General features: G+C 56.0%; 52 protein-coding genes and 2 tRNA genes (2 of these 54 only partly in view). 31 read left to right on the forward strand and 23 right to left on the reverse strand.

Annotated elements, in window-relative coordinates:
* The 4 genes from WMO26_RS02465 to WMO26_RS02480 all read left to right on the forward strand — a co-directional run.
* A protein-coding gene (locus WMO26_RS02465; protein ID WP_349217950.1) for a fibronectin type III domain-containing protein crosses the window boundary here: on the forward strand, positions 1 to 1,184 show its end. 1,507 nt of this gene lie to the left of the window's left edge; 1,184 of the gene's 2,691 nt are visible here — the last part of the coding sequence; its start codon lies off the left edge, out of view; it ends in the stop codon at positions 1,182 to 1,184.
* Positions 1,185 to 1,349: 165 nt separating this feature from the next.
* On the forward strand, positions 1,350 to 1,610 hold the full coding sequence (locus tag WMO26_RS02470) for a DUF6870 family protein (RefSeq protein ID WP_349217951.1): 261 nt from the start codon (positions 1,350 to 1,352) through the stop codon (positions 1,608 to 1,610).
* An 11-nt stretch (positions 1,611 to 1,621) separates the two neighbouring features.
* Positions 1,622 to 3,274 (forward strand): recombinase family protein, encoded by a 1,653-nt coding sequence (locus WMO26_RS02475; protein ID WP_349217952.1) that lies wholly within the window; start codon positions 1,622 to 1,624, stop codon positions 3,272 to 3,274.
* 6 nt (positions 3,275 to 3,280) lie between these two features.
* The gene (locus WMO26_RS02480) at positions 3,281 to 4,234 is read left to right on the forward strand and encodes a collagen-like domain-containing protein (RefSeq protein ID WP_349217953.1); all 954 of its coding nucleotides are present in this window, start codon (positions 3,281 to 3,283) and stop codon (positions 4,232 to 4,234) included.
* 410 nt (positions 4,235 to 4,644) lie between these two features.
* Here the strand turns inward: WMO26_RS02480 and WMO26_RS02485 are convergent, their stop codons facing one another.
* From WMO26_RS02485 to WMO26_RS02520, 8 genes are all read right to left on the reverse strand, one after another.
* On the reverse strand, positions 4,645 to 6,420 hold the full coding sequence (locus tag WMO26_RS02485; protein WP_349218041.1) for an oleate hydratase: 1,776 nt from the start codon (positions 6,418 to 6,420) through the stop codon (positions 4,645 to 4,647).
* Between the two features lie 140 nt (positions 6,421 to 6,560).
* Complete coding sequence (locus WMO26_RS02490; RefSeq protein ID WP_349217954.1) at positions 6,561 to 7,127, reverse strand: TetR/AcrR family transcriptional regulator; 567 nt, start codon at positions 7,125 to 7,127, stop codon at positions 6,561 to 6,563.
* A 297-nt stretch (positions 7,128 to 7,424) separates the two neighbouring features.
* On the reverse strand, positions 7,425 to 9,155 hold the full coding sequence (locus WMO26_RS02495) for an ABC transporter ATP-binding protein (RefSeq protein WP_349217955.1): 1,731 nt from the start codon (positions 9,153 to 9,155) through the stop codon (positions 7,425 to 7,427).
* A gap of 3 nt (positions 9,156 to 9,158) precedes the next feature.
* Positions 9,159 to 10,928 carry an ABC transporter ATP-binding protein gene (locus WMO26_RS02500; RefSeq protein ID WP_349217956.1) on the reverse strand — a complete coding sequence of 590 codons (1,770 nt, stop codon included), beginning with the start codon at positions 10,926 to 10,928 and terminating at the stop codon, positions 9,159 to 9,161.
* Positions 10,929 to 10,994: 66 nt separating this feature from the next.
* Entirely contained in the window at positions 10,995 to 11,612 is a 618-nt protein-coding gene (locus tag WMO26_RS02505) for a TetR/AcrR family transcriptional regulator (RefSeq protein ID WP_349217957.1), read from the reverse strand.
* Between the two features lie 554 nt (positions 11,613 to 12,166).
* Positions 12,167 to 12,253: transfer RNA gene (locus tag WMO26_RS02510), tRNA-Leu, on the reverse strand.
* Positions 12,254 to 12,304: 51 nt separating this feature from the next.
* Positions 12,305 to 13,690 carry an Ig-like domain-containing protein gene (locus WMO26_RS02515; RefSeq protein ID WP_349217958.1) on the reverse strand — a complete coding sequence of 462 codons (1,386 nt, stop codon included), beginning with the start codon at positions 13,688 to 13,690 and terminating at the stop codon, positions 12,305 to 12,307.
* 10 nt (positions 13,691 to 13,700) lie between these two features.
* On the reverse strand, positions 13,701 to 14,441 hold the full coding sequence (locus WMO26_RS02520; RefSeq protein WP_349217959.1) for a prolipoprotein diacylglyceryl transferase family protein: 741 nt from the start codon (positions 14,439 to 14,441) through the stop codon (positions 13,701 to 13,703).
* Between the two features lie 427 nt (positions 14,442 to 14,868).
* Between WMO26_RS02520 and WMO26_RS02525 the strand changes: the two genes are divergently transcribed.
* The 3 genes from WMO26_RS02525 (at position 14,869) to kduI (ending at position 18,845) form a co-directional block, all read left to right on the forward strand.
* Positions 14,869 to 15,639 (forward strand): heparan-alpha-glucosaminide N-acetyltransferase domain-containing protein, encoded by a 771-nt coding sequence (locus WMO26_RS02525; protein ID WP_349217960.1) that lies wholly within the window; start codon positions 14,869 to 14,871, stop codon positions 15,637 to 15,639.
* A 15-nt stretch (positions 15,640 to 15,654) separates the two neighbouring features.
* On the forward strand, positions 15,655 to 17,835 hold the full coding sequence (locus tag WMO26_RS02530) for a Tex family protein (protein ID WP_349217961.1): 2,181 nt from the start codon (positions 15,655 to 15,657) through the stop codon (positions 17,833 to 17,835).
* 167 nt (positions 17,836 to 18,002) lie between these two features.
* Positions 18,003 to 18,845 carry a 5-dehydro-4-deoxy-D-glucuronate isomerase gene (gene kduI / locus WMO26_RS02535; protein WP_435431542.1) on the forward strand — a complete coding sequence of 281 codons (843 nt, stop codon included), beginning with the start codon at positions 18,003 to 18,005 and terminating at the stop codon, positions 18,843 to 18,845.
* Between the two features lie 120 nt (positions 18,846 to 18,965).
* On the opposite strand, the gene WMO26_RS02540 is transcribed toward kduI, so the two are convergent.
* From WMO26_RS02540 to eno, 3 genes are read right to left on the reverse strand one after another with little or no spacing between them, the layout of a single operon-like run.
* Positions 18,966 to 21,197 carry a thiamine pyrophosphate-dependent enzyme gene (locus WMO26_RS02540; protein WP_349217962.1) on the reverse strand — a complete coding sequence of 744 codons (2,232 nt, stop codon included), beginning with the start codon at positions 21,195 to 21,197 and terminating at the stop codon, positions 18,966 to 18,968.
* On the reverse strand, positions 21,194 to 22,288 hold the full coding sequence (locus tag WMO26_RS02545) for a 2-oxoacid:acceptor oxidoreductase family protein (protein WP_349217963.1): 1,095 nt from the start codon (positions 22,286 to 22,288) through the stop codon (positions 21,194 to 21,196). The genes WMO26_RS02540 and WMO26_RS02545 overlap by 4 nt, the downstream gene beginning before the upstream one ends.
* The gene (eno, locus tag WMO26_RS02550) at positions 22,285 to 23,583 is read right to left on the reverse strand and encodes a phosphopyruvate hydratase (RefSeq protein ID WP_349217964.1); all 1,299 of its coding nucleotides are present in this window, start codon (positions 23,581 to 23,583) and stop codon (positions 22,285 to 22,287) included. The genes WMO26_RS02545 and eno overlap by 4 nt, the downstream gene beginning before the upstream one ends.
* 599 nt (positions 23,584 to 24,182) lie before the next feature.
* Here eno and WMO26_RS02555 point away from each other — a divergent pair.
* The 7 genes from WMO26_RS02555 to WMO26_RS02585 all read left to right on the forward strand — a co-directional run bounded on the left by WMO26_RS02555 (position 24,183) and on the right by WMO26_RS02585 (position 33,457).
* Positions 24,183 to 24,476 (forward strand): hypothetical protein, encoded by a 294-nt coding sequence (locus WMO26_RS02555; RefSeq protein ID WP_349217965.1) that lies wholly within the window; start codon positions 24,183 to 24,185, stop codon positions 24,474 to 24,476.
* 86 nt (positions 24,477 to 24,562) lie between these two features.
* Entirely contained in the window at positions 24,563 to 25,381 is an 819-nt protein-coding gene (locus WMO26_RS02560; RefSeq protein ID WP_349217966.1) for a prolipoprotein diacylglyceryl transferase, read from the forward strand.
* 246 nt (positions 25,382 to 25,627) lie between these two features.
* Entirely contained in the window at positions 25,628 to 27,124 is a 1,497-nt protein-coding gene (locus WMO26_RS02565; RefSeq protein WP_349217967.1) for a glycosyltransferase family 39 protein, read from the forward strand.
* Between the two features lie 167 nt (positions 27,125 to 27,291).
* Complete coding sequence (locus WMO26_RS02570) at positions 27,292 to 28,335, forward strand: glycoside hydrolase family 88/105 protein (protein ID WP_349217968.1); 1,044 nt, start codon at positions 27,292 to 27,294, stop codon at positions 28,333 to 28,335.
* An 83-nt stretch (positions 28,336 to 28,418) separates the two neighbouring features.
* Entirely contained in the window at positions 28,419 to 30,269 is a 1,851-nt protein-coding gene (locus WMO26_RS02575; RefSeq protein WP_349217969.1) for a hypothetical protein, read from the forward strand.
* A gap of 317 nt (positions 30,270 to 30,586) precedes the next feature.
* Complete coding sequence (locus WMO26_RS02580; protein ID WP_349217970.1) at positions 30,587 to 31,126, forward strand: flavodoxin; 540 nt, start codon at positions 30,587 to 30,589, stop codon at positions 31,124 to 31,126.
* Between the two features lie 243 nt (positions 31,127 to 31,369).
* Entirely contained in the window at positions 31,370 to 33,457 is a 2,088-nt protein-coding gene (locus tag WMO26_RS02585; protein WP_349217971.1) for a hypothetical protein, read from the forward strand.
* Positions 33,458 to 33,645: 188 nt separating this feature from the next.
* Here WMO26_RS02585 and WMO26_RS02590 read toward each other — a convergent pair whose 3' ends face one another.
* The 4 genes from WMO26_RS02590 to WMO26_RS02605 form a co-directional block, all read right to left on the reverse strand.
* Positions 33,646 to 34,227 (reverse strand): GrpB family protein, encoded by a 582-nt coding sequence (locus tag WMO26_RS02590; protein WP_349217972.1) that lies wholly within the window; start codon positions 34,225 to 34,227, stop codon positions 33,646 to 33,648.
* Positions 34,228 to 34,294: 67 nt separating this feature from the next.
* Complete coding sequence (gene bcp / locus WMO26_RS02595) at positions 34,295 to 34,756, reverse strand: thioredoxin-dependent thiol peroxidase (RefSeq protein WP_349217973.1); 462 nt, start codon at positions 34,754 to 34,756, stop codon at positions 34,295 to 34,297.
* Positions 34,728 to 35,507 carry a peroxide stress protein YaaA gene (gene yaaA, locus WMO26_RS02600; protein ID WP_349217974.1) on the reverse strand — a complete coding sequence of 260 codons (780 nt, stop codon included), beginning with the start codon at positions 35,505 to 35,507 and terminating at the stop codon, positions 34,728 to 34,730. The genes bcp and yaaA overlap by 29 nt, the downstream gene beginning before the upstream one ends.
* 113 nt (positions 35,508 to 35,620) lie before the next feature.
* Positions 35,621 to 36,757 (reverse strand): aldo/keto reductase, encoded by a 1,137-nt coding sequence (locus tag WMO26_RS02605; RefSeq protein WP_349217975.1) that lies wholly within the window; start codon positions 36,755 to 36,757, stop codon positions 35,621 to 35,623.
* A gap of 462 nt (positions 36,758 to 37,219) precedes the next feature.
* Here WMO26_RS02605 and WMO26_RS02610 point away from each other — a divergent pair, with 462 nt between their 5' ends.
* Complete coding sequence (locus WMO26_RS02610; protein ID WP_349217976.1) at positions 37,220 to 37,606, forward strand: iron chaperone; 387 nt, start codon at positions 37,220 to 37,222, stop codon at positions 37,604 to 37,606.
* A gap of 173 nt (positions 37,607 to 37,779) precedes the next feature.
* On the opposite strand, the gene WMO26_RS02615 is transcribed toward WMO26_RS02610, so the two are convergent.
* Positions 37,780 to 37,867 (reverse strand) — tRNA-Ser (locus tag WMO26_RS02615).
* A gap of 84 nt (positions 37,868 to 37,951) precedes the next feature.
* Complete coding sequence (locus WMO26_RS02620) at positions 37,952 to 38,479, reverse strand: ComEA family DNA-binding protein (protein WP_349217977.1); 528 nt, start codon at positions 38,477 to 38,479, stop codon at positions 37,952 to 37,954.
* Between the two features lie 165 nt (positions 38,480 to 38,644).
* Here WMO26_RS02620 and WMO26_RS02625 point away from each other — a divergent pair, with 165 nt between their 5' ends.
* On the forward strand, positions 38,645 to 39,094 hold the full coding sequence (locus WMO26_RS02625; RefSeq protein ID WP_349217978.1) for an EamA family transporter: 450 nt from the start codon (positions 38,645 to 38,647) through the stop codon (positions 39,092 to 39,094).
* A gap of 27 nt (positions 39,095 to 39,121) precedes the next feature.
* On the opposite strand, the gene WMO26_RS02630 is transcribed toward WMO26_RS02625, so the two are convergent.
* From WMO26_RS02630 to serC, 3 genes are all read right to left on the reverse strand, one after another.
* Positions 39,122 to 39,520: an ASCH domain-containing protein gene (locus WMO26_RS02630; RefSeq protein WP_349217979.1), complete on the reverse strand. Its 399-nt coding sequence runs from the start codon at positions 39,518 to 39,520 to the stop codon at positions 39,122 to 39,124.
* 235 nt (positions 39,521 to 39,755) lie between these two features.
* Positions 39,756 to 40,919, reverse strand: coding sequence for a 3-phosphoglycerate dehydrogenase family protein (locus tag WMO26_RS02635; protein WP_349217980.1), 1,164 nt, complete (start codon positions 40,917 to 40,919; stop codon positions 39,756 to 39,758).
* 44 nt (positions 40,920 to 40,963) lie between these two features.
* Positions 40,964 to 42,049, reverse strand: a complete 1,086-nt coding sequence (serC, locus tag WMO26_RS02640) for a 3-phosphoserine/phosphohydroxythreonine transaminase (protein WP_349217981.1) — start codon at positions 42,047 to 42,049, stop codon at positions 40,964 to 40,966.
* Between the two features lie 380 nt (positions 42,050 to 42,429).
* On the opposite strand from serC, the gene WMO26_RS02645 reads away from it, so the two are divergent.
* From WMO26_RS02645 to WMO26_RS02675, 7 genes are all read left to right on the forward strand, one after another.
* A complete protein-coding gene (locus tag WMO26_RS02645; protein ID WP_349217982.1) occupies positions 42,430 to 42,786 on the forward strand; it encodes a DRTGG domain-containing protein in 357 nt (118 codons plus the stop codon).
* Positions 42,783 to 43,208, forward strand: a complete 426-nt coding sequence (locus WMO26_RS02650) for an ATP-binding protein (RefSeq protein WP_349217983.1) — start codon at positions 42,783 to 42,785, stop codon at positions 43,206 to 43,208. Before WMO26_RS02645 ends, WMO26_RS02650 begins: the two co-directional genes overlap by 4 nt.
* 34 nt (positions 43,209 to 43,242) lie before the next feature.
* Entirely contained in the window at positions 43,243 to 44,565 is a 1,323-nt protein-coding gene (locus WMO26_RS02655; RefSeq protein WP_349217984.1) for a [Fe-Fe] hydrogenase large subunit C-terminal domain-containing protein, read from the forward strand.
* Complete coding sequence (locus WMO26_RS02660; protein ID WP_349217985.1) at positions 44,562 to 44,894, forward strand: DRTGG domain-containing protein; 333 nt, start codon at positions 44,562 to 44,564, stop codon at positions 44,892 to 44,894. Before WMO26_RS02655 ends, WMO26_RS02660 begins: the two co-directional genes overlap by 4 nt.
* Complete coding sequence (locus WMO26_RS02665; RefSeq protein ID WP_349217986.1) at positions 44,891 to 45,613, forward strand: PHP domain-containing protein; 723 nt, start codon at positions 44,891 to 44,893, stop codon at positions 45,611 to 45,613. The genes WMO26_RS02660 and WMO26_RS02665 overlap by 4 nt, the downstream gene beginning before the upstream one ends.
* Positions 45,614 to 45,953: 340 nt before the next feature.
* The gene (locus tag WMO26_RS02670; protein WP_349217987.1) at positions 45,954 to 46,553 is read left to right on the forward strand and encodes a DUF2726 domain-containing protein; all 600 of its coding nucleotides are present in this window, start codon (positions 45,954 to 45,956) and stop codon (positions 46,551 to 46,553) included.
* Positions 46,550 to 47,842 (forward strand): FUSC family protein, encoded by a 1,293-nt coding sequence (locus tag WMO26_RS02675; protein WP_349217988.1) that lies wholly within the window; start codon positions 46,550 to 46,552, stop codon positions 47,840 to 47,842. Before WMO26_RS02670 ends, WMO26_RS02675 begins: the two co-directional genes overlap by 4 nt.
* A gap of 117 nt (positions 47,843 to 47,959) precedes the next feature.
* Here the strand turns inward: WMO26_RS02675 and WMO26_RS02680 are convergent, their stop codons facing one another.
* The 3 genes from WMO26_RS02680 to WMO26_RS02690 all read right to left on the reverse strand — a co-directional run bounded on the left by WMO26_RS02680 (position 47,960) and on the right by WMO26_RS02690 (position 51,334).
* Positions 47,960 to 49,639, reverse strand: coding sequence for an AMP-binding protein (locus tag WMO26_RS02680; protein ID WP_349217989.1), 1,680 nt, complete (start codon positions 49,637 to 49,639; stop codon positions 47,960 to 47,962).
* Positions 49,640 to 49,654: 15 nt separating this feature from the next.
* Positions 49,655 to 50,203, reverse strand: a complete 549-nt coding sequence (locus tag WMO26_RS02685) for a helix-turn-helix domain-containing protein (protein WP_349217990.1) — start codon at positions 50,201 to 50,203, stop codon at positions 49,655 to 49,657.
* A 300-nt stretch (positions 50,204 to 50,503) separates the two neighbouring features.
* The gene (locus WMO26_RS02690) at positions 50,504 to 51,334 is read right to left on the reverse strand and encodes a DUF6612 family protein (protein WP_349217991.1); all 831 of its coding nucleotides are present in this window, start codon (positions 51,332 to 51,334) and stop codon (positions 50,504 to 50,506) included.
* A 258-nt stretch (positions 51,335 to 51,592) separates the two neighbouring features.
* On the opposite strand from WMO26_RS02690, the gene WMO26_RS02695 reads away from it, so the two are divergent.
* The 8 genes from WMO26_RS02695 to WMO26_RS02730 all read left to right on the forward strand — a co-directional run.
* Positions 51,593 to 52,372, forward strand: a complete 780-nt coding sequence (locus tag WMO26_RS02695) for an HAD-IIA family hydrolase (RefSeq protein WP_349217992.1) — start codon at positions 51,593 to 51,595, stop codon at positions 52,370 to 52,372.
* 120 nt (positions 52,373 to 52,492) lie between these two features.
* Positions 52,493 to 52,699 carry an alpha/beta-type small acid-soluble spore protein gene (locus tag WMO26_RS02700; protein WP_349217993.1) on the forward strand — a complete coding sequence of 69 codons (207 nt, stop codon included), beginning with the start codon at positions 52,493 to 52,495 and terminating at the stop codon, positions 52,697 to 52,699.
* A 338-nt stretch (positions 52,700 to 53,037) separates the two neighbouring features.
* A complete protein-coding gene (gene pyrB / locus WMO26_RS02705; protein WP_349217994.1) occupies positions 53,038 to 54,111 on the forward strand; it encodes an aspartate carbamoyltransferase in 1,074 nt (357 codons plus the stop codon).
* A complete protein-coding gene (locus WMO26_RS02710) occupies positions 54,108 to 54,686 on the forward strand; it encodes a flavodoxin family protein (protein WP_349217995.1) in 579 nt (192 codons plus the stop codon). The genes pyrB and WMO26_RS02710 overlap by 4 nt, the downstream gene beginning before the upstream one ends.
* A gap of 131 nt (positions 54,687 to 54,817) precedes the next feature.
* Positions 54,818 to 55,675: a MurR/RpiR family transcriptional regulator gene (locus WMO26_RS02715; protein WP_349217996.1), complete on the forward strand. Its 858-nt coding sequence runs from the start codon at positions 54,818 to 54,820 to the stop codon at positions 55,673 to 55,675.
* 41 nt (positions 55,676 to 55,716) lie between these two features.
* Positions 55,717 to 56,976, forward strand: a complete 1,260-nt coding sequence (locus WMO26_RS02720; protein WP_349217997.1) for a BaiN/RdsA family NAD(P)/FAD-dependent oxidoreductase — start codon at positions 55,717 to 55,719, stop codon at positions 56,974 to 56,976.
* Between the two features lie 16 nt (positions 56,977 to 56,992).
* Positions 56,993 to 57,658, forward strand: coding sequence for a (d)CMP kinase (gene cmk, locus WMO26_RS02725; protein ID WP_349217998.1), 666 nt, complete (start codon positions 56,993 to 56,995; stop codon positions 57,656 to 57,658).
* Positions 57,655 to 57,671, forward strand: the beginning of a protein-coding gene (locus tag WMO26_RS02730) for a lysophospholipid acyltransferase family protein (RefSeq protein WP_349217999.1). Its footprint extends 580 nt past the window's final position; 17 of the gene's 597 nt are visible here — the first part of the coding sequence; the start codon lies at positions 57,655 to 57,657; its stop codon lies off the right edge, out of view. Before cmk ends, WMO26_RS02730 begins: the two co-directional genes overlap by 4 nt.

The following is a 57,671-nucleotide window of genomic DNA, read 5'->3' on the forward strand; positions in this document are numbered from 1 at the left end:
TTTCTCTGGCCTTCTTCCGCAACGATCAGGCCAACGCCGCAGACCCGGACAAATATCCGGATGCAACGGAAAACAATTGGCTGCCCTCGATCTATGACGGCTACTTCAACGTGCTGTTCGAGCTGCCCGGTCAGGATGCACGCTTCATGGTGGCCAATCTGGTGGGCGATTCCCGCGATGAAATCGTCGGTTACACCGACGCCGGCGACATCTGGATCTACGCCAACGGCGAAGCTCCCATGGACAGCCTGGTAACCGGTACGCCCAGACAGCAGACCGACTTCCTGGGCAACTACTCCCGTTATCCCACCGATAAGTTCGAAGTGAACCTGGCCGAGCGCGAGCCGGCTGCCCCGGTTGCGGAAAACGTACAGGGCAACTCCGCGTTCATCAACTGGACTCCGGTCATCGGCGCCACCGGCTACACCCTCTATCGCAATGGCGAAAAGATCGGCGACTTTACCGACGTGGGCTATCAGGAAACAGATCTGCCTCTGGGTACCTATGAGTATACCGTGGTTGCCACGGATGGAACCGTGACTTCTCCGGAATCCTATCCGCTGACGCTGGCCATCGAAAAGCCGGTTGCCCAGACCGACAAGGGTCTCTATAACGTTAACGAGACCATCACTGTTTCCATTAAGACTCTCGATACCGTCACGAGAGTTGGCCTTGCCAACGAAGCGCGCAACAGCATGGCGGTTGACAATTCTTATTTTGGCGTCGACAACGGCGACGGTACCAAGACCTTTACGGTCACCCTGGCGCTGGGTTCCGCCGGAACCCGTGAGCTGACTGTGCTTACAGCGGGAGACGACGGAGAACTGACCGCAACCGACACGACGGTATCCTTTACCGTAAGCAACACCCCGATTGCTCCTCCGGAAGGCGACAGCCCGAAGGTGATTTCCGCAAAACTGGTGTCCGGTGCGATGAAGGTCAACACTCCGATTACCTTTGAGGTCAAGACCAACACCGATGTGGCCAAGGTCGCGTTCTTCAATGAGAGCGGTGCGGGTTTGGCCGGTAGCCGGACTTATGAGGACGCGGACGGTGTTCGCACTTGGACGATCACCCTTTCCATCGGTTCCGCCGGCAAGCGCACGCTGGACCTGAAGTATCAGGGCAACGACGGCGTATGGGTTGACACCGACAAGACCGTTACCTTTACGCTTGGCAGATAACCGGTAGATTCTCCCAAAGCAAAGGCTGGCAGTCTTATGAGGGCCCGCCTGCACTTAGGTGCAGGCGGGCCCTTTGCCGCAGACGAAAAGAAAAGGCGGAAAATCCGGCTGAATCGGGAGGCTGTCGCATAGATATGACTGAGAACCTAGAAGGAGGTATCGCTTGTGGTTACAGCAGAACAAATGAAAAAAAGAAAGGAAGCTGCGGTACCGGACCTGAAAAAAGACAACCTCGTCGATATCCGAAGCGTACACATCGACCAGTCTCTGCCCGAGAAGAAACGGATGCTCGATTACCTGGCTCAGATTAAAAATCCCTATTGCTTTCGCTGCGGGGAAACCGAGGTAAAGCTTTCTTTTTCTTCCACCGTATCCCTGCATCGCCTGCTTGTGAATTTTCTCATCCGGCACAAACGGATGGAATAGGGGAGGATAAGGTGCCGCGCAAACGCCGTAATTCTTTCGACCCGCCATCGCCGAAACGGGTCTGGAACTTAGCCAAATACGTGAGAAAATCAAGCGAAGAGGAAGACGGCCGGAGCATTGAAAATCAAAATAAAACGCTCGACGACTACATCGGCCGATTGAAAGAAGCGGATCCTGCCGGAGAGTACCGGGTGGTAGACCTGTACCGGGACGAAGACTGTACCGGCACCGATTCCATGCGCCCGGACTTTCAACGCCTGCTGCGGGACTTAGGCACTCGCCGAGTCAACTGCGTGGTGGTGACCGATCTGTCGCGTCTCTCCCGCAACACCTCCGAGTCTCTCTACTATCTCCAGTCCCTCTTTGTGGCGCTCAACGTCCGCTTTATCTCCATGCAGCTGCCGCACCTGGATTCCTTTCTTGAACCGGATCAAATGTATTCCATCGAGGTTCCCATGCAGGGGGTTATGAACGAGGAGCATTGCAAAAGTACGAGCATCAAGGTACGGCAGCGTTTTGAAACCCTTCGCAGAAATGGGGACTTCATCGGCGCGTTCGCTCCCTATGGGTACCGCAAGGACCCTGCCGACTATCACCATCTTCTGATTGATGAGGAAGCCGCTCCGGTGGTGCGCCGTATCTTCGACTGGTATGCGGCCGGCATGAGCAAAATCGGGATCGCAAAGCGTCTGAATGAACTGGGTATCCCAAGCCCATCCGTCTACAAGAAAGCAAAGGGATTGAACTATTACAATCCCCATGCGAGCGGCAGCAGCCTGTGGACGGCCCGCGTCATCGCATCAATGCTGCAAAATGAAATGTATATTGGAACTATGGTACAGGGCCGCTACCGGGTCAAGAGCTATAAGGTTCATGAACAGGTGACTACCCCGCCCCAGGAATGGTTTTGCAAAGAAGGCACCCATGCGCCGGTGATTGACCGGGATACGTGGGACAAGGTGCAGAAATTGCTCAAACGGGATACCCGAGCCGCCCCATCCAATCGGGAGGTATATTTATTCAGCGGTTTATTGCGCTGCGCCGATTGTCAAAAGGCGATGCACCGCTCGAAAGTCAAAGACTATGTTTATTATGTATGCCGCACTTACAAGGAGCAATCCAAGACTGCCTGTACCAAGCATACGGTCAAAGAATCGGTTTTGATGGATGTGGTACTTGCCGTGATGGAGAAACAAATCGCGCTTTCGGTCCCTCTGGGAAAGCTGATCGAGCAGGTGGACGCGGCGCCATGTGAAGCCATAATGCTGGACCAAAGGGTTCTATTAGCCTCGATTGCCGGGAAGAAAAGAGAGCTTGCAAAGCTCGAAAGCCGAAAACGGTCTGTTTACGAGGACTGGAAAAACGGGGACCTTTCCAAAGCGGATTACAAGTCCATGTATGACCATTACGAAGGGCAGTACCAGCAGCTTTGTGCAGCCATCGAGGGCATGCATAAGCAGCTCGGCGCACTGTCCGAAGAAAGCAGCGAGGGAAATGCCGCATTCAGGGAACTAAAAGAGCAGGGGACTATTTCGACGCTTTCCAGGGACCTTTTGACCGAATTGATCGACGCAATTGATATCCATGAAGGAGGCGACGTCGAAATTCACTTTTCGTTTGCAGACGAATACCAGCGCCTGGTGGATTCAACTGTACAGGAGTGAGAAAGGGTGTATCCTTTTTATCCTATTGGGTACGGCCCGACCGGTCCCACCGGCCCGGCCGTTACAGGAGCCACCGGTCCCACAGGAGCAACAGGAGCCACCGGCCTTGCCGGCGCTGTAGGTGCTACGGGCGCTACCGGTCCCACTGGCCCTACCGGTCCCACCGGTCCTACCGGCCCTACAGGGCCTACTGGAGCCACCGGGGATGCAGGTGCCGTTGGCGCTACGGGGCCGACGGGAGCCACCGGTGCAGTTGGCCCAACGGGGTCCACTGGCCCTACCGGCGCTACCGGAGATGCAGGTGCCGTTGGCGCTACAGGCGCCACTGGAGAGACCGGTGCCACTGGTGCGACTGGAGAGACCGGAGCAACTGGAGAAACCGGTCCCACTGGAGAAACCGGCCCTGCGGCTACCATCAATATCGGAACGGTTACCACTGGTGATCCGGGTACCGACGCTCAGGTGACCAATTCCGGAACCGAAAACGACGCCATTTTCGATTTCGTAATTCCCCGGGGAGAACCGGGCGGAGGCGGTACGCCGGAGGTTTTGGCCACAGTGGATTCCACGGGCCAGCCCACCACGGCAAACACCGCCCTGACCTTCAACGATACGCCCCTGATTTCCGGCACGTCCATTACCCATACGGCCGGCTCTGCCGACATCAACATTACCCAGACTGGGATCTATCAGGCTACGTTCCATGGAACGGCTGCAGTAAACGCGGGCACGACGATCCCCGCCACCTTGACGGCCCGCCTGCTATTAAACGGCACGCCGGTACCGGGCGCCACGGCAACCCATACGTTCTCGTCCAGCAACGAGGTAGCAACCGTGGCTTTTGACATCCCCTTCCGTGTGGATCCGGCGCCTGCGACTATACAGGTCGTGCCGGAGCAAGATGGGTTCACCCTAAACGACGCGGCGCTGACCGTTACCCGTTTGGGCGACGCTTCCTAGTCTAACGAACGGCCCGGAATTTCCGATTATAACAGCTTCCAACAAAACAGCCGACTGCAGGACTTGATTCCTGCAGACGGCTGTTTCCATGTATTACATGGTTCTGGATTTGGTTTATACGCTGGATTTAGAAATACCGCATCCGTCCCGCCGCGATTTTGTCTGCAAGCAATCCAAGGGGGCCTTGCGGTTTTGCTTTGTCGCAAAGACGCATAGCTGGCCATAGGGAATTTGATCCTTGTCAGGCGCTTTTTCTTTCCGGATTTGTCGTAGGCCGCCGAAACAAAATCCATAAAAGGCAGAAATGCTGCTTTCATGAAGACTAAAAAACGAATCGAAACCGTTGCCAAGCCCAAAATAAGGCCCCGGATGCGGACGCATCCAGGGCCTTTGCTTCCATTTATCTTGTTTTAGATCAAATGATAGCGCTCTAGCAGCTCCTCAAGGACCGTGCCGGAAATCTTCTTCAAAGCCTTCTTTTCCAGAAAGCCTACGCCGAAGGGAAGCTTGATATCGGTGAGCTTCCTGCCGTCCATCATCTTGGAAGTGGAGTCGAGCAGGACCCGTATGTCGTAGCAGGAGCCGAACACCTCCGGAACCCCGCGGTCCACGTCCAGCAGGGTGTAGACCGCTTCCATGGCGGTGCGCACCGAATACTCGGTGGTGAACACCGTGTCGCGCGCCGTGTCGGCGAACTGGCCGATGAAAGCGAAGTTCACACAGCCCTCCGGCACTACCTTAGGCCGGTCGCCTTGGGTGCGGGGCATGAAAAAGGAGGTGATGTAGGGCATCATGCAGGGAATGGTGTGAGCGGAGTTTCTGGCCATGTCCGGGATGTCCTCCTCCGGCACGCCCATGTGGTAAAGCCATTCCTCACAGATTTCCACGCCGGTGCATTCCTTCATGGGCTTCTTGACGAAGTTGCCGGGCACGTCGGTGTACAGCCCGTAAATCCAGCCTACCAGCTGATCCTTGGGCTGTTCCTTAAAGTGGGGCTGGCGGTTGAAGGTGTAGCTCATCAGCCAGTTGGAGTCCTTGACGGTAATGATGCCGCCGGTGACCACCTTGCCGGAGAAAGGATCGCGCTTGCACATCTTGCGCACATAATGGGGAATCCGTTCGTCCAGGGTGGTGACGGTGGCCGATTCCCAGTTGGTGGCGTGTACGTCCGAGCAGAACTTTTCCGGGCGGCCGAAGGCCGGGTCCTGCGCGGCGATCTTCTTCCACAGCTCCCAGCAGCCGCCTTCGCCGGGCTGGGTTTTACACACGGGCGCGTGGTCGTCGTCGCCCAGAGAGGAGTTTTCCGTGCAGCTGCCGTTGGTGACGAACACTAGGTCGTCCTCCACCAAGTCGATGGTTTCGGTGTTCCCTTCGTGGAGGCAGACGATCTGCCGGGCTACCTTCTTGCCTTCCCTGATGTCGAACAGGACGTTTGTCACCTGCGTGTTGTACTGGAATTGGACCCCGTGGGCTTCCAGATACTTGACCATGGGCAGGATCAGGGATTCGTACTGGTTGAACTTTGTAAATTTCAGCGCCGAGAAATCAGGCAGGCCGCCGATGTGGTGGATGAACCGCTGAATGTAAAGCTTCATCTCCAGGGCGGAATGCCATTTTTCAAAGGCAAACATGGTCTGCCAATAAAGCCAGAAGTTGGAGGAATAGAATTCCTCGTCGAACACGTCGTCCAGGGTTTTGTCGTACAAGTCCTCGTCCTTGGTGAAGAACAGGTGGATAATCTCCAGCGCCGCCTTGTCGGAAAGGGCGAACTTGCCGTCGGTATGGGCGTCCTCGCCCCGGTTGACGCTGGCACGCATCCGGGAATAGTTCGGGTCGCGCTTGTTGAGCCAGTAATACTCATCGAGAACGGAGACCCCTTCGGTTTCGATGGACGGAATGGAGCGGAACAGATCCCACAGACACTCAAAATGGTTCTCCATTTCCCGGCCGCCCCGGATGATGAACCCCTTCTGGGGATCATGGATGCCGTCGCAGGCGCCGCCGGGGAGGCCCAGTTCCTCTAAAATGTGGATGTGTTCTCCCTTCATCTGGCCGTCCCGCACCAGAAAACAGGCGGCGGCCAGAGAGGCGAGGCCGCTTCCCACCAGATAGGCGGATTTTTTATCCACGTCCTTGGGCTTTTGCGGACGGGCGAACGCTTCGTAATTGCCGTTGGAATAATACATCATCCATACCTCCAAACGTTTTTTGTGCTTTCATCTTAGTCCGTTTCCTGAAGGTACGCCATAGACAAACAAAAAGCCGTGTCGAAACTTTCGACACGGCGGCAAAGCTGTAAAAATTTTAGACACCAAAAGGCATTTGTCTAACGAGCCCGGTCAGTCCGGTAGGTTTCCAGGGCTTTGTGTATATCCCCGTGAATGAGGACGCTTAGCCGGCCCACGATGGCCTTGGGGTCCTCCTTCATCCCGGTGCGCACCCAGTTTAACAGAATGCCCACAAACGCGAACTTGTAAAAATCAGCGATGAAGGCCTTGTCTTCCTCCCGCACCGACATGGACGCTGCCTTTTCGTTGACCACCCCAATGAGCAGCTCAAAGGTCTCCCGGTAGAGAAACCCTTCCAGGTGCTCCCGGCAGACAGAGTGGTAGACACTGGAGACGAATTCTTTATTTTCCTGCACATATTCGAATACCCGCAGAAACCCGTTCTGCCAAGTGTCATAGGTGCGGTTTTCCCCGATGGCGCCCATGCTTTCACTTTTGAATATCCATTCCACCAGATCGAAAATGTCCTGGAAATGATAATAAAAGGTCTGGCGGTTTACTCCACAGTCTTCCGTAATGTCGATGACCGTAATCTTGTCCAACGGTTTTTTCGCCGCCAGCTTTTTCAGGGAAGCCGCCAGAGCCCGCTTGGTGGTCTGCGCCATAAGCGCCCTCCTTTCCCAAACGATATGACTAATGTCAGTATACCATGCCGTGCCCGAGCCGTCCAATAAAAAAGTGAAATCCCTGTGTGACGGTGGTTTTCCTAAGTGCCTGCCGCAGTTACGTAAGGCCGAAACCGTCCAAGAGAAAAGCGGGGATCCTCCTATAAGATCCCCGCCTTTTTAACCCCTTTTTTCCAAAGGAAAATCCCTTGCAAACGCGCCGGGGTTCAACAGGTTCGGGCGCACCCAATGACTCAAATTTGCCAGTTGTCCGCTTCCGAACTCTTTGCCGCCGGGCTAGATGGTCCATGTAGCCGAGCGGGCCTGTACCTCCACCATGTGCCGGTACACCCCGTTTTGCTCCAGAAGAGTTTCGGGCCTGCCCTGTTCGGCTACTTTGCCGTCTGCCAAAACCACGATTTGGTCCGCTCCGGCAACGGTGCGCATCCGGTGGGCGATGACCAGTACCGTTTTATTGGCAATCAGCCGGGAAAGGGCCGACTGGATCAGCGTCTCGTTTTCCACGTCCAGCGACGCGGTGGCCTCATCCAGCAGGATGATCGGCGCGTTTTTGAGGAAAGCCCGAGCGATGGAGATGCGCTGGCGTTCCCCGCCGGACAGTTCGCATCCGTTTTCGCCGATCAGGGTATCAAACCCTTTGGGGAGCTTTTCGGCGAACTCGTTGCAGTTTGCAAGCTCTGCCGCCTGTAGAACCTCCGCGTCGCTGGCATCCTTCCTGCCGATGCGGATGTTTTCCAGTATGGTATTGTTAAACAAGGTCACATCCTGGAACACAATGGAGTAGAGGGACAGCAAAGCCTCCGGGTCGATTTTCGAAATGTCCATGCCGCCTACCGTGATGGTGCCCTTGTCTGCGTCCCAGAACCGGGAGGCAAGGCGGGAAACCGTGGTTTTTCCGCCGCCGGAGGGCCCCACCAGTGCGGTTACCTCGCCCTGCTTTGCGGTAAAAGACACGTCCTGCAGCACCGTCTCCCCGTCGTTGTAGGAAAAGCCCACATGGGTAAAGACCATGTCGCACCCTTTGTTTCGCAGGCTGGAGTCCCCCTCCTGAACCGGATGGTCGAGGATTTCGTTCATACGGGCCACGTGCGTGCGGGTGGAGATAACGGCGGCCAGGTTTTGCAGCGCCGCCTGCATCGGGTCGTAAAGCCGCGATGCCACCAGCAGGAAAAGGAAGAAGGACAAAACGTTCAGGCTTCCGTCCATAAGCAGCAGGGAGCCCACCAGGGCGACGGTGGCGATACCCAGCTTCAAAATGAGCTGCGCCGACACCACGAAAGCCGCCGTGCCGAATTCGCTGATGATTGCCCGCTTTTCCACCGCCTTGATTTTTTTGTCCAACCCCTTGAGGTAATTCTCTTCGGCATTGTTGGATTTTAAGTCCCGCACGGTTTCCAGGCATTCCTGGATGCCGTCGGCGCAGGCGATTTTGGCGTCCATCTGTTTTTGTCCCAGCCGGTCCTGTACCTTGATGGAAAGCGCCACAATGGCGAAGGAGACGGGAATCACCCACAAAGCCGCCAGTGCCATGCGCCAGTCAAAGAAAAAGAGGCTTATCGCCACCAGCGTGGTGGAAAGAATGGCGCCGAACAGCTCCGGAATAAAGTGGGAGAAGCTCTGCTCCAGGAAGGTGCAGTCCGCCATAATTGTGCTGGTCAGATCGGCCAGGTCTTTTTTGCCGAAAAAGGAGAGGGGAAGCTTTCGGAGCTTTTCCGCCAGGGAGATCCGGCGCACCCCGCTTTCCACATAGGTGGCGAAATAGGTGGCGTTATACTGAAACCAGGTGGTCAGGAAGATGAGGGCAAGGCAGAGTATACAGCCCGCGATATAAAACGGGATTTTTCCGGACGGAACTCCTCCCGCCATCAGGTCGCTCACCAGCAGGTACAAAAGCCCCACCGGGAACATCAGCGCCAGGTTTTGCAGGACACAGGCCAGGCAGCCCTTGATCAGGTCCTTGGCTCCCTGGCGGGATAAAGCGAATTTCTTTTGCAATTTTGTCAGCATTGGTTAAGCCCCCTTTCCGACTTTCCACTGGGCGGAGGTCTGGTACTGGGCCCACATCTGGGCGTACAGCCCCTTTTGAGCGAGCAGCTGTGTATGGCCGCCGTGTTCCTCAATCCGCCCGTTCTTGAGCACGAAAATTTCATCCGCCGTCACCACGGTAGACAGCCGATGGGCAATCATGATGACGGTCTTGCCCTTGCAAAGCGCGGCAAAAGCGGCCTGCACCTTGCTTTCGTTATCCGGATCGGCAAAGGCCGTAGCTTCGTCCAGAATTAGGATGGGCGCGTTTTTGAGCATCACCCGGGCGATAGCGATGCGCTGCTGTTCGCCGCCGGAGAGGTAGACCCCCTTGGTGCCGATGACCGTGTCGATCCCCTGAGGCAGCTTTTTGAGAATGTCTTCGCACTGGGCCGCCCTCAGAGCGCCCAGCACTTCCTCCCGGCTGGCATCCGGTTTGCCCAGACGCACGTTTTCCAGAATGGAGGCTTTGAGCAGGCGGCTGTCCTGAAAGACGAAGGCCACCGTGTCCATCAGTTCCTTTTTGGGTATCCGGCGCACATCTACGCCGCCGATCTGCACCGCGCCGCTTTGCACGTCGAAGAAGCGGGAGATGACGCTGGCGAGCGTCGTTTTGCCCCCGCCCGAAGGACCGACCAGGGCCACCGTACGTCCCGGTTCGATGCGAAGGGAAAGGTCCCTCAGCGCGTCCTTACCGCCGCCGTAGGAGAAACGCACGTTTTTGAGCTCCACCGAAGCATCTTTGGGATGAGCCGGCCGGTCGGTCTCCGGCAGGGGCTTCCTTTCCAACACGCTGTCGATGCGCTGGAGAGCATCGGTGACGATCATCCCATTTTCACTCATGAACATGATGCGGGTCAGGGTCAGGGAAATGACCGGGGTGATGATGATGTAAAAGAGAAGGTTGAGCAGAAACGTGCTCGTGACCCCGTCCTGGGCAAAGAAGAGCCCCGCCGCAATCAAAAACGCAAAGACGCTGTTGATCGCCGTGGTATAAATCAGCATGGGCATACGCAGGGTTTTGGTATAGGAGATGACCCAGGTTTCATAATTGTCGATGGCGTCCTTAAATCGCTTGAAGGAGAAAATGGTCTGGCCGAAGGTCTTGACCACGGGGATACCCCGGATGTACTCCACCGCTTCGTTGGACATGTTGTCCAGCGCGTTTTGGTACTCCTTCATCTTCTGTTGCATCCGGGAGCCGGTCATGCGCATCATGATCAAGAAAGCCAGCACCACCGGGACCAAACTCAAAAGGCCAAGCCGCCAGTCGAACACAAACAGCAATACCAGAAGCCCGATGGGGGTGGCGATGGCTCCTGCCTTGTCAGGCAGCTGGTGGGCCAGATAGGTTTCCGTCGCCGCGCTTGATTCGTTGACGATTTTGCGCATTTTGCCGCTTCCGAAGGAATCCATGAACCCCAGCGGCAGCGTGACAATATGGTGCATGGCGTGGCTGCGGATGTTCGACGCGATGCGAAACGCCCCCAGATGGGAGCACATCAGTCCCGCCACATACACAAGCAGGGACAGTGCGGCAAACAAGACCGCCATCCAGCCGTTGTGGGCCAGGTTCTGCGCCGCGTCGAAATTCGGGGCCACCGCCAGCACTTCCTCAATCAGCTTCCAGATGTAGAGAAAGGGCAGCAGGGCCATCAGGGCGCTGACCGCCGACAAAATCCAGGAAGCGATGGTCAGATACCGGTGGGCTCCCGCGTAGGACAGCAGCCGGGACAGATTGGACGGTTTCTTCAAAAAAATCTCCTCCTTATATGCGTGATGGTTAGTGTAAACTAACCTTATGCCAAAAATGATGGAGCTTTACAGCCCCATGATTTTTTGCCATCCGGCGGTGTAGAATTCCCGCAGCTCTTTGACATACCGGGTTGCCTGCTGCTGGGGCATATCATGGACGACCATCTCAAAGAAAGCGGAGAACATGCCGCTGACGAGGATATGTTCCAGCTGTGGATCAATCTCCCTGGCAGTATGCCCTAGGCTTTGCAGAACGGATACAAACCGGTGGGTGCCCTCCACCTCGATCTCCACCATCGTGTGAATAAAGTGCTCGTATTTCGTTCCTTCGGAACTGCACAAAAGCAGTTTGAAGGCATCGAAATGGGCGTAAATGTAGCCTACCATCCAGTCCATGCAGTCTCCGGAGATTTCTCCCATCTGTTCGGGCTGCTCTTCAGGGGGAAGGCTTGCAAAGGCGTTCTGCGCCTGAGTGAATTTCGCCATGAGCACTTGATAGGGTTCGGCCACCAGTGCATCGAACAGGTCTTCCTTGCTTTTGTAATAACCGTAGAAAGCGCCGGTGGTAACGCCGGCTTCCTTTACGATGTTTCGCAGGGAAGCAGAGAGATACCCTTTCAAAAGGAACTCTTTCTTTCCGGCGTCCAGAATCTGCTGGTGCGTGGATGCCTCTTTTTCCTGCAAAGGACCGCCTCCGATATAACGATGTTATATAACGCTGTTACAGCGTAACGCACGCAACATGATTTGTCAAGTGAAATTGGTTTCATTTTAAAAAAAGTTTGGGATTATGCTGCAAACGCAAGAGCGATCGCCTGCTTCAGTGAAAAAGTAAAACAAACGCACCTCACAATAGAAGGATTGTTTCAAAGTAAGATTTCTGTATTCCAATGTTTTCCGGTTATTCAAGGTGATTCATGCTGACTCGGCAATAAGCTACAACCCAAAGTTTTTCTTTCTTATGAGAGAAAATAGTCGCTTTTGGTGTCATAGAAAAGCCCCCCATGCCAAACGTATAGCATGGGGGCACCTTTCTGTCGGGGTTGTGCTACAAAAAGATACTCAACTCTCAGCGCGAGCTCTTCACTCCGAACAAAAGAAAAGAGTCCGAACGCGAATTGCGTCCAGACTTAGTCTGGGTTTACGCTACAAAATAGATACCCGTTGAAAACGCGGGCAAAAACAAAACGGCTCCCCACAAACGTGAGGAGCGCGATTTGCGTGCAGGCTCAGCCTGCTGGTGCCGGTGGCCGGACTCGAACCGGCACGCTGTCGCCAGCGGTGGATTTTGAGTCCACTACGTCTGCCAATTCCATCACACCGGCTGATGCATTGGCTATTATACTATACCTGCCAAGGAAAAGCAAGCCTTAAGTTTACACCCCGGAAGATGATTCTGACGAAGGGCTGCTCTCCGGCTCAGAAGGAGCGGGAGGCGTTTGACTGGACTGGGGCGGCGGCTCCTGGCTTTGGACCCGTACCCGGATGGAAGCGGTCAGCCCGTTTTCCGTGCGAGCCGTAATGACGGTTTCCCCGGCGGCGATTCCCGTAATCCGCCCGTCTGCGCCCACCGTCGCCGCTGCGGGATTACTGGAAGTATAGGTAACGGACTGGGAAGCGTTTGAAGGGGAAACGGAAGCAGAAATGGCGCGAATGGTACCGGTATTCATCAGATAGATGCGAATACCGCCGCTGTCCACCCAGGAGCTGAACGCACCGGTGTTCAGGGAGACGCTCTGCGCTGGTACGGTGTTTTCCCGGATGGTGACCACGTACTGGGCTCTTCTGCCGCCGTCGTTTGCGGTAAAGGTGATGACGGCCCGCCCGGCCGCCAGCGCCTGGAAAGAGCCGTCGCCGTTATTTTGAAGCAGGCGAGCGTTGGACACTTTCCATTCCCCGGTCTGGTCGGTGGCATCTTGCGGCGTAAACACCGGCGTCAGCCGGAAAGAATCGCCGACGGTAAATTCGTTTTTCTCCGCCGTCAACTCCACCCGCTCCACGGCAACCGGCTCCACCGGGACCGAAACGGTGAACTGCGCTTTGACATCCAGGCCCTCCAGTTCCACGGTGATGGTGGCGTCCCCGCCCACAGCGGTCAAAACCCCGTCCTCCGAAACCGACACAGCGCTGGGATTGCTGGAGGAATACAGCACCTTTCTTCCATAATATTCATCCACCGCCCTCGACCACAGCTCGCTTTCTTCTTCCATGGTCAGCGTAATGCCGGTGGGAGCGCCTTGCTCGGCCAGATAGGCGTTGATCTCGCCGAACGGCACCCCCCGCTCGAAGGAATGGTTCAATTGCAGGGTTTCGCCCGGCTCCATGGCGGATGGGGCGTTTGAAAGGGTCAGGACAGCGGGGAGGATATACACCCCCTTGGTGTTCCACGAAACCGATTCGCCCCCGAACAGGTTTTGGCTCACCTGCTGGAATTTGATCATGGAATATCCGGCTTTGCGCCCGAGAACGGTGGCCTGGATGTTATAGCTGCGTAGGATTTCCAGTTTATCATCGTATACGCTCCATATATTCTCGGTGCTTTTCTCGTTGGCGCTTTTGACGGCGATGGTGGACTTATCCCCCACATACATGACCGCCGGCTCTTCACTGAGCAGGACGCCGGCGGAACCTGCGCACCCTCCGCCGCTTACATAAGCCTCGCCGTCCACCCATCCGTCGGACAGTGCCCCGATGACGCAGGGAAAAAGGACAAGCAACGAGAACAAGAGCCCACAAAATAAAAGCAGCGTTTTTTTCTTCATAATGGTTTTATCATTCCTTTGCGGCGGGAAATAGAGCCCGCTTGATGTGATCACGGCTTCGCCGCTTTCTAAGCAAAAAGCCCAGAGCGGCGGCAAAGACAACCGCGGCGATTTGCTGGGAAGGAGAAAGGGGGAGGAAGGGCAGCAACACGCCCCGGTCGTCCCCTCGTAGAAATTCTAGAAAAAAGCGCATGCATGCATACAACAGCAGATACCAAGCCATCCGGTGGTCCCGGATTTTCCATTGCAGCAGGCAGGATATCAAAAGCAGCCCTGCTATCTCCGCTTCCCGAACGGGAAACCGGTCCATCGTAAGCCCGAACAGAGAAAAGGACCAAGGAACCCCGTAGCAGCAGCCTTCCGCGATGCAGCCGATCCGGGCGACGGCGTGGAACAAGGGAAGGGCGGGCGCAGAGGAGTAAAGAGCCGGCGCGCGGGGAACGCGCAGCGCGGACAGGGCGGCGACGAAAAAGAGGAGATAACTGAGCAGGCCGAAATAGAAGGTGTACCCGGCTGCAAAAAAACGCGTCCAGAAGGGCAAAGACCATACACTTGGGAACAGCAGCCAGTTGCCCAGGTTCGCGCATAGGGCGGCCGGGAAGAAGCACAAGCCGCCGCTGAGAACCACCCGGGTCTGCTGCTTTGCATCCAGGGAGGTATGGCGAAGGTTATGCGCAGTTAAAAGCACAGCGGCGACCATCCCCCCCGCTGCGAACAGAAGATAGGGGGAAACGCTTTGCCAGAAAGCCAAGAGAGACCTCCTTACTGAAAACAAAATCCACGGAAACTGACCAAGAGAAAGACGTTTCACGGCCGATGAAGCAAACATACGAGGCCGGAAATGCCCCCGACGGGCCGAAGCGTTCCTGCTGTACCGTCCGGTTTCGGCCAAAACGGTAAAACAGAAAATCCTAACCTATATTGTACCATTTTTCTGCCATTACGCAAGTAAAAAATCAGGGTGTTTCCCATCCGCGAAGAGGGAAGCCCTGTTCATCCGGGAAAAAATATGGTATACTACCTTTTAATTTTCACCGGACCGGCCGGTCCGGGATGGATATGGGCAGAGGCACTTTTTTCGGCCGGCCCAGCAAAATCGTTTGAAATTCGGGTTCTGGAGAAAGAAGCGCCCGCGTCTATTTCGTTTCAAGCTCAGACAGAAAGGCAGGGAAAGATCCGTGGAGCAAGCCCTTCCCAAATCCCGCATTCATCTGATTGATGAAATCCGGGGCTTTTGCATTTTAGCGATGATTTTCCACCACGCGGCGTACGACGTGGTGGAGGTGTTCGGCGACAAAAACGGCCTGCCCTTTTTGCAGTTCTGCGAGGCAGTGCGGCTGCCCTTCGTATTTGCCTTTATCCTAATTTCCGGGCTTGCTTGCCGCCTGTCCCATTCGAACGCCCTGCGCGGAGCAAAGCTTGCGGTCATCGCCCTGCTGCTGACGGCGTTTACCGCGATTTTTATGCCCGGACAGATCATCTTGTTCGGCATTCTGCATATGCTGGCGGCGGGAATGCTGCTTTTCGCCCTTATGCGGCCGGTTCTCGATAAATGTAAGCCTTGGGCGGGGATCGCCGTCTGCCTGCTCCTCTTTCTGCTGACCTATCGGATGCAGGAAGGGTTTGTGGGAATCCCTTATCTGCTGGAAATCCCCCTTCCCGAAAGCCTTACAAAGATGGAATGGCTCTTTCCCTTTGGCATCGTGGGCGAGCATTTTTATTCCGCCGACTATTTCCCCTTGTTCCCCTGGCTCTTTTTGTTCCTGCTGGGCTCCTTTATCGGGGTATGGGCCAAGGAAGGAAAGTTTCCCAAATGGATGTACCCCACCCGGGTGCCCTTCCTTTCCTTTGTGGGGAAATACACCCTCTGGGTCTACATCGCCCACCAACCGGTGGTGTACGGCATTCTCTATGTGTTTTACCAGTGGATTCTTCCGGCGATTTCGTAAAAGTGAGGTACCTGCATGGACATTCTGCAAACCCTATCCGAACAATTGCACATCAAACCCACCCAGGTCAAACGCGCCGTTGAGCTGATGGACGAGGGGAATACCATTCCCTTCATCGCCCGCTACCGCAAGGAGCAGACCGGGTCTTTGGACGACCAGACCCTGCGGGAGCTTTCCGAGCGCCTTGCCTACCTGCGCAGCCTGCAAAAGCGCAAGGAGGAGGTAGCTGCCTCCATTGAGGGGCAGGGAAAATGGAGCGAAGAACTGGCTGCCGCCCTGGAAAAAGCGGAGACCTTGGCAGAAGTGGACGACCTCTACCGGCCTTACCGGCCCAAACGGCGCACCCGCGCGTCGGTGGCCAAGGAAAAGGGGCTCGAACCCCTGGCTGAGCAGATTTTCGCCCAAGAGCGGCAGGGGGCGGATCCTGTAGTGCTGGCGGCTGCGTTTGTAGACGAGGAAAAGGGCGTGGCCGGCGCAGAGGAGGCGCTGCAAGGAGCGATGGACATCATCGCCGAGCGCATTTCCGACGACGCGGACCTTCGCAAACGGCTGCGTACGGTGCTGATGGCCCACGGCAGCCTTGCCTCTAAGGCCGCCAAGGAGGAAGACAGTGTCTATTCCATGTATTACGATTACAAGGAACCGCTTTCAAAAATCCCGGGCCACCGGGTGCTGGCCATCGACCGGGGGGAACGGGAAGAATTTTTGAAGGTGTCGGTGGAGTTTGAAACCAGCCGGGCTATGCAGATCATCGAGCGGGCCTTTGTCAAGGAAGGATCCCCTTGTACCGAGACGGTGCGGGCCGCGGCGGCGGACGGGTACGGCCGCTTGATTTTTCCCGCTTTGGAGCGGGAAGCGCGCAGCACTCTCACCGAGCGGGCCGCCGACGCGGCCATCCGGGTCTTCGCGGTCAATCTGCGGCAGCTGCTCATGCAGCCGCCGGTGCGGGGAAAGGTGGCTATGGGGCTAGACCCCGCCTACCGTACCGGCTGCAAGACGGCGGTGGTGGATGAAACCGGCCGGGTGCTGGACACAGCGGTGATCTATCCTACCCCGCCTCACAATAAGATCGAGGAAGCAAAGCGGGTGCTGACCCGGCTGATCGAGAAGCATGGGGTCCAGGTCATCGCCATCGGAAACGGCACTGCTTCGAGAGAGACCGAAGCCTTTGCCGCCGAGCTGATCCGGGAGCTTAACCGGGGGTTGTCCTACATGGTGGTCAGTGAGGCGGGCGCTTCGGTCTATTCCGCCTCCAAGCTAGCGGCCCAGGAGTTTCCCCAGTTCGACGTGTCCCTTCGAAGCGCCGTGTCCATCGCCAGACGGCTGCAGGACCCGCTGGCGGAGCTTGTGAAAATCGACCCGAAGGCCATCGGCGTGGGCCAGTACCAGCACGACATGCCCAAAGCGAAGCTGGACGAAGCCCTGTCCGGCGTGGTGGAAGCCTGCGTCAACTCCGTAGGGGTGGATTTGAACACCGCGTCCCCGTCGCTGTTGTCCTATGTAGCGGGCGTGAACGCCACGGTGGCCAAGAACATCGTCCTCTACCGGGAGGAAAACGGGGCTTTCACCCTGCGCTCCCAGCTGAAGAAGGTGCCGAAACTGGGGCCGAAGGCCTTCGAGCAGTGCGCGGGCTTCCTGCGGGTGATGGGCGGCAAGAACGTGCTGGATGAAACGGGCGTGCATCCAGAAAGCTACGAGGCGGCGAAGAAGCTATTAGAGCTTTGCGGGTATTCCCTGGCGGACGCGGCCAAAGGAGCGTTAACGGGGCTTTCCGGGAAGCTGGAGGAAATCGGGGAAGAGGCCGCCGCCGAACAAGTCGGCGTGGGCGTGCCCACTTTGCGCGACATCGTCCGGGAACTGCAAAAGCCCGGGCGGGACCCGCGCGACGAGCTGCCGCCTCCGCTCTTGCGCACCGATGTGCTGGAAATGAAGGACCTGAAAACAGGGATGGAGCTGACCGGCACGGTGCGAAACGTCATCGATTTCGGTGCTTTTGTGGACATCGGGGTACATCAGGACGGCCTGGTGCACATTTCCCAGATTGTAGACCGCTTTATCCGCCACCCTTCCGAGGTGCTCAAAGTCGGGGATATCGTCACGGTCTGGGTGCTGGGTGTGGACATGGCGAAAAAGCGCATTTCCCTGACCATGAAAAAGCCAAAGGACGCGCCGCAGTCTGAAACCGAGAGGCTGTGAGCATCCTGCACAAGGGAAGAGGGGAAGAAAGGGCCGATTCCCGTTTACTCTTTCTCCTTTTAAAAAGAAAGGGACTGTGGTACAATAAGAGTAGGCTTTTTTCGGCCCAAAGGGCCGGATGAACAACTTCGACTGAAAAAAGGAGCGATGCAGCAATGGCACTGGCAATGGAAATCCGTCAGCCGTCCAATTCCAAGGACGCGAAGCATTACGACACCGACCGTCTGCGTGAGGAATTTTTGATTGAGGAAATCTTTGTTCCCGGTGAAATCCGCCGGATTTACAGCCATATCGACCGGATTATCACCATGGGCTACACCCCCACGGACAAGCCTCTGGAGCTGGGTGAGGGTCTTAACACCATGACAAACCTTGGCACCGACTTTTTCCTGGAGCGCCGTGAGCTTGGCGTCATCAACATCGGCGGCAAGGGTGCGATCACCGCGGACGGCAAAAAGTACGTCCTCAATCCGAGAGACGGCCTGTATGTAGGCATGGGTGCAAAGGAAGTGGTGTTCGAGAGCGACGATAAGAACGCTCCGGCCAAGTTCTACACCCTCTCCGCCCCGGCGCACACCACCTATCCCACCGTGCACATCGACATCACCAAGGCCCGCAAGGTCCCCTGCGGCGACGTAGAGCACGCCAACAAGCGCGTCATCAACCAGTACATTCATCCGGAAGTCATGAAGAGCTGCCAGCTCACCATGGGCCTGACCCAGCTGGAAGAGGGCAGCGTGTGGAACACCATGCCCTGCCACACCCATGAGCGCCGCATGGAAGTGTACCTGTATCTGGACATTCCGGAGAATCAGGTGGTGTTCCATCTGATGGGCGAGCCCACCGAGCTGCGCACCATCGTCATGCGCAACGAGCAGGCGGTGATTTCTCCGAGCTGGTCCATCCATTCTGGTGTGGGCACCCATGCATATTCCTTCATCTGGGGTATGGTGGGCGAGAACCAGACCTTTGACGACATGGACCACTGCGACATGAACGCCATCAAATAAGGAAGAACCCTTCTGAGCGAACAAAGCCTCCGGGAACCATTGGTTCCCAGAGGCTTTTTGCTTCACGTGAGAAACTGGGCAGAAGAAAAGCGACGCGGCGCTGAGAACAGGTCGCCCCTGTTATAACAGTTCGCTGTCCGCTTTGGCCTTGAGGCGTGCCCACCGCCGGTCCACTTCCTCTTGGATGCTTTCCACCACCGGGGCGTACACGTCCTTTTTTAAGTGCTTGGTGCGCCCCATCATGGAAAGCCAGTCGATCACCGGGATTTTCTTGCCCTTCGCTTCCGGGTCGTAGCTCAATGCCGTCACCCCGTTTTCGATTTCGTAAAGCGGGAAATAACAGCAGTCCACCGCCGCGCCGATCACCTTGCGCTCCAGGTTGGGCCGGTCGCTCCAGTTTAAGGGGCAGGCGGACAGGGCCTTGAGATAGACCATGCCGTATTCGTCGGCGTACTTCTGCGCCTTGGCCGCTTTTTTGATAAAGTCGGCGGGGTTCGATTCCGCCACCGTGGCCACATAGGGGATGTTGGTGGCGGCCATGATTTGCGGCGTGTCCTTGTGGAAGAACGGTTTGCCGTACTGGTATTTGCCCACATGGGAGGTGGAGCTTTTGGCCCCCTTGGGGGTGGAGTAGGAAAGCTGATAGCCGGTGTTCATATACCCGCCGTTGTCGTATTCCATCAAAATCAGGTTGCTGCCCCGCAGGGCCGTGCCGATGGCCGAGCCCATGCCGATGTCCATACCCCCGTCGCCGCTGATCATGAGAAAGGTGATCTTGCCCTTGGGCATTTCTCCGCGCTTTTGCCGCTGGTGGAACATTTCCACCAGCCCCGACAGGGTAGCGGCCCCGTTCTGGAAAAGATTGTGCACATAGGGGACCTTGAAGGAGGTTTTCGGATAGGCGGTGGTCACCACCATGCCACACCCGGTCTGGAACAAAAGCACCACGTTTCCTTCGATGCCCCGCAGAAGAAGGTTTACGTTGACCGGAATGCCGCAGCCGGGGCAGGCCCCGTGCCCGGGCGCTAGGCGCTTGGGCATCCGGGTGGACTCGCTTACAAGCCCGCCCTTGACCACCATTTTCCCGGTCTCCTCGTTTCGCTCGCACCGGGTCAGTCCCAAAGAAGCGTCCTTTTCGGTGACGGGGTGAAAATAGGGCTTGACTTTAAGGCTTTCGTCGCCTGGATAGATGTTCAGATAGCCGAAGGCGGGGGCGTCCTGGGAGAACCCTGCGTCCAGCAGCTCCTTGGCGTCCTCCATATAAAAGTCCCGTCCGCCCAGGCCGTAGATGCGGCTTAACACCCGCGCCGTGCTCCCGGCCGACTGTAAGGCCGCTTTGAGCTCTAAAGTCAGGTTGCCGCCGCCGGCGCCGTAGCTGTCCTGCCGGTCGCCCACCACGACGGTTTTGGCGTTTCGGCACAGCGCGGCAAGCTCTTTTGCCGGAAAGGGACGCAGGACATGGGTGGTGACGACGCCGCAGGCTTTCCCTTCCTTGCGGTAGTCGTCCACCGCTTCCTTGGCAGTGTGGAAGCTGGAGCCTAGCAGCACCAGCAGCACATCGGCATCCTCTGCTTTGTAAGCGTCGGTGTCCCCGTATTCCCGGCCGGTCAGTTCCCCAAACTCGTCAAACACCTGCCCGATGACGTCCCGCGCTTCCTCCATGGCCTCATGAAGCTGGAACTTGTTGTTCATCAGATCCGGCTCGTTCATATAAGAACCGATGGACACCGGATGCTCCGGGTCCAGAGCCGTGTAGGCCGGGTGGTATTCGCCCAAAAAGCGTTGCACGTCGCTGTCCTTCTGGAACACTTCGCACCGGCGCTTCTGGTGGGAGGTAAAGAACCCGTCAAAGGCCACGATCACCGGCAGCTTTACCGCTTCGGCGATTTTCAGCGCGCACAGGTTAAAGTCGTACACCGCCTGAGGGGAGTTGGCGAAGAGAATGATCCAGCCGGTGTTTAAGGCGTACATGATGTCGCTGTGGTCCCCTTTGATGTCCAAGGGGCCGGACACCGTGCGGCAGGCCACGTTTAATACCATCGGGAACCGGGTTCCCGACTGGACCGGCAGCTGCTCCAAGGCGTAGAGCAGGCCGTTTGCACTGGTGGCGTTGAACACCCGGCCCCCGCCGGTGGACGCGCCGTAGCAGATGCCCGCCGCGGAATGCTCCCCTTCCGCCGCCAGCAGGGAAATGTCGTGGGCCCCTTCCGACTTTAATAGGTCCAGATGCTCGGCAATCTGGGTGGAAGGGGTGATGGGATAGTAGCCCATCACATGGTAATTGATCTGTTTGGCGGCGTAGGCCGCCAGCTCGTTTCCGCTCTCAAAGAGCACGCTTTGTTCCACTCTCATACCAAACCTCCGTCCACTCGTTTTTCGTCCAGATACGCCTCGCTGGTAATCCAGGAGTTGGGCCCCGCCGCCTCAAAGTCGATGTGCTCGGCGATCAGATCCTTGTTGCGCACGAAATACTTCTTCTCCGGGTGCTCCCGCTCCTTGCCCGCCACCAGGGCGCCTGTGGGACAGACCGCCACGCACCGCAAGCAACCCTTGCAGTGGTGGTAGTCGAGCCCCGTGTTCACCATGGCCTTGCGGCCCTTGTACTCGCCTTCCTTAAACTGGAACACCATGTCCGGGCAGGTGGTGTCGCACAAGCCGCAATTGATGCACTTTTCCGGCAGAAAGAGGGGAATATATCCCTCCCGGCTGGCGGACAGGTCGTTGGACACGGTGCTGCCGATGTGGGGATTCACTCCGCCGATGGGCGCGTTTTCATAGCCCCAGCGGGTGCGGGCCTCCCTGTAGGGGACTTCGTTGAACTTGCCGTCCGGCTCAAACCGTTTGCTGACGACTTCGTGATAACCCCGCTTGACCCCTTCCAGGTTGGCAGAGAGCAAATCGGGGTACTTTTTGCCCACCGTGTCCTCCACCAACTTGAGAACCGGCTCTAAGGGAATGAAGCCCGAGGCCTTCGCCAGAGCGCCCAGCATCACCATGTTGATGCGGGTCTTGCTTTCCATGGCGATGGTCTGCCCGTCGACGCAGAAAAGCTCCCCGGCCGCCAGCTTCAGCTGCTCGCGCGCTTCATCCGGGGAAAGGCCGGTGTTGATGACCACCTTGGCGCGTTCGTCCACCCCGGCGGTCACCGGGTGCTTGCCCGCCATGGCCTCGTGAAAAAGGCCCAGCAGGTGGGGCGTTTCCACAGGGCTGTTGATGCGCAGGTCCTTGTCCGGTGCGCACCAGCGGATATACGCTTTGACCGGGGAACCCCGCTTTTCCGAGCCGTAGCTGGAAAAGCTGGCGGAATTGAGCCCCAGGTAAATGGCTCCCAGCTCGCCTAACAGCTTGCCGCACAAGTTGGCCCCTAAGCCCCCGATGCTTTCCAGGCGTATTTCATAATAGCCGGCGTCATTTTGAACCGGCAGCTTGATCGCTTCCATCATGCGAAAAACCTCCCTTTCCCCGGGGCGTAAAAGGTCCCCGCGTACACGGCGGACTCGCCCAGCAGCTGCTCGATGCGAAGCAGGCGGTTATACTTGCAGACCCGGTCGGTGCGCGCTGGCGCGCCGGTTTTGATCTGCCCGGCGTTTAACGCCACCGCCAGGTCGGCGATGGAGGTGTCCTCCGTTTCGCCCGAGCGGTGGGAGAGGATGGCGCCGTAGCCGTTTCGCTTGGCAAGGCGTACGGCTTCCATAGTTTGAGACAGGGTTCCAATCTGGTTGGGCTTGACTAAAATGGCGTTGGCGCTTTGCCCGTCGATTCCCTTTTGCAGCCGCTTGGGGTTGGTCACAAACAGGTCGTCTCCCACGATCTGCACCGTTTTGCCCAGCCGCCGGGTGATCTGAGAAAACCCGTCGAAATCCTCTTCGGAGAGCGGGTCCTCGATGGAGAGGATGGGGTAGAGGCCGCACAGGCGCTCAAAATAGTCCATCAGCGCCGCCTTTGAAATGGATTCCCCTTTTTTCGGGAACCGGTAGCCGTCTTTTTCGAACCACTCGCTGGCCGCCGCGTCCATGGCGATGCCGATGTCCTGCCCCGGCCGGTAGCCCGCCTTTTCGATGGCTTCCACCAAAAGCTTCAGGGCGGTTTCGTCGCTGTCCAAATTGGGTGCAAAGCCCCCTTCGTCTCCAACGGTGGTGGAAAGCCCCCGTTCCTTTAAGGTTTTGCCCAGCTGCACGTAGGTTTCCACTCCCATCTGCATAGCCTGCCGGAAGCTTTTCGCGCCCACGGGCATAATCATGAACTCCTGAATGTCCACGTTGTTGCTGGCATGAGCCCCGCCGTTTAAAATGTTCATCATGGGGACCGGCAGGGTTACGCCGTTTACGCCGCCCAAATACCGGTAGAATTCCAGCCCTTTTGCCTTAGCCGCCGCCTTCGCGCAGGCTAAAGATACCGCCAGAATGGCGTTGGCTCCCAGGGCGGACTTGTTTTCCGTGCCGTCGGCCACCTGCATGGCCTTGTCCACCCCGAAGGGGCAGCAAGCGGGCTTTCCTTTGAGGGCGTCGTTTAACAGGGTGTTGACGTTGTTGACCGCTTTGTATACCCCTTTGCCGCTGAACTCCTTTTCGCAGTCGCGCAGCTCGCAGGCCTCAAACATGCCCGTGGACGCACCGGAAGGGACACTTGCCGCAGCACAGGTGCCGTCGGACAGGGTGACGCATGCCTCCACCGTAGGCGTGCCGCGGGAATCAAAAATCTGCCGGCCGCAGACCTTTTGGATGGTAAGAGAATCCATGTTATCACGCTCTTTTCCTCATTTGTTACCGTTATTTTGGGACAAAAAGAGGAATTTTATGTGTCCCACTTTTTGATTGGCCCCATAAAGTCGACAAAAAGCCGTCCGGCCCCTGAAAAGGCCTGGCAGCGGCATTTTTCATAAAAATCGAAGCGGCGGTAATAGGAGCGTGCCGGATCCTGTTTGCACATGTGCGGCAGGCGGCATTCCCTGTGAATATCCGTCTGCAGCAAGACGTCCGGACAGCGTTTGGGTACATATCCCATTCCCTGAGGACATATTTGTGTCTTCTCTCTCATATGGGTATGGATGAAACGGGTATTTCCTTCTAACACTGCGAGAAATCAAACCTATGTGACAAAATCACATGGGTATTACACCGATGACACCCGCAAGAATAGGCGGGAAAGGAGGGAAAGAAACGGAGGGCTGTTTTGGAAATACCTAGCGGGATGAGAACCATAAAACCAAAAATAATCTAAGAAAACTGGAAATTCAATTATGAAGCTTTTTCGACAGATTTATTGACAAATTGTGTACGCCCATGATAAAATAACTTCAAACATTATCGCATAAATGCAATAAAGGAGAAATGAAGCATGGAAATGGATATTGGGAAAAAGTATTCCATCGCAGCGTTGGTCTGCGGCATTTTGGGCATTGTGGGTTCGTTTATTCCGATCGTTACTTATTTTACCTTCATTTTGGCAATCCTCGGCATTGTCTTCGGCGTAAAGGGCCGTAAGCTAGCGGAACCCGGCAGCACCGGCCTTGCGACTGCCGGTTTCGTGCTTGGCATCATTGGTACCGCCATCGGCGCCATCGGCGTGATCTGCGCCCTGTGCGCGATTGGTTCTCTGGGCATTCTCGGTGCATACGGCGCGCTTTCCTGACCTGTAAGCAAAGACGTATCGGTACCATGCGCTCATAGGAGCGCATGGTACTTTCTTTTTTTCTTTGTCAAATAAAGGAGAGAATTATGTTCCCCACCTTTGAGCTCTTTGGAAAAACCATCGGAACTTATATGGTCACTGCTTTGCTGGGCGTTTTCGCCGCGGGGATTTTTTCCTGCCGGGCGGCGAAAAAACGAGGCTATGACGAAAACGATATGATTGTTCTGCTGCTGGTATCCTGCATCGGCGTGCTGCTGGGCAGCCACATTCTTTTCGCGCTGACCAACTGGAACGCCCTGCTGGTGTTCTTTACCCATCTTCCAGAGATTATCGCAGCCGGTGAACTGGTGGACAGCTTTCTGGCGGTCTTCGGCGGTTCGGTGTTTTACGGCGGGCTGCTGGGCGGTATGGCAGCGGGCTTTCTTTACGCGCGCTGCGGCAAAAAAAAGCTGGACCTTGCTGCCTATACCGACATGGTCGCCCCTGCGGTGCCATTGTTTCACATGTTCGGCCGCATCGGCTGCTTCTTGGGCGGCTGCTGTTACGGAGTGGAAAGCGACTTTGGGTTTGTTTTCGAGCACAGCCTGGTAGAAGCGGCCAACGGCGTGCGCCGGTTCCCGGTCCAGCTGGTGGAGGCGGGATTCAACCTGCTGCTGTTTGCGGCGCTGGCCTGGCTTTTGAAAAAGGGAGTTTGCAAGGGAAAGCTGTTTCTTTTGTACCTGCTTGCCTATTCTGTCATCCGGTTTGTACTGGAGTTCTGGCGGGGGGACGCTTACCGGGGGTTCCTGTTTGGGGTGTCTACTTCCCAATTGATCAGCATCTTCCTCTTTGCTGCGGCGGGATGTATCCTGCTTTGGCAGGGACTGCACTCGAGAAGACGGGTGCAGCCGGCGGCGCAAGGGTAAAACCCAAAGCCTGCAATGCATTAAAAAAGGCCCCCGCGGGGGCCTTTTTCTTGTGTCAGGAAAGCATGCCGTCCAATGGCAGGAGAGAAGTCGGGCCGTCTCCCGGAAAACCGCATATGCTTCCATCGCTTTTGCGTTTCCCATGATTCAGCCGGTTTCGGCCATACAGAAAAATACAAAAAAATAGACATTTTTCATGCGGTACGGTATAATGCAACAAGATGGAGAAGAAAGGGAGGGATTCTTTTGTCACAAAACCGCCTATGCAAACGGTATAGCAACGTCATTTTCACCGCCGCCATCCTGCTTTCGGTGGGTGTAATGGTGTCGCTTTGCTTCAATAACAGCGTTTGGTTTGACGAGGCTTATTCCACCTTTATGGCCCGCCAGAGCTATTGGGGAATCATTGAGCAGAACCTGACCGATGTACATCCGCCGCTTTATTATTTTGTTCTCAAGCTGGTCACCAGTGTCTTCGGGTATAACCTGCTTGTCATGAAGCTGGTGTCTGTCGCCGGGGTAACGGCGACGATGGTGCTGGGCGCCACTCTGGTCCGGCGTCGGTTCGGGGACCGGGCGGGCCTTTTGTTTATCCTGCTTTTGCTGTGCGGACCGTGTATGCTGTCCGAATGTGCGGCGATGGTGCGCATGTATTCCTGGGCCATGTTTTTTGTCACGGCCAGCGGGCTGCTTGCCTATGAAATTTACGAGGCCCCGACGAAGGCGAAGTGGATTTTCTTTGTTCTTGCCAGCGTCGCGGGGATGTATACCCACACCTATGCCCTGATCGCCATTGGATTCGTGTACCTGTTTTTGCTGATCGCCATGATCCGCAACCGAAAGGGCCGGCTGCGGGGATGGATTTTGTGCGCGGCGGCTACCTTTGTACTGTACGCCCCGTGGTTTTTCGTGCTGCTGCGGCAGGTGGGCATGGTCAGCGGGAACTACTGGATCGCACCTCTCTCTCTTTCCTCCTTTGCGGAGTATGCGAAATTCCTATTTCTGCCGGGCAAACTCTCGGGCAACCCGGCGGCCGTAAAGGTTTTGGCAATCGCGGCCATGGCCGGCCTTGCGCTGGCTGCGGTTTTGTTTGCGGTATGGTGCGTGCGGGGCGCCTTTTGGAAGAAAAGAAAGAGGGACTGGGCGGCCCTTCTTGCGCTGGGCGTGTTTTTGCTGCCGGCGGTTCTGGGCATTGGGTTCTCGCTTGCAGTGCGCCCGGTGTTTATCGCCCGCTACCTGCTCCCGGGGATCGGGCTGTTTTGGCTGTTTTTCGCCATTGAGGCTTCGCGTCTCAAGAAAGGCTGGCTGGCGGCGTTTCTCTGCTGCGTGCTGCTGAGCGGAGGGTTAAGCTACAACCAGACCTTCCAGGAGGAATATTTCACGAAAACAGACGAGGCTGTTTCCTATCTGAAGGAAGAGGTCGGGGAAGAGGACGTGTTTCTTACGAACCTTTTGCAGCTGGGCGAGCAGGGCGGCCCTCTGGCTTACTATTTCCCGGAGCAGGAAAGCTGGTGCTACCAGAACGGGGAGTTTTTTAAGCATTATACCAACGGCGGCGGCACCGACGTGGTGGTTTCGGAGGATCAGGTGGAAGGGGTAAACGGAACTTTCTGGTATCTGTGCGATCCGAAAAAGGAGCCCGAAACGGCGTGGTTTACCGACCGGGGCTATACCGTCACCAAAGAGAAAAGCACCGGCATCGACCTGTATTCCTTCGACGTGTACCGCATTGTGAAAGAATAAAGGCGATTTTTGAGGCGATCGTCCATTGACAGGGGGATTCGCCGCCGGTATAATAAAACGGAAATGAGAATAGCGGCAGTGTGCAATAATTGCGCTGCCGCTTCTTGCTGCATGTATGCGCCGTTACGGACACACGGCAATATGAAAAACACAGGAGGAGAAGACTTATGAAGCTTGTCTACGATCGGGAAGCGCTTTTGGCCTGCATCGACGCGGTGGTGCGCAAAACCATGACCATGGACCTGACCTGGGACTGGTCCTGCGGAGTGGCCTATTACGGCGTCAGCGAGGCCTACCGGACCACGGGAAAGGAAGAATACCTGGACATGCTCAAAGCCTGGACCGAGGAATACATCGAGCTGGGCCTTCCGGTCTTTACGGTGAACACCTGCGCCATGGGCCACGCCATGCTGACGCTTTACGAGGCCACCGGTGACGAAAAGTACTGGAAGATCGTCGAGCAGCAGGTGGATTACCTGGAAAACCACGCCCTGCGTTTTGGAGATCACGTGCTTCAGCACACCGTCTCCGCCCAGAACGACTTCCCCGAGCAGGCCTGGGCGGATACCCTGTTCATGGCGGCCTTCGTGCTTTTGCGGGTGGGTATTCTCAAGAAGGACGCCGCGCTCATTGACGACGCCCTTAACCAGTATTACTGGCACATCCAGTACCTCCAAGATCCCAAAACCAGCCTGTGGTACCATGGGTACAACAACATCAACAAGGATCATATGTCCGGGTTCTATTGGGGCCGTGCCAACGCCTGGGCGGCGTATACCATGTCCCAGGTCAAGGCGCGCCTGCCTGAGCCTTATCTGTACCCGGCTTATCTGGAGTTGGACAATGCGCTACGCGATCAGCTGGCGGCTCTCAAGCTCTTGCAGACGGAGGACGGCCTGTGGCGCACCATTTTAGACGACCCAGAGTCCTATGAGGAGGTTTCCGCCAGCTGCGGCATCGCCGCCGCCATGGTGGTCAACGACAATCCTCTGCACACCAAGTATGTTCAGCGCGCCCTGGACGGGGTGCTCAAGAACATCACCGAGGACGGGCGGGTGTGCAACGTGTCCGGCGGCACAGCCGTCATGAAGGACCGGGACGGGTACCGCAACGTGCCCAAAAAGTGGATGCAGGGCTGGGGCCAGGGCCTGGCGCTTGCTTTCCTGACAGCGGTGCTGGAGGCGGATACCAAGGAGAGCCGCGCCCTGTAAGCGACGGCTGCGTTTGTGTGTTGAATCGGCGGGGTTTTTAGAAAGCCCCGCCTTTTTCATTCTGAGGCGAAGGAGCGACGTGTATGAAGCAGCTGATCCATCCGGAGGACCCTGCGAAAATGAATTGGATCGAAGGAAATACCCCATGGGGAACGGTAAAATGCCCGGATGGCCTTTCCTGTACTTACGAATCCGAGAAGAAGGGGGATGCGGTCTTCGAGCGGTTTACCTTTCGCAATGAAACCGATCACGACCTGTTTACTGCCCTCACCGATGTGGCCGTCTATACCCCCTTCAACGACAACTACGAGGAAGCAGCCGTGTGCATGGAACAACGCTGCCACACCCATATTTGGTGCGCAGACGAGGTCAGCTATGTGATGGCCCTGCGTATGGGCGGGAAAGGCCCCCATCTGGGCCTGATGCTGACAAGGGGTTCTCTGGGCGGCTACAGCGTGGAGCGGGACCTGACCAAAAGCAGCAACGACCGGGGGGATTTTCTCCTTCACCCCACGCCGTTTGCCCTGGCCCCGGGGGAGAGCATGGTTCTCGAATGGGTGCTTTTCTGGCACGAGGGAAAGGCGGACTTCTATGAGAAGTGCAGGCGATTTCCCAGCTACATCGGCGTTTCTATGGAACGGGCGGTATATTTTGCAGGCGAACCGGTGCGTTTTGCGGTTGAGCCCGCGGTTTGCTGTACAAAGGAGAACCTGTCGATTACCCGAAACGGCCGGCCGGTACCCTTTCGGATGGAGGGAAACCGGGCGATGGTGGAGGAACCGGCCGGGGAACCTGGGGAATGGGAGTACCACATCACCGCAAACGGCGTCGCTACCCGGTGCAGCGTCCTGGTGCTGCCCGCCTTCGAGGAGCTGCTATGGGCTAGGTGCCGCTTTCTTGTTAATAAGCAGCAGTACCGCCGGGAGGGAAGCCGCTTGGACGGCGCCTTCCTTATCTACGACAACGAGGAACATTGCCTTCATTACGATCCCGGCTACGACCACAATGGGGGCCGGGAACGGGTGTGCATGGGGATTTTGCTGGCTGCCTTTTTGCAGCGGCATGAGGACCGGCAGATGGAGGAAAGCCTGGAGCGGTATCTGGCTTATGTCTACCGGGAGCTTTACGACGCGGATACCGGCGAAGTGTTCAACGACGCCGGGCGGGATAACCACTATTTCCGCCTTTATAACTACCCCTGGATGGCTCTGTTTTTCCTGGAGGTATATGGGCTCAAAGGACAGCGCCGGTACCTGAAAGACGCGGTAAGGATTCTCAGAGCCTTTTATGAAAAAGGCGGAAAAGCGTTCTACGCCATCGAAGTGCCGGTCGGGCAGACCCTTCGCTGCCTGAAACGGGAGGGGATGGAGGAGGAGTACCGGGAGCTTCTGGCCCGCTTTCGGGAGCATGCGGCCTTTTTGATGGAGCGGGGAACCGACTATCCTGCCCACGAGGTGAATTATGAGCAGAGCATCGTGGCCCCTGCTGCGAATCTGCTCTTTGAGCTCTGCGAAGTCACGGGTGATATGAACTATTTCATGGCTGCCAAGCGGCAGCTCGCGGTATTGGAGCTCTTTAACGGCCGCCAGCCCGACTATCACCTGTTCGAGACGGCCATCCGCCATTGGGATGGGTACTGGTTTGGAAAGAACCGGATGTACGGAGATACCTTCCCCCATTACTGGAGCTATCTGACCGGCAAAGCGTATGCCCACTACGCGTCGGCCAGCGGGGAAAAGGACTATGAGGAAAAAGCGGAGGCATCCTTCAGGGGTGTGCTCAGCCTCATTTCTTCCGACGGCAGCGCCTCCTGCGCCATGGTGTACCCGGTCACGGTCAACGGGCAAAAGAGCGTCGGGTACGACCCCTGGGCCAACGACCAGGACTGGGGGCTCTATGCCATGCTGCGCCGCCGGCGGACAAAGAAAATCTAAACAAGCGTTCGGCAGCCCGATGGCGCCGCTGTACAGAAAAGCCTTCCGGTCACGGTTTTATCACCGCGCCGGAGGGCTTCTCTGCATTCCAGGCGTTGCGCATGGACAGGGCTTTTATGCGAAAAAAATAGGGAGATTTCATGGAATTATCGTCTTTCAATACCAGACTTTTTTGTGTATACTAAAAGAAATTCGGCAGGCGTAACAAAAGCGAAGCGTTTGGCTGCGGCGTCAAACGCATTTGGCCGCCCGGTGAGAAACACCTGAACCGGCCCCTGTCGTGAAATGAAAAAGCGGAAGGGGCAGTTGGGGGGAATATGAGTATTTTTAAGGAGAACGCGTGTCTGGCGGCCTATTTTTCCAGAGCGGGGGATCATTACATTGGAGAAAAATTTGTGGACCTGCCGGCGGGTAATACCGAAACGGTGGCAAAGTGGATTGGCGGTTACACGGGGGCGCGCGAGTTTCGCATAGAGCCGGTAACGCCCTATCCGATTGACCTGCGAAAGACGGCTTATATGGCCCAGCGGGAGCTGTACGCGGACGCCAGGCCCAAGCTTGCCGGGCATCTAGATCACATGGGGGAATACGCCGTTGTGTTCCTTGGCTTTCCGATCTGGTGGGAGAGTCTTCCCATGCCGGCGGTTTCCTTCTTGGAACGCTACGACTTTTCAAACAAAACCTTGATCCCCTTCTGTACCCACGAGGGCTCCGGCTTCGGCCAAAGCGAACATATCATTCGGATTCACTGCCCTGAGGCGAAGCTGCTGCCGGGCTTGGCGGTTCACGCAAGCGAGGTGCAGACGGCGCAGGACCAGGTGCTGCGCTGGCTGAAAGAGACCGAGGGCCTTCTTTAAAAACCATCGCCTAGGCAGAGAGAAAACGAGGAAGCAAACTTGCCGCAAGCAGAACAAGACATAAAGTACCGCCGAGAGTTTGCCGGCGTGGCGGACGGCGGCTGCATCGCGCGAAGGGAGAAGCGGCAATCGCCCGGTATAGAACATGGAAAAAACCATCCCGGCATATGGAATACTCTTGAACCTTTTTATTGAAATACAAAAAGAATTGTGATATTCTAGAAATAATAGGGAGGGGATTTTGTGAAAAAGAAGAAAATTTTAGCTTGGGTTTTGACGATAGTGCTTCTCGGCTGCTTGGGAATGATCACGCCCGCGCAGGCAAGTGAAGACGCAGGCAATGCCGAAGGTTACGAGTTACGAGTGAATTTTGGAACCATGGAGGACGCTTGGGTGGGGGACCGTATCCGGATATCTGCATATTATAACAACCAATCCATTGGCTCATGGGATGGGAAGGGCCATCATGTAGGCTTTGAAGTATTAAAAGGGGCTTCCCTTGTGGAATGCGAGTTGGGTTATTATCGTGATGGTGTTGACATTCAATGCTTAAATACCGGTGAGGCTATCATACGCGTGTTTGTCCGGGAGGAGGGAAACGGCCCGGCGGTTTATTCAAAGGAGTTTTCCATTTCCATCCGCCAAAAGCCGGAAAACGACAGCGGCTATTATATCGAGGCTCGTGATATGGAAGAGACTTGGTTTTCCGACCTATGGGTGGGGGATGCATTCCGATTTTGGATGTATACAGAGCATTATAGATATATGCGCTCGAATGAAAATGGGAAGGACGAGCCAAACCTCTCCTATGAAACGGTAAGCGGTGACGGAAGCATCTATGAGATTTCCGGGCAGTATATTCATTTTATCAAGCCAGGAGATGTCCGGGTAAAAATTACCTGCAGCATTCCGAACACCCCGGAAAAAATTTATGACTTTCATGTGAGCGAGAAGCCAGCGGAGGCGGAAATGGAAGTGGTTCCGGTCATGTCACTGCCGCTTAAGCTTGGCCCGATTGACAAAGCATTTCCATTAAGAGACCACGAAATACCAAGTGTTGGCATAATTGCACTGGTTAAAAATGTGAATTATGGAAATAGTACTGGCCATTTGACGGTAGAAGGTTTTGATATGGATTCAAGTTGGGTCGAAAGTTATGTAGAAGAAACACATCGAGAGTTCTTTCTTCCGGCTCATGAAGGCGGTTCCAGGCCGGCATTGGTCCGTAATCATGTTATGTATTTGGGAACGATAAACGGTGCTCTGAATATGTTGGAATTTGCCAAGCGGCCGGGAACCCTGCCCTATCAGTATTACATTGAGGTTGACGGGAAAAAGGTAGCGGATTTCCCCGCCATCACCATTGAAGAACCGGTCATTACCAATAACCTTCCAGATCAAGTATTCGCCGGGCAGTCCTTGTCCTTTTCCACTGCGCTGACCAACACGTATTATGAAAATGAAAAGGTTGACGAGCTGCTTAAGCAGGGGGGCTATGATTATTACCATCACGTCGGGTTCCGGCCCAAGGTGGAGGTGCTGGAAGGCAATGTCCTGCAAAGCAATCAGGACTATACCAATACCTTAACCTCGTCGGAAACCCTTACCTTCCCTTCTCCCGGCAGGGTGCAGCTGAAAATTACCTATGAGAGCATCCATTCCACGGTAAATGAAGGAATGAACCGGATGTGTGAAGAGGAAGGCTGCTACGACAACATCTACAGCCCCAGCACGATCGTGACGTTCGACGTCCAGGAAGCGCCGCCGGCGGTGACCGCGTCGGTTGACAAAACCCTGTACGCGCCCAATGAGACCATCACCGCTTCCATTACGACTCCCGGCACGGTCGAGAAGGCGTATTTCGTCAGCGAGACGGGGGCCGGAATCGCTTCCGCCCGTAACGCGGTGAAAAATCCGGACGGGACCATCACCTGGTCTCATGTCTTTTCCCTGGCGTCCATCGGAAACCGGAGCCTGCGCGTCTATACCGACGGAGCGGATACTGGGGTGTCCGTGTCTTTTGCCATCCGCCGCCCTACGACGCCTTCTTTGTACGGCGCTTCCATTGCGCCCAGTGCCAAGGTGCAGGAGAATTTTACCGCCGTCATTCAGACCTCGGTCCAAGTGAATAAAGTGCGCTTATTCAATGAAAACGGGATTGGCCTGGCGCCTGCCTCCTGTACCTATTCCGATCAGGACGGCGTGCGTACCTGGACCTATGTTACGAATGTAGGGACTCCGGGCAAACGGAACTTGACGGTAAAGGTCAGCGATGGAAGCAACAACTGGATTGCGGATACACGCCATCTTGAAATCTGGATTAACCGGTAACGCAGAAGTAAAAGCGAGTGCCGGCATAAGGGAAATTTTCCTTCGTTTTGGCACAGAGGCCCTCCCGCATAAGACCGCGCGGATCATGAAATCCGCAAGCTGAGAAACGGCACGAGCTTTCGGTGAGCAATCACCCAAGCCCGTGCCGTTTGCATTGCAAGGAAAAAAGCGTTTGTCGTGTTCCAAACCTATTTTTCTACCGGCCCGTATCGGCCCGTATAACGTTCTTTGGCCTTTTTCGTATAGCGCCGGACAAAATCGGTCTTCGCGTCGGTATAGCCGTCGCGGTCGTGCTCGTACCGCTTCCATAAATGTAACTTCAGGCGTTCGTACTGCCGGGCGACCCCCGGATTTTCGATGAGATAATCCCGAAAATACAGCTCGTCGTTATCACCTGCAATGCGCACATGCAGATGAAAGACCCGTTGGGCAAACCCGTTTACGGTATAGCCTTTGTTATAGGAAATCCGGCCCTCGCTTCGGGACATACACAAGTATCCGCCGCAAGTAAGCCGCTTGTCCAGGTCAGCCCAGTCGCAGTCTGGAGTTGTTTCCACCAATATGTCCACAATCGGTTTGGCCCAGATGGTCTTTACGGCGGTACTACCGATGTGGCTAATTCGTACCACCGGCATACCGGAAAAGGCCGCCAGCAGAGAGGCCTCTTCTTCCCGGTACCATTTTGCCCAATGGGCTTGGTGGCAGGTAAGCACAATCGGGAATCGCTGCCAAAGCTCCTCCTTGGTCATCTCGGTTAGCTTCTTAGTCATGAACCCTGCCTCCTGTTTTACGAGGGTTTTTTGCCGCCATTGCCGCCCAAAAATTGGCCATGGTTTGTTATTTCAGGTCCAGATACGAAAGGATCTCGGCGGCGTTGATGTCGGGCTTTGCTTTGGGGATCACGTGTTCGATGGTTCCGTTCTCGTCGATCACATAGGTGGTACGAACCACGCCCATACTTACCTTGCCGTAGAGTTTCTTTTCCTGCCATACGTCGTAGGCCTGGATGGCGGTGAGCGAAGGATCGGAGAGGAGCAGGAAAGGGAGCTGGTGCTTCTGGGCGAACTTCTGGTGGGACGCGGTGCTGTCCTTGCTCACGCCGATGACCGCCACTCCGCCTTGTAAAAACGCGTCGTAGGCATCGGCAAAGGCACAGGCCTGCCGGGTGCAGCCTGGAGTATTGTCCCGCGGATAGAAATAGAGCACCACTTTCTTTCCGCGAAAATCGGAAAGAGAGACTAGATTGCCATCCTTGTCGGGCAGGGTAAAGTCAGGGGCTTTGCAACCGGGATGAAGCATGATCGGTTCCTCCTTTTACATAAACATAGTGGTCATCGCTGGAATGACGCGCCGAGAACGTATACCCCAGACGGTCAAAAAGCGGCAGGTCCTTGGGATCGGTCAGGTTTGTTTCCGCCAGCCAGCGAACCATTTCTCCCCGGGCCATTTTGCACAGGGTTCCTTTTTCCACGATTTTTCCGCCCTTTTCCTCGCCGAAGGTACAGGTAAGGACACGCACCGATTTTGGCAGGTGAGGCAGCACGGCTTTGCTGTACTCCTTGGAGGCCAGGTTTAAGAGCAGGCCAGTTTCGGCGCAAAGCTGTCTCGCGAGCTTGTCTCCCCAAAATGCATAAAGGTTTTTGCAATCTCCGACCGGCAGCTTTGCCTGCATTTCCAGCCGGTAAGGCGTTACTCCGTCAAAAGGGCGCAGCAGCCCGTAAAACCCCGACAGGATGCGCAGGTGTTCCTGAATGTAGGCAAACTGGCCGGTTTCAAACACCTGCGGCGCCATGTACTGGTATTGGATCCCTACATAGGACAGAATGGCGGGAGTCAGATTGTGCTCCAGGTCCATCGTTTCAAGCCTCCGATATTGAAGCAAGGCGATGGCGTCGTTGCAGTTCCACAGCGATTTGAGTCCGGCGTAGTCCATGTCCCTTAGTCGCCGCAGCAGTGCGCTTGCTTGCGGCAAAAAGAAAGGCAGACTTTCACAGGGCATACCGTCCGTATCAACGCGCATGTTCTTTGCAGGAGAAAGGAGAATTCTCAAGGGTTCACCATCCTTCGGATCGGGTGTTTTTCTCGGTGTTGAGAAATCTATCATAGCATATTTTATCAGAAAGAAAAACCGCCTAAGACGGTTTTGGCGTTTTTGACCGAATGTCAGGATGCGCCCAGCTTTTTGGAAAAGTCCGCCATGGCGTTGGAAATTTGGATCTGTTGAGGACATACCGCTTCACAGCTTCTGCATCCGATACAGGCGCTTGGCTGCTTTTCCGGCGGCAGGGCGGACAGCGCCATAGGCGCGAGAAAACCGCCCTCGGTAAAGCGGTGTTCGTTATAAAGGGCGAGCAGAGAAGGAATATCCAACCCTTGCGGGCAGTGACTTACACAGTAGCGGCATGCGGTGCAGGGAAGCACGCGCTTTTTGACCATGCCGCCGGCAATGTCCAGCAGAACCTCCCATTCCCGCCGGGTGAGCGGCCTTTCGGTTTCAAAGGTGCAGATGTTGTCCTTAAGCTGTGCAAAGCTGGACATACCGGATAAAATTACCGTTACGCTTGGGATGGACTGCAAAAACCGAAACGCCCACGCCGGAACATCCTCATCGGGGCGCAGCATTTTGAGCGCCGCAGTGTCCTTTTCCCCAAGCGCCGCGAGCTTGCCGCCGCGAAGAGGCTCCATAACCCACACGGGAATCCGGTATTCCTCCAGCAGCTCCACCTTGGCCTTTGCGTCCTGGAAGGTCCAGTCCAAATAATTGAGCTGAATTTGGCAAAACTCCATCTGCTCGCCATAGGCTTCGAGAAAGCGTTTCATTACCGCTATGCTTCCATGGGCGGAAAAACCCAGGTGACGGATGCGCCCCGCCTTCTTTTGCCCCGCTAAATAGGAATCAATGCCGTATTTCTCATCCAGGTAAGCGTCAATGTTCATTTCGCAGACATTGTGAAATAAGTAGAAGTCAAAATAATCCACTCCGCAGCGGGCCAGCTGTTCCTCAAAAATGGGCTTGACCTTATCCATGTTGGAAAGGTCATACCCGGGAAATTTATCCGCCAGATAGTAGCTTCCTCGGGGATATGGGCGCAGAGCTTTACCCAGAACCACTTCGGAACGACCGTCGTGATACCCCCAGGCGGTATCGTAGTAGTTGACTCCCTTTTCCATGGCATAGGAGACCATCTTTTTTGTGGCCTCTTCGTCAATTTGTGCGTAGTTGTCGCTCATGACCGGCAGGCGCATGGCGCCCATACCCAGAGCAGATATCTTTTTGTCTTGAAATGGCTGATAGACCATGCTGGGATTCTCCTTTCAGGTGAGGTGGCATGCATAAATATTACTTGCGATTAACCATACACCTTGGAGTGCGCTCTAAGTCAAGAGCAATCATCGGAGTTTTTATGCGTTTTTAGGAAAGTGCCCTTGCGGTTTGGAGCGGATTTTCCGATCACCTTCTTTTATCAAAGAAAGTGTGGTTTTTGGACATACTAAGCCGGAGGGCCGATCTATTCGGAAAGGAAAAGAAGTAGATGGAATACGGGTGGATTGGATGCGTTGGGAACCGCCCGGAAGTATGGGTCCTGTCAGGACGTCCAGCAGGTTACGGTGCATCGGGTCGCCGGCGCTTTTTGCGTCAATCCCGAGTGCACCAAGCGCGCCGTGAGTGTATTCCCGGCTGGTCGGAATTGATTTGTAGAGCAGAAAGCAAAGGGCGTATGAGGGTTAAACGAAAGGGCATACGGCACGGGGAGGGCAATTGTGAGAACGGATGTTTTCGCGGCATTTCTGGCGCAAATAGACAATCCACAGAATCAGAGGCGGACAGGAGAAATCCTCCAGTGGGTGGCGGATACGTTTGAGACGCTGGTTCCCTGTATAAAGTGGAACCAGCCGATGTTTACTGAGCACGGCACCTATATCATTGGATTCAGCGTATCCAAAAAGCATTTGGCCGTTTCTCCGGAGCAGGAAGGAATCCGCCGGTTTGCGAATGAGATCCAAAGGTCCGGTTATGAATCGAGCAAAATGCTGTTTCGAATTGGATGGGACAGGCCCGTAAACTACGCACTGCTTGCGAGAATCATCGCGTTTAACCGAACAGCGAAGGCGGACTGCCCGACCTTTTGGCGCAAGGAAAACAAATAGGAAAGATATGCCGTTACCATGCAAAAAGCGCAAGGAACCTATTGGCACATTTCCATAGATTCCTTGCGTTTTGGGTCTGCGTTACAAAAATGGACGCCCTATTTCAGCACAGGTGAAAAACAAAGCGCACCCCATAAAATGGGATGCGCAATTTGTCTGCGGCACTTTGCCGCTGGCGGAGAGTCAGGGATTCGAACCCTGGAGACCTTTCGGTCTACAGCATTTCGAGTGCTGCACCTTCGACCACTCGGACAACTCTCCCGATGATCAAGGATATTGATGGAAAGGGAACACTACGGTATTCTAGCAGAGTATGAAGAAAAAGTCAAATAAATTCTGCGTTTCTCAAACACATATGTAGGGCAAAAGCTTTTGCAGGGTTTTCTCCCCAATGCCTTTGACCAGCGTCAGTTCATTCACCGAGCGAAAGGGGCCGTAAGTTTCCCGGTAAGCAATAATCGCTTGCGCTTTTACTTCTCCGATTCCAGGAAGGGTTTCCAGCTGTGCGGCAGTAGCAGTATTGATGTTGACAACGCTGGGAGTGGGTGCTGCAGGAGTGGTACTGGAGAAGGCACTGGGCTGGGAGGCGGCGGAGGAAACCGGGTCCGTCCGATTGGAGAAACTGTTGGTTAAAGTGGGTTCCTCCGAAGGAGAGGATGAAACGACATCGGAAGGAGAAGCCTCCGAGCTGCTTTCCGGCTCGAAACCGACGGCGGCGGACTGAGACGCCTCCTGAGAAGAATCATAGTTTTGGTAGACGACGCCGATCCCGGTTACTTTTGGGGCCAGCAGCGTGTTATATCCGATTATGACCGCAGCCAGAACGGAGGCAATTACAATCAAGTAAATCTCATGAGAAGATTTCGACTCCATCGTGTATTCCTCCCTCGGGAAACATTTTCTGGTGATATTATATCACGTTTTTCAAATTTATTTTATTGAGTGAAGATATATCACAACCGACCGGAGAGCAACTGAGAAATGTTGCGATTGACCAAAGAAAAAAGCTGTTATAATACAACGGGAGGGATGCAGAATGTGGGCGGTTTATGGCTTTTGTCCGCGCTTTTTGCGGCGCCGGCGATCCTGGCCAAAATCGGCATCGACGGGGTCAATTCCAATCTGGCCACAGCTATCCGCACCATCGTTATTTTGGTGATGGCATGGGGAATCGTTTTCTTTACGGGTTCTCATACCGGGATGAAGGATATCTCTCATCGCAGCATGCTGTTCTTAATTCTGTCCGGCGCGGCGACCGGGCTTTCCTGGCTTTGCTACTTTCGCGCCATCCAGCTGGGGGACGTATCCAAGGTGGTGCCCATCGACAAGCTCAGCGTGGTGTTTACCATTGTCATAGCTTTTGTCTTCCTGCACGAGCAGGTCGGTGTCAAGTCTATCCTGGGGATGATTTTGATCGGGATGGGAACCTTGGTCCTGGTTTTTATAAAGGAGAAAAGCCGCCTATTCATGATAGGCGGCTTTTTGTAGGACCAAGCTTCCGGCCGGTAAAGCATTTTATCGGTCACAGAAAGGAGCGAGAACCGCAAGGAGTTCCTCCATGGTAATGCTTTTTGGCAGGAATACCGGTTCGATCTGCGCACTGAACAGCCCCAGCTGTCCCTTCACGGGAACCGGGCGAATGGGGCGGATGGCTTCCAGCATCCAGGCATAGGAAGGGCGGGAGGGCATTTCGTCCATTCCAGCCGGGCCCAGATGCGCCTGGGCAAAGGGGAGGATGGAGGCAAGCGTGCACACGGCAAGGGCGTGCCCTGCAATACATCCCGGCTCCCGCCTGGCACTCGCGCAGATTAGAAGCTCGCCCCGGTAACGGGTCTGCCAGGTGCGGCATTCGATGGTTTTTCTTTTGCAAGCAATTTCCATCGCAAAGCGTGGATGAATGGAGATGGCTTTCATGACAGACCTTCCTTTCCTGGGCGGGGAAAACGAAAAGAATAGGACACCAGATGCGGCTGCGTTGGAAAAGCGGGGCTAGGTCTGCCGAAAGGGCGGACCCGTGAAGGCAAACGGGAAGCGTGTTTTACCGGGGGATTCCCGGGGGATGTTCGCCTGGTTTTGCCTGGATGATCCATATCTGAAGAAAAATGAGCTCCGGCGATAAGCCGGAGCTCATTATGAATAAGCGGAATCCTTAGATGACCCACAGGCGGATAACTGCATCAATGGAGCGGATGTTTTCGATGGCCTTGTCGCAAGCAGCCGCCGAAATGTCCAGGATGGTGTAGGCATAGTCCTTCTTGGACTTGCTGTGCATGTTCTCAATGTTGAAGCCGGCCTGGGAGATGGCGTCAGTCATGGGGCTGAGCACTTTGGGCAGATTGCGGTGGATGATGCAGATGCGGCAGCAGCCGGGGGTGCGGGGCATATCCACGTTGGGGAAATTGACCGAATTCTTAATGTTGCCGTTTTCCAGGAAGTCCTTCACCTGGCGGGCCGCCATATAAGCGCAGTTCTCTTCCGACTCGGGAGTGGAAGCGCCCAGATGGGGGATGGCGATGACCCCTTCCTTGCCGATAACCTTATCGCTGGGGAAGTCGGTCACATACGCCGCCACCTTCTTTTCCTCCAGCGCCTTCAGAACCGCATCCTCGTCCACCAGGCCGCCCCGGGCGAAGTTCAGAATGCGGACATCCTGCTTCATGGAAGCGATGGCTTCGGCATTGATGCAGTTCTTGGTGTCGGGCGTCAGCGGAACGTGCAGGGTGATATAATCGCAGTTCTGATAGATTTCGCTCAGGCTCTTGGCGTGGATGATTTCGCTGGAAAGGCCCCAGGCGGCGTCTACAGACAGGTAGGGATCGTAGCCGTAAACCTCCATCCCCAGGGAAACCGCGGCGTTTGCTACCAGCACGCCGATGGCGCCCAGGCCGATGACGCCCAGCCGCTTGTGGGAGATTTCCGGGCCCACAAAGGCGCTCTTGCCTTTTTCCACCAGCTTGCCGACTTCGTCGCCTTTGCCGGACAGGGTTTTGGCCCACTCGATGGCGGGAATCACTCGGCGGGAGGAAATGAGCATACCGGCGATGACCAGTTCTTTGACAGCGTTGGCATTGGCGCCGGGGGTGTTGAAAACCACGATGCCCGCTTCGGCACATTTGTCCACCGGAATGTTGTTGACGCCGGCGCCCGCGCGGGCGATGGCTTTTAAGCTGGCGGGCAGCTCCATGTCGTGCATGGAAGCAGAGCGGACCAGAATGGCATCCGGGTTTTCCACCGTGTCAGCAACGTGATAGTCGGCGCCCAAGACATTGAGGCCCGCGGGTGCGATTTTATTGAGGGTTTTGATTTGATACATAATTCGCGTCATCTCTTTCGCTTATTATTTGAAAGCCATGTACATTAGGCGTTGGCCGCTTCAAATTCCTTCATAAAGGCGACCAGCTTTTCCACGCCCTCGGTGGGCATGGCGTTATAGATAGAAGCGCGCATCCCGCCGACCGAGCGGTGGCCCTTGAGGTTCACAAACCCGGCGGCAGCCGCTTCCTTGACGAATTTTGCGTCCAGTTCCTCATTGCCGGTAACAAAGGGAACGTTCATCAAAGAACGGTCTTCCTTGACCACGGTGCCCTTGAAGAGCTTGGAGGAATCCAGGAAGTCGTAGAGAAGCTTCGCTTTGTTCCGATTGATTTCGGCCATCTTTTCTAAGCCGCCCACGTCGTCGCGTAGCCATTTGAGCACCAGGCCGAACACGTAGATGGCGTAGCAGGGCGGGGTGTTGAACATGGAGCCGTTGTCCGCATGGGTCTGGTAGTTGAACATGGTGGGCGTAATATCCCTGGCGTGCCCAATCAAGTCCTCCCGGATGATGACGATGGTAAGGCCGGCCGGACCGCAGTTTTTCTGAGCGCCTGCGTAAATGACGCCGAATTTGCTCACGTCCACGGGTTCAGACAAAATGCACGAGGACAGGTCCGCTACCAGCGGCACGTCGCCGGTTTCCGGCAGTGTTTGATACTTGGTGCCGTAAATGGTATTGTTCATGCAGATGTGGAAATAGTCCGCCTCTTTATCGAAGGTGGAGGGGTCGAGCTTCGGAATATAGGAAAAGGTCTTGTCGGCCGAGGACGCGACCACATTTACCTTGCCGTAACGGCCACCCTCCGCCGCCGCCTTCTTGGCCCACTGGCCGGTGATGACGTAATCGGCCTTGCCCGAACCGTTCATCAGGTTCAGCGGCACCATGGCGAACTGGGAGGAGGCGCCGCCCTGTAAAAACAGCACCTTATAATTGTCCGGAATCTGCATGATTTCACGCAGATCCGCCTCAGCGGTCTTGATAATGTTGTCGTAAACCTTGGAGCGGTGGGACATTTCCATCACCGACTGGCCGGACCCCTGATAATCGAGCATTTCACTGGCGGCGGTTTCCAGAACCTTCTCGGGAAGAATGGAAGGCCCTGCCGAAAAATTGTACACTCTGCTCATGGTGATTACCTCCATACTGATGTGTTCCGCGTCTTCGGATGGTTTCCAAAAATACCGCAGGAAAGGCGTCGCGGGCGCGAAACGATATTACTTATCATTTTATCGGTTTCGGCATCTTTCGTCAATCCATTTTCCAATGTTTTTGAACCTATTGTCACAAAAATAACAAAGATGTAGGATTTGCCTATGATTTTTGAGAAAGAAAATTGGAATTTGTGTGAAAGGCGGGAATAGGGTTTGCATAAAGCTGGGAGTAATGGTATAATGAATACACTTATATGGGAACTGGATGGCAATATTTGTGCGGTATGCTGCCGCTGGTCGGCATAAGAACCCGGCGACCGATTTTGTCCAAGGCAACTGAAATGGGAGGAAGCTGTATGAACGTTCGCGATATTATGGAAATCCTGGAGGCCGACATTATTTGGGCCAGCGAGACGGGGCTTGACGCCGAGGTGCACACCGCCTGCGGCAGCGATATGATGAGCGACGTGCTGGCCTTTGTCAAGGACCAGTCGGTGCTGCTGACGGGGCTGGTCAACCCACAGGTGGTACGCACGGCGGACATGATGGAGATGCACTGTATTGTATTTGTACGCGGCAAAGTGCCGGACGATTCCATTATCGAACTTGCCAAGGAGCGGGACATCGTACTGCTCAAAACGCGGTTTCGCATGTTCACCGCCTGCGGCCGTCTCTACCAGAGGGGGCTGAGGGGAGGCTGCGAAAAGGAATGAGCCAAGCGTTACACCTGCATTATGATGTTCCAGGGGACGACTTTACCCGGGCAGGGGAGGCGTCCGGCGCAGTCAAGCGCAAATTAAAACAAATGGGCTTCAATCCGTCCGCCATCCGGCGGGTGGCCATCGCCATGTACGAAGGGGAGATCAACATGGTCATCCACGCGGGCGGCGGCGAGGCGGACGTGGAAATCGTGCCGGAAAAAATCAGCATTGTGCTCACCGACCATGGCCCGGGCATCCCGGACGTGGAGCTTGCTATGAAGGAAGGGTGGTCCACCGCCCCCGACCATGTACGTTCTTTAGGGTTCGGCGCGGGCATGGGTCTGCCCAATATCAAGAAATACACCGACGAAATGCGCATTGAAACCGAAATCGGCAAAGGGACGAAGGTGTTTATGGTGATCCTCGTCCAGTAAGCGGGGCCTTTTCCAGAGAAACGAGGTGATTCCGATGGATCGATTTTTTCATTCGGTGACATTGGATAAAGAGAAATGCAAGGGCTGTACCAACTGCATCAAGCGCTGTCCCACCGAAGCCATCCGGGTGCGAAACGGAAAGGCGGTCATCACCCCCGAACGGTGCATCGACTGCTCGGTGTGCATCCGGGTGTGTCCTTACCATGCGAAAAAGGCAAAGTCCGACCCCATGGACATCATCAAAGCATACAAGTATAAAATCGCCTTGCCCGCCCCGGCGCTATACGGGCAGTTTAACAATCTGGACATCATTGACATTGTGCTCACCGGGCTTAAGCGGGTGGGCTTTGACGAGGTGTTCGAGGTGTCCAGAGGGGCGGAAATGGTGTCCGACGCCACCCGCCGGCTGATGGCACAGGGGACGCTCCTAAAGCCGGTCATCAGTTCGGCGTGTCCTGCCATCGTGCGCCTGATCCGGGTGCGGTTCCCGGATTTGTGCGCCCATGTGCTGCCGCTGCGGGCGCCCATGGAGACGGCGGCGCGCTTAGCCCGCAAGGAAGCCATGGAGAAAACCGGCCTTCCTTCGGAAGACATCGGGATTTTTTTCATCACCCCCTGCGCGGCCAAGGTGACCGACATCAAGGTGCCTATCGGCATCGAGGCGTCGTCGGTGGACGGGGCCGTCGCCATCAGCGAGATTTACCCGCAGCTGGTGGGCTGCATGAACAAGGTGGAGGAGCCGGAGGCCATTTCCAACTCCGGCATCATCGGGGTCAGCTGGGCCGGCATCGGCGGCGAGGCGGCGGCCTTGTTAAACGAAAAGCATCTGGCCGCCGACGGTATTGAAAACGTCATCAAGGTGTTGGAGGACCTGGAGGACGAACGCTTAAGCGAGCTGGATTTCATCGAGCTCAACGCCTGCCCAGGCGGCTGCGTGGGCGGTATATTCACGGTGGAAAACCCTTACGTGGCCCAGGCGCGCATCCAGCGGCTGCGCAAATACCTGCCGGTGTCCTGCAACCATCTGCCGGGAAAGCAGGTGCCCGCGGAGATGAAGTGGACCGGCGAGCTGGAGTTTGCGCCGGTTCTCAACCTGGCGGACAACATCGAGGAAGCCATGAAGCGCATGAGCATGGTGGAGGAGATCACCGACCGGCTGCCGGGGCTTGACTGCGGTTCCTGTGGGGCGCCCTCCTGCCGGGCGCTGGCGGAGGACATTGTGCTGGGAGAGGCGAAGGAAAGCGACTGCATCTTTAAAATGCGGGAAAAAATCCAGCGCATCGCCGACCAGCTGATTGAAATGGAAGGCTATTTGCCAAAAAACCGGGAGCCGGGCGGAGAGGAGAACGAACCATGACGGTGGCGCAGATGACAACGGTTTTGAATTTGAAGGTGCTGGCAGGAAGGCAGAGCATGGAGCGCCTGGTGGCGGGCGGCTACTGCGGCGATTTGCTCAGCTGGGTAATGGGCCGGGCCAAGGCGGACGACGTGTGGATCACGGTGATGGGAAACTTAAACGCCATCGCGGTGGCGGTGCTGGCCGACGTGTCGTGCATCCTGCTGTCGGAAAACGCGGCCCTGGACGAGGACGCCCGGCAAAAGGCCGAGGAGGAAGGGGTGACGGTGCTGCAAAGCGACCGGTCCACTTATGATCTGGCGGTAGCCATCGGAAAGCTGCTTTCATGAACGCGAAATACGATTTTCACATTCACTCGGTTCTTTCCCCCTGCGGCGACGAGGACATGACGCCCAATAACCTGGTGAACATGGCGGCCTTGCAGGGATACGATGTGATCGCTCTGACAGACCACAATTCCTGCCTTAACTGCGAGGCGGCCATGAAGGTGGGAGAGCGGGCGGGAGTCCTGGTGATCCCGGGGATGGAACTGCAGACGGCGGAGGACGTGCATATGGTCTGCCTGCTGCCCGACCTGGAACGTGCCCTTGCCCTGTCAAAGCTGGTGCGCGAGGCCATGCCGCCTATTCGAAACCGCCCGGAGGTGTTCGGCCCTCAGCGGATATTAAATGAAAACGACGAGCAGGTGGGAGAGGAGGAGATCCTCCTGGTCAACTCCTGCCGGTACTCCATTCTCGAGGCGGTCCGGCTTGTGCGGGACCTGGGCGGCGCCTGCTTCCCGGCCCATATAGACAGGCAGAGCTTCAGTATCCTGTCTTCCTTGGGGGAAATCCCGCCGGAGGCCAGGTTTACGGCGGCGGAGGTGAGCGCCGGGGGAGATGCGCCTGCTCTTTGGAAGGCCCATCCGATTCTGGAAGGTATGCACATGCTGCGGGATTCAGACGCCCATTATCTCGAACAGATGCCGGAGGCGAAACCGGCTCTGCCGGTCTCCCGATTGACGGCGGGGGAAATCATTGCTATAATCAATCAAAAGCCCCAGCGCTAGCATCCAGGTAAGAACGCGTTCTTACCTGGATTTTTCTAAGCGCCTGGGAAGAGCGGCCGGGGGAAAAGCGCATCGCCGATTTCCGGCCCGGATGCAGACATGTACCGGCTTTTGGGGAAAAGGTACAACGGTGCTTTGTTTTTCATGGACGTTTGTGATCCCTAAGAGGCTGGGATTGCCGCGGGGATGGGGCATAAGATGGCACGAAAGGCTTACAGGAGCTCGGTAAGACCAGCCGGTTCAAGCGAGGCGGGCGCGGCAATTGTGTAAGAACGGATAAAGGCCGGCGCTTTGCGCCCCTGGAAGCCGGTATCCCATTGAAACGGAGGAAAACGGATTCATGCAGACCTTGGAACTCTGGTGGGACGCACTCGGCGGCGTACTGCCGCTTCTTTTCTTTTTCCTGTTGCTGGGAGTACTGGCGGTGATCCTGCTGGTTTCCCTGCCGCCGGTTTTCCGCCGCCGGCGAGAACGAAGGCAGGAAGAGGAGGAGGCTTACGACCTTGGGCTTCGCACTCTGCCATACGAGGTGAACCGGGATTTTCTCACCCCGGCCGAGCGGAGGTTTTTCCTGGCGCTTCAAACCTATATTGACGGCAGGCTTGCCCTGTTTGCCAAGGTAAATCTGCGGGACGTATTCAAGGTGAGCCGGTCGGCCGGCCAGGAGACGTTGAGCTACTTTAACCGCATCAACCGCAAGCATGTGGATTTTCTCCTGTGTGACCGCAAGACCTTTCTCCCCTTATGCGGCGTGGAGCTGGACGACAGCACCCATCAGCGGGCCGAGCGCAAAGAGCGGGATAAGCTGGTGGACCGGGTGTATGACAACGCGGGACTTCCTTTGTGGCACGCGGCCATCGAGAAGGAATACACGTATGCGTATTTTGAAGAGGCCCTGGGCTTTCTGTTTGAAGATGAGGAAGGGGAAGACGGCGAATGAGAGGAAAACGAAAACTGCCTCCCATCGGTATGCGGATCATCAAGTCGGCGGTGGCGGTCTTTTTGTGCTTCGGGGTCTATCTGCTGCGGGGGCAGGGAATGCCCTTTTATTCGGCCATCGCGGCGGTGCTGTGTATGCAGCCCTATGTGTCAAACAGCATCAAGGTGGCTCTCAACCGGACGGTAGGCACCTTGATCGGCGGCATATTCGGCATGGTGGTGCTGCTTTTCGAGCAAAGCTGCCTGCCGCGCGACCTGCCGGTTTTGCAGTATACGGTGATTTCCCTGGTCATCATCCCGCTGATTTATGTGACGCTGCTGGTCAAAAAGTCCACCGCCTCCTACATCACCTGCGTGGTCTTCATGAGCATCACCGTTTCCCACGGGGCGGACGTGAACCCTTACCTGTTTGCGGTGGACCGTATGGTGGATACCCTCATCGGCATCGCCGTGTCATTGGGGGTAAACGCCTTTCACCTGCCTAGGCGGCGGGACAAGGAGGTACTGCTGGTGGCGGAGGACGCGGCTTTGTTAAAAGACGGGGCGCTGCCCTCTTACTGCAAAGTAAAGCTCAACCAGCTGCTGGGACGGGGAGCAGGCGTCACTCTGTCCACATCCCGCACGCCTGCATCTCTTTTGCAAGCAAGTGCAGGGTTGGAGCTGACGCTGCCGGTCATCGTCCTGTCCGGTGCGGCGCTGTACGACGGGAAAACGAAAACCTATGCCCATCTGACCCCTCTCGACCAGGATGCGGCCGAAAAGGTCCTCTCCGTTCTTGACGAGCATGGGCGGACCCCCTTTGTTTACACGGTGATTCATGAGGTGCTGCACATTTTTCATGGGGATTTTACTGCCGCCGAGGAAGAGGACTTCTATCATTCCCAGCGCATTCTTCCCCATCAAAGCAGCGTATATGGGTCCCCTCCGGAAGACGCGCCGCCCTTATGCATGGTGACCTTGGACACCAGGGAAAACACAGCCCGGCTGCGCAGGCGGCTTCAGGAGGCGGAGCTTGCACAAAAGATCCGTGTTTTTGTGCGCCCCGCCCCGGCCCACGAAGGCCTTTGCTTCCTCACTGTGCTGCACGCACAGGCGACGGTGGAAAACGCGGCCGAATGGCTGTGTGAACAAAAGGGGCTGCGGTGGATTTGGCAGGCCGCATGGGACGGGGAGCGCATCTGCGTGACGGAGAAGGGAGAACCCAGCCGGTTCCCCGCAAAGCCCGAGGAAGCGGTGCGGCTGATGGAAAAGCGGTTTCATCAGCCAAGAAAGGAGAAGCCGGCTGAATAAGCCCGGCGGCAAGGGAAGGCACGCGGAAAAGGCCGCTGTGGTTTGCCCTGTCCGCTTTCTTTGTATCAAAAAGGCCCGGCAGCGATTTGGTCGCTGCCGGGCCTTTTGCTGATTTGATTAGTTTTGCTTTTGCATATCGTTTCTGCGAATAACGTTTCGCTGGATTTTGCCGCTGATGGTTTTGGGAAGCTCGTCCACATATTCCACCACGCGGGGATATTTATAAGGAGCGGTAACCTTTTTGACATGATCCTGAAGCTCTTTTGTCAGCGCGTCGGAAGGGGTAAAGCCCCGGGCCAGCACCACCGTGGCCTTGACGATCTGGCCGCGAATGGGGTCGGGTACCGCCGTGATCGCGCATTCGAGCACCGACGGGTGCTCTAAAAGCGCGCTTTCCACCTCGAACGGACCGATGCGGTAGCCGGAACATTTGATCACGTCGTCGTTGCGTCCGACAAACCAGTAATATCCGTCCTCGTCCCGCCAGGCCATGTCGCCGGTGCAGTACACTCCGTCGTGCCAGCAGGCTTCGGTGATCTCCGGGTCCTTCCAGTAGCCGCGGAAGAGGCCGGTGGGATGGTTTTTGTCCGTGCCGGTGATGCTGATGGCGCCGGTCACGCCGTCCTCACATTCATTGCCGTCCTCGTCGAGAAGCTTGATGCCGTAAAGAGGCGCGGGCTTGCCCATGGAGCCGGGGCGCACCTTGATCCAGGGAAAGTTTGCCAGCAGCACGGAGGATTCCGACTGGCCGAAGCCCTCGTGCAGCTCCAGCCCCGTGAGCTCCTGGATTTTTTTATAGACTTCGGGGTTTAACGGCTCGCCCGCGATGCTCGCGTGCTTAATAAAGCTGAAATCGTACCCGGACAGGTCTTCTTTGATCAAAAAGCGGTAGATGGTGGCCGGGGCGCAGAAGGTGGTGGGCCGAATGCGCTGGATGGCTTCCAGCATGGAGTGGGGTTTGAACTTCTCCGTGTCGTAAGCGCCGATGCAGGCGCCGCAAATCCACTGGCCATAAATCTTACCCCATGCGAACTTCGCCCAGCCGGAATCGGTCTGGGTCATGTGGATTTTGCCGTCCTGCACGCACTGCCAGTATTTGGCCGTGACGATGTGCCCCAGCGGATAGGCATAGTCGTGCCACACCATCTTGGGCATACCGGTGGTGCCGGAGGAAAAATAGATGAGCATGGGATCGCTGTTCTGGGTGGCCTGGGCTCCGGTGGGCCGGGCAAACACGTCGCTGGCGGCGTAGAGCTCCTTGCAGAAGTCCACTAGGCCCTCATGGGGATGAGTGCCCACCGTGGCGATGGTTTCCAGAGTCTCGCATTCGTCCACGGAATTCTTAATATGGTCGAGAACCACGTCGTCGTCCACACAGACGATCATCTTCACCTGTGCCCGGTTGCAGCGATAGACAATGTCCTTGGGCGTGAGCTGGTAGGTGGCGGGGATACATTTGGCGCCCAGCTTCATCAGAGCCACCATGCACATCCACACTTCCGGGCGCTGCTTCAAAATGAGCATCACCACGTCGCCCTTTTTAATGCCATGGGCGGCGAACACGTTGGCCGCCTGGTCGCTGTGACGCTTCATGTCCCCGAAGGTGAAGCGCTTCATGTCCCCTGCGTCATTGGTCCACACCAGCGCTGGCTTTTGCGGGTCCAGCCGTGCCCATTCGTCCACAATGTCATAGGCGAAATTGAAGTTCTCCGGGACATTGCAGGTATAGTTTTCATAAAAGTCCTCATACGAATTGAACTCGGTACGAGGACAGTACCGCTTTAATAATTCACTCATATTCGTTCCCCACAATTATTCTTGGATTACCGTTAGAAAGGTTGCCGGAGCCCCCACCGCGGTTTGGGAATGGGGAAGCTGCGGGTCAAAATAGATGCAGTCTCCTTCATTCAGAACATACTCGCGCGAGCCCACGGCTACCTTGACGGTGCCTTTGAGTACATAGTTAAACTCCTGGCCGCCGTGAACGGCCAGAGGCGGCGTTTCCTTGGACGGATCAATGTTCACAAGCAGCGGCTCCATCACACGGCCCTTGAAATTGTAGGCCAGGGAAGAAAAGTCGTAGCCTGGGAACCGTTCCACATCCACGCCCGTGCCGGCGCGCACCACCGACGCCTGCTCCATGCGGGGCGAATCGCCCGTGATGAGCACCGTCATGTCGGTATGGAGCACCGCCGCGATCTTATAAAGCATGCTGATGGGAATATCCTGTTCGCCGCTCTCGTATTTCTCATAGGTCTCCAGCGGAACTTCTACCATACGGGCCATATCGGAAACCCCAATGTTTAAAATTTCGCGCAGCTCCCGGATTCTTGCGGGAATCTGTTTGAGCTCCTCATGCACAAGACCACATCCCTTCTTAAATTTAGACTTACCAAACGCCGCGGCAATGCGGTTGCGGCCACGGTGGTTAACTTTTATTATAACAGATTCTTTCCCTTGTTAAAAGGCCGAAATGGGAGAAAAACGGTCCCGCATGCAGATTTTTCCCGAAAAAGAAGGAAGATTGAGAAAACGGCTTTCTATTGCCAAACAGCAGCGGTATTGATTGGGAATACCGCTGCCCGTCGAGGGGGGAAACAAAAGGAAAACGGCAAAAAGCCCCCGGCGCAGCAAAGCGTCGGGGGCAGAACCAAGCAAACATTAGCTGAGGGTCGCGTCAGAGGCAAGGTCTTCGTAAGCGGGATACTCGTTTAGATTGGGCGCGGTGATGGTCACCGGCTGGCCCGGGTTGTTGTAGGTAACCGTTGCGTCATACGTCATTTCCATTTCCCCGGTCATGACGCCGCTGCTCATGGCGTCCATGTCCGCCGTGCAGGTGAACTGGAGAGTCTGCTCGTGGATGTAGCCGTCCTTGCCGATGAGGAAGGACACGTCCACATCGGAAAATTTCAGGTTCATGCCGTCCAAGTCCACCGGAGAGCTGCTGTCGCTGTTTTGCATGGTGCTTCCCATAGCGTCTTTTAAATAGCTTTGAATCGCGTCCGCGGAAACAGTCACCCGATACCGGCTGCCCTCTTTCTCGGACGTCGCCATGGATTTCAGAATGGCGCTTTCGTCGAACTGCAGAATCTGGGTGCTGACCTGATCCGTTTGTTCCTTGAGCTGGTCAATGGGAAGCGCCATTTTATATTTGGTTCCCTGGGCGTCGTAATAGGCGACGCCGTCGGCATAATAGACGTGCATATCAATGGATTGACCCAGCAGCGCCATGTTCAGCGCCATGTCCATCACTGGGGAACCGCCCGAATGATCTGCCTTCATGGTACCGGATACGGTGGTTTGAAATGTGGAGCCGGCGATACCCATGGACATTTCCATGTTTACATCCGCATCCATTTGCCCGAGTGCATTGGTTTTCGCCGCCGCCTGCACATACTGTTCATAGACGTCCGGGGTGCAGCCGCTGAGTGAACTCATACAAAGGCAAAGCACCAGCGCCAGAAAAAGCAGGCCCAACCGTTTCTTTTTCATAGTAACCCCTCTTTTTTCTGTTCCAAGGAACGAATTTGTATCTTTAGTATAGTAGGGTACCGGACAGGACACAAGCAAAAAAAGTTCCTGTTTCTGCATAAAAACTGTGCTTTTTTCATAAGTCGCGATCCTTCGGCAACGCTGCGGTTTGTGTGTTTGACGGGTTGATGTTTGCGGCCATGGCCGATATAATAAGGAAAAAAACATTCCCATGGAAAAGGCATGGGAGGAATGGAGCACGGTATGGAGAAAAGCGGCATGGGCAAAATTAGAGAGAAAAAAGGATTTCTCTGCGATATGGACGGCGTCATCTACCACGGCGACCAGGTGCTGCCGGGCGTGACGGATTTTATTGATTGGCTTTACCGGGAAAATAAAAACTTTTTGTTTTTGACCAACAGCTCGGAGCGCACGCCAAGAGAGCTGTCCCAAAAGCTGTCCCGGATGAATCTCAACGTGGACGAAAGCCATTTTTACACCAGTGCTCTGGCCACGGCGGAGTTTCTGAGCAACCAGATGCCTGGCTGCAGCGCTTACTGCATCGGCGCGGCGGGCCTGCTCAACGCCCTTTACGAAGCGGGCATCACCATGAACGAGGTCAATCCCGATTATGTGGTGGTGGGCGAAACACGCAGCTATAATTTTGAGAGCATCGTCAAGGCAGTGGAACTGGTACGGGGCGGCGCAAAGCTCATCGGCACCAACCCCGACCTGTCCGGGCCGGTGGAAAACGGGATCATTCCCGCCTGCCGGGCGCTGATGTCCCCGGTGGAAATGGTGACCGGGTACAACGCCTATTATATTGGTAAGCCCAATCCTCTGATGATGAAAACCGGTCTGCGGCTTTTGGGCTGCGCACCGGAGGACGCTGCCATCATCGGCGACCGGATGGATACCGATATCGTTGCAGGCATCGAGTCGGAGATCGACACCATCCTGGTTCTTTCCGGTGTGACCAACCGGGACACCATCCGCACCTTCCCCTACCGGCCCAAGCATATTTTAAATGGAGTCGGAGACATTGCCCGGGAACTATAAGTTCACATATTTACCAATAAATCTAAAAATTTCTTCTTATATCTTTGGACGATCGGCGTACACTATGACTGCAAACGCAAAAGAAAATTTTCAAATCAAGTTAAGGAGTGTATTACGATTATGTCTAACCGTTCTAATCATTTAGTAGTGCCGGAGTGCCGCGAGGCCCTCAACAAGTTTAAAATGGAATCCGCCAGCGAAGTGGGCGTTAACCTGAAGCAGGGTTACAACGGCGACCTGACCTCCCGTCAGGCTGGTTCCGTCGGCGGCCAGATGGTCAAGAAAATGATCAAGGCTTACGAGGATGGCATTAAGAACAACGGCTAACCTGCTGTTTTCTGAAATCTAGGATTCTCATGAATCCGAAATAAATGCGCGGGGACAATCTGGTGTTGTCCCCGCCGTTTTTTTGCCTTGCCGTACTACGGGCCGAAACATAGAACGTCCGCATCGCAAGAAACGATTTTGTGAATAAAAAATCACTTTCCTTGCAGGGAGAAAAAGGCGCCGCTTCATAATTTGGTCTTGCTAGAAACGTGAGAAAATGCTATGATATTGGAAATATGGGGTGAAAAAGGACGTTTGTTGGCGGATTTGCGCCCAAAAACAAAAGACAGGGGGCAAAGTACGGCAGACGTCGAAAATGAAATTTGAGGTGAGCGGTCTTGACAAACAGACATTTGATCGATCTGAGCAGCATGTCCCAGGCAGAGCTGTCCGAGCTTTTGAACCTGGCGGGGGAAATCCGCCGGGTGCCGGGGCGGTTTGCGGAAACCTGTCATGGGAAAATCATGGCCACCTTATTTTATGAGCCCTCCACCCGCACCCAAATGTCCTTCCAGGCGGCGATGCTGCGGCTGGGCGGGCGCATCATCGGGTTTGACGACCCCAACAGCTCCTCGGTTGCCAAAGGGGAGAGCTTAAAGGACACGGTCCGGGTGGTCAGCGGCTACAGCGACATCCTTGTCATGCGTCATCCCAAGGCGGGCGCCGCCAAGGCTGCGTCTTTGTATTCCCGGGTGCCGGTGGTCAACGCCGGGGACGGCGGGCACCTGCATCCCACCCAGACCCTCACCGATTTGGTCACCCTCAACGAGGAAACCGGACGGCTGACCGATTTGTGCATCGGCTGCTGCGGAGACCTGAAAAACGGACGCACGGTCCATTCCCTGATCAAGCAGATGTCCCGGTATCCGGGCAATTCCTTTGTGCTCATTTCCACTCCCCAGCTGGGAATTCCCAGCTATTTGAAGGATTATATGGACGCCCGCGGCGTCCAATACACGGAGCTGCCTACCCTCGAGGAGGCTATGCCCCTTCTCGACGTGCTGTACATGACCCGCATCCAGCGGGAGCGGTTTTCCTCGGCCCAGGAGTACGAACAGCAGAAGGGGGTCTATGTGCTTGACCAGCGCAAGCTCAAAAAGGGAAAGAAAAGCCTGCGTGTTCTCCATCCTCTGCCCCGGGTGGACGAAATCACCGTGGAGGTGGACGACGACCCCCGTGCGATCTATTTTGAGCAGACGGAATACGGTATGTACGCCCGCATGGCGCTGATTCTTACCATGTTGGAAGGGAGCGAGCGCCGGCTGGAGCCATGTCCCAAATCCACCCATGACCATCGCTGTCAGAACCCCAACTGCATCACCGGGCAGGAAGCATATCTGCCCAGGCTTTTCTCCGGCGGCGGGGACATGCTCACTTGCGACTTCTGCGACGAACGGATGCTGGTGGAATGAGCGAAAGACTGGTTTTGGCGCTGTTTGGATCGCCCAGGAAAACCGGGCCCACAGGCCGGCTGTTCGATGCGTTTATAAAGGAGCTGCCCGACGATGCACGGGTGCGGGAGTTCGACGCGTTTTCCATGAAAATCGCTCCGTGCAACGGATGCGGCGGCTGCGAGAAGACCGGCAACTGCGTGCTGCGCGACGATATGGATGAGGTATACGAAGCGATGGAGACGGCGCACGGAATTGTGATCGCCACCCCGGTGTATAACCTTTCCTTTCCCGCTCCCCTCAAGGCGGCGGTGGACCGGATGCAGTGCTATTGGAGCCGCCGGTTTTTATTAGGGATGCGCCCGCCGGTGAAGAAGCCGAAGGTGGGAGCGCTTTTGCTGGCGGCGGGCTCGGTGGAGAAAAGCGGGACGGACGTTTTGGAACGGCAGACCAGCATGCTCATGAGCGTGCTTCACTGCCGCCTGACCGCCTGCGTTCCCTTTGTGGGAACCGACCAGACGGACGCGGCCGACCGGGAGAAAGCCGCCCTTTTGGCGGCAAAACAGGCGGGATACGCTTTTTTTGCATCTCGATAAAGCAGCAACCGGCTCGCAAAAAACAGTTTTTTGCGGGAGCGGCTGCCTTTTTCTCTTTAGGATAAAAACCCAATCAGGGGTACGGCTTTCCACAAAGGAAGGCCGGCCCGGCGGACAGGGAGGCGGTTCGAATGGACGGCGGTTTGCTTACCACACTGGAACAGCGTTCGCCCACCTTTTCCAAGGGACAGCGGCGGATTGCAACTTATATTACCGAGCATTACGATAAGGCGGCCTTTATGACGGCGGCCAAGCTGGGCGCCACCGTTGGAGTCAGTGAATCGACGGTGGTTCGATTTGCCATGGAGCTGGGGTTCGACGGATATCCCCATTTGCAGAAGGCCATGCAGGAAATGATCCGCTCCAAGCTCACGTCCTTGCAGCGCATCGAGGTGACCGATACCCGCATCGGGTCAGAGGACATCATTTCGAGCGTTTTGTCCCAGGACATGGAGAACCTCAAGCACACCATGGAGGAAACCTCCCGGGAGGAGTTCGCCCAGGCGGTGGAAACCATTGCGGGAGCCAGGCGGATCTACATCATCGGGGTCAAGAGCTCGAAGGCGCTGGCGGTGTTCTTGAGTTATTATTTCAATTTGATGTTCGATAACGTGGTGCATGTGGATACCACTAGCGAGACGGCGATTTTTGAGCAGATGCTGCGCATCAGCGAACGCGACGCGGTCATCGGCATCAGCTTCCCCCGGTATTCCAAGCGCGCCACCAAGGCGCTTCGCTTCGCGGCCGACCGGGGAGCCCGCGTCATCGCCATCACCGATTCCCGCCGTTCGCCTTTGGCCCAGCGGGCCGGGCAGGTGCTGCTGGCGCGAAGCGACATGGTTTCTTTTGTGGATTCCCTGGTAGCGCCGCTTAGCTTATTAAACGCCGTCATCGCCGGGGTGGCCATGTCCCGCAGGCAGGAGGTCAGCGATACGTTCGAGGAGCTCGAACGGCTGTGGGAGGAATACCAGGTATACGAAAAGCGGTGAGCGCGGTCGCGGCGGTTTCCTTGGAGCGAGGAGGAATTGGAATGGAATACGATGTGATTGTCATTGGCGGGGGCGCCGCCGGACTCATGGCGGCGGGGACCTGCGCCAAGGGCGGCCTTCGCACGCTGGTGCTCGAGCGAAACGAGCGCCCGGCCAGAAAAGTGATGATTACCGGCAAGGGCCGGTGCAACGTGACGAACGACTGCGACGCCCAGGATTTCATCAAGGCCGTGCCGGTGAACGGCCGCTTTCTTTACAGCGCGGTAGCGAATTTTACGCCCCAGGACACCATGCTGTTCTTTGAGAACGAGGGGCTCCCCTTAAAGACCGAGCGGGGAAACCGGGTGTTTCCAAAATCCGACCGGGCGGTGGATGTGGTGGATACGCTGACCCGGTTCGTGACCAAAAACGGCGGGGAGATCCGGCAGGGCAGGGCCCAGAAGCTGCTTTTTGACCGGGTAGGTGTCTGCGGGGCGCAGACCGAGGACGGAGAGAAATATTATGCGGACGCGGTGCTTGTGAGCACGGGCGGCCTGTCCTACCCGGCGACCGGCTCCACCGGCGACGGCTATCAGCTGGCAAAGCAGGCGGGGCACACGATAACGAAGCTAAAGCCTTCCTTGGTGCCTTTGGTGGCAAAGAACGATTGGTGCAGAAAGGCCCAGGGCCTTGCGCTGAAGAACATAGCGGTGCGGGTGTTCGACAATGGTAAAAGCCGCACGGTGTACGACGATTTCGGCGAGCTGCTTTTTACCCATTTCGGCCTGTCCGGGCCGGTGATCCTCAGCGCCAGCTCCCACATGCGGGAGATGGAGCCGGGGCGGTACAGCGTCATCATCGACTTAAAGCCCGCTTTGACCCTCCCTCAGCTGGACGCCCGGCTGCAGCGGGATTTCGAGAAATATTCCAACCGGGATTTTGCCAACGCCTTGGGCGACCTCTTGCCCAAAAGCTTGATTTCGGTTATCATAAAGCTGAGTTTAATTCCTCCGGAGGAGAAGGTGCACCAGATTACCCGCGGCCAGCGGCTGCAGCTGGCGGAGCTTTTGAAAAACCTGACGGTGACCATCGAGGACTTTCGTCCCATTGAGGAAGCCATCGTCACCTCCGGCGGGATAAATACCAAAGAAGTCAACCCCAAGACCATGGAATCCAAGCTGGTGCGGGGGCTGTTTTTTGCGGGCGAGGTGCTGGACGTGGACGGGTACACCGGCGGGTTCAATTTGCAGATTGCTTTTTCCACCGGCCGTCTGGCGGCCGGGGAAATCCTCGAACGCAAGGGAAAAAATCCCACGAAGTAAGGAGAGAGCCGAAGATATGACAGCGGTTGCAATCGACGGGCCCGCAGGCGCGGGCAAGAGCACCATCGCCCGGTCGGTGGCGAAGGAGCTGGGGTTTATCTATGTGGATACGGGCGCGCTGTACCGGGCCATTGGGCTGCATGCGCTGAAAAACGGAGCGGACCCGAAGGTGCAGGAAGAAGTGGGGCCGCTTCTTTCCGGGCTTTCGGTGCGCCTGTGCTTTGTGGACTCGGAGCAGCGGGTGCTTTTAAACGGCGAGGACGTGAGCGAACAAATCCGCACGCCGGAGGTTTCCATGGCGGCGTCGGGCGTGTCCGCCCTCAAAAGCGTCCGGGAATTCTTGTTTGAGCTGCAGCGGTCCATGGCGGAGGAAAATGACGTGGTCATGGACGGGCGGGACATCGGCACGGTGGTGCTTCCAAACGCCCAGGTGAAAATTTTCCTTACCGCTACTCCAGAGGAACGCGCGAGACGGCGCCATCGGGAGCTTCTGGAAAAAGGAGCCCAGGTTTCTTACGGGGAAGTCCTTGCCGATTTAAAGAAGCGGGATTACGACGATTCCCATCGGGCCATCGCGCCCTTAAAGCCAGCGCCGGACGCGGTGGTGGTCAATACCACCACGTTAAGCCTGCAGGAATCCATCCAGATGCTGCTGGGAATCATAAGGGGGAAGTTGAAATGACGCCGTTTTACCG

The sequence above is a fragment of the Solibaculum intestinale genome (assembly GCF_040096205.1).
GTDB lineage: Bacteria > Bacillota > Clostridia > Oscillospirales > Acutalibacteraceae > Solibaculum_A > Solibaculum_A intestinale.

What these genes read in the sequence shown, in the direction of transcription:
- WMO26_RS02485 (WP_349218041.1), bottom strand. Translation starts at nt 6,420, where the DNA reads ATGTATTATTCCAACGGCAATTACGAAGCGTTCGCCCGTCCGCAAAAG.
- WMO26_RS02490 (WP_349217954.1), bottom strand. Translation starts at nt 7,127, where the DNA reads ATGGCGCAGACCACCAAGCGGGCTCTGGCGGCTTCCCTGAAAAAGCTG.
- WMO26_RS02495 (WP_349217955.1), bottom strand. Translation starts at nt 9,155, where the DNA reads ATGCTGACAAAATTGCAAAAGAAATTCGCTTTATCCCGCCAGGGAGCC.
- WMO26_RS02515 (WP_349217958.1), bottom strand. Translation starts at nt 13,690, where the DNA reads ATGAAGAAAAAAACGCTGCTTTTATTTTGTGGGCTCTTGTTCTCGTTG.
- WMO26_RS02530 (WP_349217961.1), top strand. Translation starts at nt 15,655, where the DNA reads ATGGACATTCTGCAAACCCTATCCGAACAATTGCACATCAAACCCACC.
- kduI (WP_435431542.1), top strand. Translation starts at nt 18,003, where the DNA reads ATGGAAATCCGTCAGCCGTCCAATTCCAAGGACGCGAAGCATTACGAC.
- WMO26_RS02540 (WP_349217962.1), bottom strand. Translation starts at nt 21,197, where the DNA reads ATGAGAGTGGAACAAAGCGTGCTCTTTGAGAGCGGAAACGAGCTGGCG.
- WMO26_RS02545 (WP_349217963.1), bottom strand. Translation starts at nt 22,288, where the DNA reads ATGATGGAAGCGATCAAGCTGCCGGTTCAAAATGACGCCGGCTATTAT.
- eno (WP_349217964.1), bottom strand. Translation starts at nt 23,583, where the DNA reads ATGGATTCTCTTACCATCCAAAAGGTCTGCGGCCGGCAGATTTTTGAT.
- WMO26_RS02555 (WP_349217965.1), top strand. Translation starts at nt 24,183, where the DNA reads ATGGAAATGGATATTGGGAAAAAGTATTCCATCGCAGCGTTGGTCTGC.
- WMO26_RS02560 (WP_349217966.1), top strand. Translation starts at nt 24,563, where the DNA reads ATGTTCCCCACCTTTGAGCTCTTTGGAAAAACCATCGGAACTTATATG.
- WMO26_RS02570 (WP_349217968.1), top strand. Translation starts at nt 27,292, where the DNA reads ATGAAGCTTGTCTACGATCGGGAAGCGCTTTTGGCCTGCATCGACGCG.
- WMO26_RS02575 (WP_349217969.1), top strand. Translation starts at nt 28,419, where the DNA reads ATGAAGCAGCTGATCCATCCGGAGGACCCTGCGAAAATGAATTGGATC.
- WMO26_RS02580 (WP_349217970.1), top strand. Translation starts at nt 30,587, where the DNA reads ATGAGTATTTTTAAGGAGAACGCGTGTCTGGCGGCCTATTTTTCCAGA.
- WMO26_RS02590 (WP_349217972.1), bottom strand. Translation starts at nt 34,227, where the DNA reads ATGACTAAGAAGCTAACCGAGATGACCAAGGAGGAGCTTTGGCAGCGA.
- bcp (WP_349217973.1), bottom strand. Translation starts at nt 34,756, where the DNA reads ATGCTTCATCCCGGTTGCAAAGCCCCTGACTTTACCCTGCCCGACAAG.
- WMO26_RS02605 (WP_349217975.1), bottom strand. Translation starts at nt 36,757, where the DNA reads ATGGTCTATCAGCCATTTCAAGACAAAAAGATATCTGCTCTGGGTATG.
- WMO26_RS02620 (WP_349217977.1), bottom strand. Translation starts at nt 38,479, where the DNA reads ATGGAGTCGAAATCTTCTCATGAGATTTACTTGATTGTAATTGCCTCC.
- WMO26_RS02630 (WP_349217979.1), bottom strand. Translation starts at nt 39,520, where the DNA reads ATGAAAGCCATCTCCATTCATCCACGCTTTGCGATGGAAATTGCTTGC.
- WMO26_RS02635 (WP_349217980.1), bottom strand. Translation starts at nt 40,919, where the DNA reads ATGTATCAAATCAAAACCCTCAATAAAATCGCACCCGCGGGCCTCAAT.
- serC (WP_349217981.1), bottom strand. Translation starts at nt 42,049, where the DNA reads ATGAGCAGAGTGTACAATTTTTCGGCAGGGCCTTCCATTCTTCCCGAG.
- WMO26_RS02645 (WP_349217982.1), top strand. Translation starts at nt 42,430, where the DNA reads ATGAACGTTCGCGATATTATGGAAATCCTGGAGGCCGACATTATTTGG.
- WMO26_RS02650 (WP_349217983.1), top strand. Translation starts at nt 42,783, where the DNA reads ATGAGCCAAGCGTTACACCTGCATTATGATGTTCCAGGGGACGACTTT.
- WMO26_RS02655 (WP_349217984.1), top strand. Translation starts at nt 43,243, where the DNA reads ATGGATCGATTTTTTCATTCGGTGACATTGGATAAAGAGAAATGCAAG.
- WMO26_RS02660 (WP_349217985.1), top strand. Translation starts at nt 44,562, where the DNA reads ATGACGGTGGCGCAGATGACAACGGTTTTGAATTTGAAGGTGCTGGCA.
- WMO26_RS02665 (WP_349217986.1), top strand. Translation starts at nt 44,891, where the DNA reads ATGAACGCGAAATACGATTTTCACATTCACTCGGTTCTTTCCCCCTGC.
- WMO26_RS02670 (WP_349217987.1), top strand. Translation starts at nt 45,954, where the DNA reads ATGCAGACCTTGGAACTCTGGTGGGACGCACTCGGCGGCGTACTGCCG.
- WMO26_RS02675 (WP_349217988.1), top strand. Translation starts at nt 46,550, where the DNA reads ATGAGAGGAAAACGAAAACTGCCTCCCATCGGTATGCGGATCATCAAG.
- WMO26_RS02680 (WP_349217989.1), bottom strand. Translation starts at nt 49,639, where the DNA reads ATGAGTGAATTATTAAAGCGGTACTGTCCTCGTACCGAGTTCAATTCG.
- WMO26_RS02690 (WP_349217991.1), bottom strand. Translation starts at nt 51,334, where the DNA reads ATGAAAAAGAAACGGTTGGGCCTGCTTTTTCTGGCGCTGGTGCTTTGC.
- WMO26_RS02695 (WP_349217992.1), top strand. Translation starts at nt 51,593, where the DNA reads ATGGGCAAAATTAGAGAGAAAAAAGGATTTCTCTGCGATATGGACGGC.
- WMO26_RS02700 (WP_349217993.1), top strand. Translation starts at nt 52,493, where the DNA reads ATGTCTAACCGTTCTAATCATTTAGTAGTGCCGGAGTGCCGCGAGGCC.
- WMO26_RS02710 (WP_349217995.1), top strand. Translation starts at nt 54,108, where the DNA reads ATGAGCGAAAGACTGGTTTTGGCGCTGTTTGGATCGCCCAGGAAAACC.
- WMO26_RS02715 (WP_349217996.1), top strand. Translation starts at nt 54,818, where the DNA reads ATGGACGGCGGTTTGCTTACCACACTGGAACAGCGTTCGCCCACCTTT.
- WMO26_RS02720 (WP_349217997.1), top strand. Translation starts at nt 55,717, where the DNA reads ATGGAATACGATGTGATTGTCATTGGCGGGGGCGCCGCCGGACTCATG.
- cmk (WP_349217998.1), top strand. Translation starts at nt 56,993, where the DNA reads ATGACAGCGGTTGCAATCGACGGGCCCGCAGGCGCGGGCAAGAGCACC.